General features: G+C 67.0%; 60 protein-coding genes (1 of these 60 cut by a window edge). 38 read left to right on the plus strand and 22 right to left on the minus strand.

Annotation, left to right across the window (positions count from 1 at the left end):
* Positions 1-312 precede the first annotated feature (312 nt).
* From KUH32_RS03040 to KUH32_RS03125, 18 genes are all read left to right on the plus strand, one after another.
* Positions 313-792 carry a VOC family protein gene (locus tag KUH32_RS03040; RefSeq protein WP_217776587.1) on the plus strand — a complete coding sequence of 160 codons (480 nt, stop codon included), beginning with the start codon at positions 313-315 and terminating at the stop codon, positions 790-792.
* A 57-nt stretch (positions 793-849) separates the two neighbouring features.
* Positions 850-1,713, plus strand: coding sequence for a branched-chain amino acid aminotransferase (locus KUH32_RS03045; protein WP_217776588.1), 864 nt, complete (start codon positions 850-852; stop codon positions 1,711-1,713).
* Positions 1,710-2,165, plus strand: a complete 456-nt coding sequence (locus tag KUH32_RS03050) for a GNAT family N-acetyltransferase (protein ID WP_217776589.1) — start codon at positions 1,710-1,712, stop codon at positions 2,163-2,165. The genes KUH32_RS03045 and KUH32_RS03050 overlap by 4 nt, the downstream gene beginning before the upstream one ends.
* 53 nt (positions 2,166-2,218) lie before the next feature.
* Complete coding sequence (locus tag KUH32_RS03055) at positions 2,219-2,674, plus strand: universal stress protein (protein WP_217776590.1); 456 nt, start codon at positions 2,219-2,221, stop codon at positions 2,672-2,674.
* Positions 2,675-2,756: 82 nt separating this feature from the next.
* Positions 2,757-3,269, plus strand: coding sequence for a ClbS/DfsB family four-helix bundle protein (locus tag KUH32_RS03060; RefSeq protein ID WP_217776591.1), 513 nt, complete (start codon positions 2,757-2,759; stop codon positions 3,267-3,269).
* A gap of 81 nt (positions 3,270-3,350) precedes the next feature.
* On the plus strand, positions 3,351-3,914 hold the full coding sequence (locus KUH32_RS03065) for a NifU family protein (protein WP_217776592.1): 564 nt from the start codon (positions 3,351-3,353) through the stop codon (positions 3,912-3,914).
* A gap of 89 nt (positions 3,915-4,003) precedes the next feature.
* On the plus strand, positions 4,004-4,297 hold the full coding sequence (locus tag KUH32_RS03070) for a DUF6958 family protein (protein WP_217776593.1): 294 nt from the start codon (positions 4,004-4,006) through the stop codon (positions 4,295-4,297).
* A gap of 172 nt (positions 4,298-4,469) precedes the next feature.
* Positions 4,470-5,036 (plus strand): tRNA (adenosine(37)-N6)-threonylcarbamoyltransferase complex dimerization subunit type 1 TsaB, encoded by a 567-nt coding sequence (gene tsaB / locus KUH32_RS03075; protein WP_217776594.1) that lies wholly within the window; start codon positions 4,470-4,472, stop codon positions 5,034-5,036.
* Positions 5,026-5,439, plus strand: a complete 414-nt coding sequence (gene rimI / locus KUH32_RS03080) for a ribosomal protein S18-alanine N-acetyltransferase (RefSeq protein ID WP_217776595.1) — start codon at positions 5,026-5,028, stop codon at positions 5,437-5,439. Before tsaB ends, rimI begins: the two co-directional genes overlap by 11 nt.
* 141 nt (positions 5,440-5,580) lie before the next feature.
* The gene (locus KUH32_RS03085; RefSeq protein WP_217776596.1) at positions 5,581-6,585 is read left to right on the plus strand and encodes a BMP family lipoprotein; all 1,005 of its coding nucleotides are present in this window, start codon (positions 5,581-5,583) and stop codon (positions 6,583-6,585) included.
* A 97-nt stretch (positions 6,586-6,682) separates the two neighbouring features.
* Positions 6,683-8,224: an ABC transporter ATP-binding protein gene (locus KUH32_RS03090; RefSeq protein WP_217776597.1), complete on the plus strand. Its 1,542-nt coding sequence runs from the start codon at positions 6,683-6,685 to the stop codon at positions 8,222-8,224.
* A 65-nt stretch (positions 8,225-8,289) separates the two neighbouring features.
* A complete protein-coding gene (locus KUH32_RS03095) occupies positions 8,290-9,420 on the plus strand; it encodes an ABC transporter permease (protein ID WP_217776598.1) in 1,131 nt (376 codons plus the stop codon).
* A gap of 5 nt (positions 9,421-9,425) precedes the next feature.
* Complete coding sequence (locus KUH32_RS03100) at positions 9,426-10,055, plus strand: LysE family translocator (RefSeq protein ID WP_217776599.1); 630 nt, start codon at positions 9,426-9,428, stop codon at positions 10,053-10,055.
* A gap of 3 nt (positions 10,056-10,058) precedes the next feature.
* A complete protein-coding gene (locus KUH32_RS03105; protein WP_217776600.1) occupies positions 10,059-11,024 on the plus strand; it encodes an ABC transporter permease in 966 nt (321 codons plus the stop codon).
* Between the two features lie 240 nt (positions 11,025-11,264).
* A complete protein-coding gene (locus tag KUH32_RS03110) occupies positions 11,265-12,113 on the plus strand; it encodes a LysR family transcriptional regulator (RefSeq protein WP_217776601.1) in 849 nt (282 codons plus the stop codon).
* Between the two features lie 50 nt (positions 12,114-12,163).
* Entirely contained in the window at positions 12,164-13,078 is a 915-nt protein-coding gene (locus KUH32_RS03115; protein ID WP_217776602.1) for a sulfite exporter TauE/SafE family protein, read from the plus strand.
* A complete protein-coding gene (locus tag KUH32_RS03120; RefSeq protein ID WP_217776603.1) occupies positions 13,078-13,824 on the plus strand; it encodes a TIGR02186 family protein in 747 nt (248 codons plus the stop codon). Before KUH32_RS03115 ends, KUH32_RS03120 begins: the two co-directional genes overlap by 1 nt.
* The gene (locus tag KUH32_RS03125; RefSeq protein ID WP_217776604.1) at positions 13,821-14,255 is read left to right on the plus strand and encodes an acyl-CoA thioesterase; all 435 of its coding nucleotides are present in this window, start codon (positions 13,821-13,823) and stop codon (positions 14,253-14,255) included. The genes KUH32_RS03120 and KUH32_RS03125 overlap by 4 nt, the downstream gene beginning before the upstream one ends.
* On the opposite strand, the gene KUH32_RS03130 is transcribed toward KUH32_RS03125, so the two are convergent.
* Positions 14,252-15,277: a LacI family DNA-binding transcriptional regulator gene (locus KUH32_RS03130; protein WP_348541077.1), complete on the minus strand. Its 1,026-nt coding sequence runs from the start codon at positions 15,275-15,277 to the stop codon at positions 14,252-14,254. The genes KUH32_RS03125 and KUH32_RS03130 overlap by 4 nt on opposite strands.
* A 229-nt stretch (positions 15,278-15,506) precedes the next feature.
* Between KUH32_RS03130 and hisD the strand changes: the two genes are divergently transcribed.
* From hisD to KUH32_RS03165, 7 genes are read left to right on the plus strand one after another with little or no spacing between them, the layout of a single operon-like run.
* Positions 15,507-16,814, plus strand: a complete 1,308-nt coding sequence (hisD, locus tag KUH32_RS03135; RefSeq protein ID WP_217776606.1) for a histidinol dehydrogenase — start codon at positions 15,507-15,509, stop codon at positions 16,812-16,814.
* Positions 16,807-17,568, plus strand: coding sequence for an SDR family NAD(P)-dependent oxidoreductase (locus KUH32_RS03140; RefSeq protein ID WP_217776607.1), 762 nt, complete (start codon positions 16,807-16,809; stop codon positions 17,566-17,568). Before hisD ends, KUH32_RS03140 begins: the two co-directional genes overlap by 8 nt.
* Entirely contained in the window at positions 17,565-18,545 is a 981-nt protein-coding gene (locus KUH32_RS03145) for an alcohol dehydrogenase catalytic domain-containing protein (protein ID WP_217776608.1), read from the plus strand. The genes KUH32_RS03140 and KUH32_RS03145 overlap by 4 nt, the downstream gene beginning before the upstream one ends.
* Before the next feature lie 29 nt (positions 18,546-18,574).
* Positions 18,575-18,985 (plus strand): universal stress protein, encoded by a 411-nt coding sequence (locus tag KUH32_RS03150; RefSeq protein ID WP_217776609.1) that lies wholly within the window; start codon positions 18,575-18,577, stop codon positions 18,983-18,985.
* A 37-nt stretch (positions 18,986-19,022) separates the two neighbouring features.
* Positions 19,023-19,529, plus strand: a complete 507-nt coding sequence (locus KUH32_RS03155) for a thiamine pyrophosphate-binding protein (RefSeq protein WP_217776610.1) — start codon at positions 19,023-19,025, stop codon at positions 19,527-19,529.
* A complete protein-coding gene (gene comE / locus KUH32_RS03160) occupies positions 19,526-20,080 on the plus strand; it encodes a sulfopyruvate decarboxylase subunit beta (protein ID WP_217776611.1) in 555 nt (184 codons plus the stop codon). The genes KUH32_RS03155 and comE overlap by 4 nt, the downstream gene beginning before the upstream one ends.
* Positions 20,080-21,183 (plus strand): alpha-hydroxy acid oxidase, encoded by a 1,104-nt coding sequence (locus KUH32_RS03165; RefSeq protein WP_217776612.1) that lies wholly within the window; start codon positions 20,080-20,082, stop codon positions 21,181-21,183. Before comE ends, KUH32_RS03165 begins: the two co-directional genes overlap by 1 nt.
* Positions 21,184-21,186: 3 nt before the next feature.
* Here KUH32_RS03165 and uvrC read toward each other — a convergent pair whose 3' ends face one another.
* From uvrC to KUH32_RS03195, 6 genes are all read right to left on the minus strand, one after another.
* Complete coding sequence (uvrC, locus tag KUH32_RS03170) at positions 21,187-23,061, minus strand: excinuclease ABC subunit UvrC (RefSeq protein ID WP_217776613.1); 1,875 nt, start codon at positions 23,059-23,061, stop codon at positions 21,187-21,189.
* Positions 23,062-23,370: 309 nt separating this feature from the next.
* On the minus strand, positions 23,371-24,162 hold the full coding sequence (locus KUH32_RS03175) for an SDR family oxidoreductase (protein ID WP_217776614.1): 792 nt from the start codon (positions 24,160-24,162) through the stop codon (positions 23,371-23,373).
* A gap of 11 nt (positions 24,163-24,173) precedes the next feature.
* Positions 24,174-25,121, minus strand: a complete 948-nt coding sequence (locus KUH32_RS03180) for a calcium/sodium antiporter (RefSeq protein ID WP_217776615.1) — start codon at positions 25,119-25,121, stop codon at positions 24,174-24,176.
* A gap of 3 nt (positions 25,122-25,124) precedes the next feature.
* Entirely contained in the window at positions 25,125-25,295 is a 171-nt protein-coding gene (locus tag KUH32_RS03185) for a hypothetical protein (RefSeq protein WP_217776616.1), read from the minus strand.
* 1 nt (position 25,296) lies between these two features.
* Entirely contained in the window at positions 25,297-26,094 is a 798-nt protein-coding gene (locus KUH32_RS03190) for a S49 family peptidase (RefSeq protein WP_217776617.1), read from the minus strand.
* 202 nt (positions 26,095-26,296) lie between these two features.
* Positions 26,297-28,486, minus strand: coding sequence for a primosomal protein N' (locus KUH32_RS03195; RefSeq protein ID WP_217776618.1), 2,190 nt, complete (start codon positions 28,484-28,486; stop codon positions 26,297-26,299).
* Between the two features lie 102 nt (positions 28,487-28,588).
* Between KUH32_RS03195 and fsa the strand changes: the two genes are divergently transcribed.
* Positions 28,589-29,242, plus strand: a complete 654-nt coding sequence (gene fsa, locus KUH32_RS03200; protein WP_217776619.1) for a fructose-6-phosphate aldolase — start codon at positions 28,589-28,591, stop codon at positions 29,240-29,242.
* Between the two features lie 182 nt (positions 29,243-29,424).
* Here fsa and KUH32_RS03205 read toward each other — a convergent pair whose 3' ends face one another.
* Positions 29,425-30,258, minus strand: coding sequence for a DUF6206 family protein (locus KUH32_RS03205; protein ID WP_217776620.1), 834 nt, complete (start codon positions 30,256-30,258; stop codon positions 29,425-29,427).
* A gap of 8 nt (positions 30,259-30,266) precedes the next feature.
* Entirely contained in the window at positions 30,267-30,908 is a 642-nt protein-coding gene (gene parA / locus KUH32_RS03210; protein WP_217776621.1) for a ParA family partition ATPase, read from the minus strand.
* Positions 30,909-31,033: 125 nt separating this feature from the next.
* On the opposite strand from parA, the gene KUH32_RS03215 reads away from it, so the two are divergent.
* A complete protein-coding gene (locus KUH32_RS03215; protein ID WP_217776622.1) occupies positions 31,034-31,696 on the plus strand; it encodes a hypothetical protein in 663 nt (220 codons plus the stop codon).
* A gap of 32 nt (positions 31,697-31,728) precedes the next feature.
* Entirely contained in the window at positions 31,729-32,211 is a 483-nt protein-coding gene (locus KUH32_RS03220; protein ID WP_217776623.1) for a HugZ family pyridoxamine 5'-phosphate oxidase, read from the plus strand.
* A 44-nt stretch (positions 32,212-32,255) separates the two neighbouring features.
* On the opposite strand, the gene KUH32_RS03225 is transcribed toward KUH32_RS03220, so the two are convergent.
* The 3 genes from KUH32_RS03225 to KUH32_RS03235 form a co-directional block, all read right to left on the minus strand.
* Positions 32,256-34,547: a glycosyl hydrolase family 28-related protein gene (locus KUH32_RS03225; RefSeq protein WP_217776624.1), complete on the minus strand. Its 2,292-nt coding sequence runs from the start codon at positions 34,545-34,547 to the stop codon at positions 32,256-32,258.
* A 106-nt stretch (positions 34,548-34,653) separates the two neighbouring features.
* A complete protein-coding gene (locus tag KUH32_RS03230; protein ID WP_217776625.1) occupies positions 34,654-35,085 on the minus strand; it encodes a DUF4864 domain-containing protein in 432 nt (143 codons plus the stop codon).
* Between the two features lie 81 nt (positions 35,086-35,166).
* Positions 35,167-36,753, minus strand: a complete 1,587-nt coding sequence (locus KUH32_RS03235) for a lysine--tRNA ligase (RefSeq protein WP_217776626.1) — start codon at positions 36,751-36,753, stop codon at positions 35,167-35,169.
* Positions 36,754-36,855: 102 nt separating this feature from the next.
* Here KUH32_RS03235 and KUH32_RS03240 point away from each other — a divergent pair, with 102 nt between their 5' ends.
* Complete coding sequence (locus tag KUH32_RS03240; protein ID WP_217776627.1) at positions 36,856-37,281, plus strand: tellurite resistance TerB family protein; 426 nt, start codon at positions 36,856-36,858, stop codon at positions 37,279-37,281.
* 107 nt (positions 37,282-37,388) lie between these two features.
* Positions 37,389-37,535: a hypothetical protein gene (locus tag KUH32_RS03245; protein WP_217776628.1), complete on the plus strand. Its 147-nt coding sequence runs from the start codon at positions 37,389-37,391 to the stop codon at positions 37,533-37,535.
* A 60-nt stretch (positions 37,536-37,595) separates the two neighbouring features.
* On the opposite strand, the gene dacB is transcribed toward KUH32_RS03245, so the two are convergent.
* Positions 37,596-39,086 carry a D-alanyl-D-alanine carboxypeptidase/D-alanyl-D-alanine endopeptidase gene (dacB, locus tag KUH32_RS03250; RefSeq protein ID WP_217776629.1) on the minus strand — a complete coding sequence of 497 codons (1,491 nt, stop codon included), beginning with the start codon at positions 39,084-39,086 and terminating at the stop codon, positions 37,596-37,598.
* A 58-nt stretch (positions 39,087-39,144) separates the two neighbouring features.
* Complete coding sequence (locus KUH32_RS03255; protein WP_217776630.1) at positions 39,145-39,789, minus strand: nicotinate-nucleotide adenylyltransferase; 645 nt, start codon at positions 39,787-39,789, stop codon at positions 39,145-39,147.
* A 221-nt stretch (positions 39,790-40,010) separates the two neighbouring features.
* Between KUH32_RS03255 and KUH32_RS03260 the strand changes: the two genes are divergently transcribed.
* From KUH32_RS03260 to ettA, 3 genes are all read left to right on the plus strand, one after another.
* Positions 40,011-41,402 (plus strand): DUF3179 domain-containing (seleno)protein, encoded by a 1,392-nt coding sequence (locus tag KUH32_RS03260; protein WP_217776631.1) that lies wholly within the window; start codon positions 40,011-40,013, stop codon positions 41,400-41,402.
* 121 nt (positions 41,403-41,523) lie between these two features.
* Positions 41,524-41,940 (plus strand): VOC family protein, encoded by a 417-nt coding sequence (locus tag KUH32_RS03265; protein ID WP_217776632.1) that lies wholly within the window; start codon positions 41,524-41,526, stop codon positions 41,938-41,940.
* A gap of 138 nt (positions 41,941-42,078) precedes the next feature.
* Entirely contained in the window at positions 42,079-43,734 is a 1,656-nt protein-coding gene (ettA, locus tag KUH32_RS03270; protein ID WP_217776633.1) for an energy-dependent translational throttle protein EttA, read from the plus strand.
* A gap of 76 nt (positions 43,735-43,810) precedes the next feature.
* Here ettA and KUH32_RS03275 read toward each other — a convergent pair whose 3' ends face one another.
* The gene (locus tag KUH32_RS03275) at positions 43,811-44,329 is read right to left on the minus strand and encodes an REP-associated tyrosine transposase (RefSeq protein ID WP_217776634.1); all 519 of its coding nucleotides are present in this window, start codon (positions 44,327-44,329) and stop codon (positions 43,811-43,813) included.
* Between the two features lie 236 nt (positions 44,330-44,565).
* Here KUH32_RS03275 and KUH32_RS03280 point away from each other — a divergent pair, with 236 nt between their 5' ends.
* Positions 44,566-44,772, plus strand: a complete 207-nt coding sequence (locus tag KUH32_RS03280; protein WP_217776635.1) for a cold-shock protein — start codon at positions 44,566-44,568, stop codon at positions 44,770-44,772.
* An 8-nt stretch (positions 44,773-44,780) separates the two neighbouring features.
* Here KUH32_RS03280 and KUH32_RS03285 read toward each other — a convergent pair whose 3' ends face one another.
* Entirely contained in the window at positions 44,781-45,254 is a 474-nt protein-coding gene (locus tag KUH32_RS03285) for a DUF2938 domain-containing protein (protein ID WP_217776636.1), read from the minus strand.
* Between the two features lie 479 nt (positions 45,255-45,733).
* Between KUH32_RS03285 and KUH32_RS03290 the strand changes: the two genes are divergently transcribed.
* Positions 45,734-45,940 carry a cold-shock protein gene (locus KUH32_RS03290; RefSeq protein WP_217776637.1) on the plus strand — a complete coding sequence of 69 codons (207 nt, stop codon included), beginning with the start codon at positions 45,734-45,736 and terminating at the stop codon, positions 45,938-45,940.
* Between the two features lie 75 nt (positions 45,941-46,015).
* Here KUH32_RS03290 and KUH32_RS03295 read toward each other — a convergent pair whose 3' ends face one another.
* A complete protein-coding gene (locus KUH32_RS03295) occupies positions 46,016-46,219 on the minus strand; it encodes a dodecin family protein (protein ID WP_217776638.1) in 204 nt (67 codons plus the stop codon).
* A gap of 198 nt (positions 46,220-46,417) precedes the next feature.
* Positions 46,418-48,700, minus strand: coding sequence for an adenosylcobalamin-dependent ribonucleoside-diphosphate reductase (locus KUH32_RS03300; RefSeq protein ID WP_217776639.1), 2,283 nt, complete (start codon positions 48,698-48,700; stop codon positions 46,418-46,420).
* Positions 48,701-48,810: 110 nt separating this feature from the next.
* Between KUH32_RS03300 and KUH32_RS03305 the strand changes: the two genes are divergently transcribed.
* Positions 48,811-49,242: a DUF1489 family protein gene (locus tag KUH32_RS03305; protein WP_217776640.1), complete on the plus strand. Its 432-nt coding sequence runs from the start codon at positions 48,811-48,813 to the stop codon at positions 49,240-49,242.
* A gap of 94 nt (positions 49,243-49,336) precedes the next feature.
* On the opposite strand, the gene KUH32_RS03310 is transcribed toward KUH32_RS03305, so the two are convergent.
* Positions 49,337-50,239, minus strand: coding sequence for a hypothetical protein (locus tag KUH32_RS03310; RefSeq protein ID WP_217776641.1), 903 nt, complete (start codon positions 50,237-50,239; stop codon positions 49,337-49,339).
* A 200-nt stretch (positions 50,240-50,439) separates the two neighbouring features.
* Here KUH32_RS03310 and yghU point away from each other — a divergent pair, with 200 nt between their 5' ends.
* Together yghU and KUH32_RS03320 are read left to right on the plus strand one after the other, a co-directional pair.
* On the plus strand, positions 50,440-51,297 hold the full coding sequence (yghU, locus tag KUH32_RS03315; protein WP_217776642.1) for a glutathione-dependent disulfide-bond oxidoreductase: 858 nt from the start codon (positions 50,440-50,442) through the stop codon (positions 51,295-51,297).
* Between the two features lie 38 nt (positions 51,298-51,335).
* Complete coding sequence (locus KUH32_RS03320; RefSeq protein ID WP_217776643.1) at positions 51,336-52,655, plus strand: ABC1 kinase family protein; 1,320 nt, start codon at positions 51,336-51,338, stop codon at positions 52,653-52,655.
* 3 nt (positions 52,656-52,658) lie between these two features.
* On the opposite strand, the gene hisG is transcribed toward KUH32_RS03320, so the two are convergent.
* The 3 genes in view from hisG to hisS are tightly spaced (each overlapping or abutting the next) and all read right to left on the minus strand, a layout consistent with a single transcriptional unit that may run on beyond the window.
* Complete coding sequence (gene hisG, locus KUH32_RS03325) at positions 52,659-53,351, minus strand: ATP phosphoribosyltransferase (RefSeq protein WP_217776644.1); 693 nt, start codon at positions 53,349-53,351, stop codon at positions 52,659-52,661.
* Positions 53,348-54,430, minus strand: coding sequence for an ATP phosphoribosyltransferase regulatory subunit (locus KUH32_RS03330; RefSeq protein ID WP_217776645.1), 1,083 nt, complete (start codon positions 54,428-54,430; stop codon positions 53,348-53,350). The genes hisG and KUH32_RS03330 overlap by 4 nt, the downstream gene beginning before the upstream one ends.
* Positions 54,427-55,306: the 3' portion of a histidine--tRNA ligase gene (hisS, locus tag KUH32_RS03335; RefSeq protein WP_217776646.1), read on the minus strand. Its footprint extends 593 nt past the window's final position; 880 of the gene's 1,473 nt are visible here — the last part of the coding sequence; its start codon lies beyond the right edge, outside the window; its stop codon occupies positions 54,427-54,429. The genes KUH32_RS03330 and hisS overlap by 4 nt, the downstream gene beginning before the upstream one ends.

Here is a 55,306-nt window from a genome sequence, read left to right on the forward strand (position 1 = left end):
CTGCCTGCGCAATTGCGGCCCTCGCGGTTTCCGATCGTCGGCAAATGCCCCCTTTCAGAAGCCCTGCTTCTTCTCTTTTTCAAACACGCCCCGCGCATCCGGTGCCCGGCGGCACGCCGCCGGTCGAACGCGCCATCGTTTCCAAAGGCCGACCGGCCCGGCCTGCCAAAGGCGGGCCGGGCCTGATCCTGCGCGCCGAAGGCGCTCGTTCGGGCCGTTGTTCGGCGCCGCACAGGGCCTCCGCGCGGACCGGCCTTTCGCGATGCGGCGCATCGACCATATTCGAACGGATCAAGACAACGGAGCCACGCCATGTCCGCCCATCCCGACACCCGCATCGGCCATGTCCATCTCAAGGTCGCCGATCTCGACCGCGCCGTCGCCTTCTACCGCGACGTGATGGGGTTCGCTGTCACGCAGCGCTACGGCAGCCAGGCCGCTTTTCTCGCGGCGGGCGGCTATCACCATCATATCGGGTTGAACACCTGGCACAGCCGCGGCGGGCCGCAGCCCGCCGGCGACGCCACAGGGCTCTACCACACCGCCTTTCTCTATCCCGACCGCGCGGCCCTCGGCGCCGCGCTCAAATCCGTCATCGCCGCCGGTGTACCGATCGACGGTGCCGCCGATCACGGTGTGTCCGAAGCGGTCTATTTCCGCGATCCCGACGGCAACGGGATCGAGATCTACCGCGACCGGGCGCCCCGCGACTGGCCGCGCGACGGCAATGGCGATCTGGCGATGGTCAACGCGCCGCTCGATCTCGACGCGCTGCTGGCCGAGGCGCCCTGAACGGCTGGACCTCGCCGCACAGCGCGCCTAGGCTCCGCCACGCAAAAGGAGGACGCCATGGCCACGGGCAGCAATATCCGCACCTATTTCAACGGCACCTGGCACGATGGTGACGTGGCGATCATGCACGCCGCCGATCACGGCGCCTGGCTGGGCTCGTCGGTTTTCGACGGGGCGCGCTGCATCGACGGGCTGACACCGGATCTCGACGCCCATTGCGCCCGCGTCAACCGTTCGGCCGCCGCGCTGATGGTCGAACCCACCGTCTCGACCCAGGACATGGTGGCCATCGCGCGGGACGGGCTGGCGCGTTATCCAAGGGATGCCGCGGTCTATATCCGGCCGATGTACTGGGCGATCGACGGCGACGCCACGGCCATCGTGCCCAAACCCGGCGGCACCGGGTTCGCGCTGTGCCTCGAAGAGATTCCGCTGGCTCCGCCCGAGGCCACCGTCACGCTGGGCCGCACGCGGTTCCGCCGGCCGGTGCTCGAAGATGCGGTGGTCAACGCCAAGGCGGGTTGCCTCTATCCCAACAACGCCCGGATGCTGGCCGAAGTGCGCGCCCGCGGTTTCGGCAACGCGCTGGTGGCCGACGCCATGGGCAATGTCGCGGAATCGGCCACGTCCAACGTCTTCATGGTGCGCGACGGCGTGGTTTTCACGCCCATCCCCAACGGCACCTTCCTGGCCGGGATCACCCGCGCGCGCCACATCGCGAACCTGCGCGCCGACGGGGTCGAGGTGGTGGAAACCGTGCTGTCCTTCGCCGATTTCGAGGACGCCGACGAGGTCTTCCTGTCGGGCAACATGCACAAGGTGACGCCGGTGACCGGGTTCGAGGATATCTCCTATCAGGTCGGTCCCGTCACCCGCCGCGTGCGCGAGATGTACTGGGATTGGGCCGCCAGCGCGGCATGATCGCCGAACCGCTGAGGCAAGCCGGTCCGGCCGACCTGGCGGCGCTGACCGATCTGTGCCTGACCGCCAAGGCGCATTGGGGCTATGACGCGGCCTTCATGTCGGCGGCCCGCGACGAACTGACGGTGCGCGCAACCGACCTGGCCGATCCCTGCGCGGTGACGCGCGACGCCCGCGGCTTTACCGGCTTCGTCCAGGTTTCGGTCGCCGGCCGAACCGCGCAGCTCGAGAAACTGTTCGTCGCGCCGCGCGCCATGCGGCGCGGCTGCGGCGCCGCCTTGTTGCGGTGGGCCTGCGATACCGCCCGCGACATCGGGGCAACCGCGCTGCTCATCGAATCCGACCCCGGCGCCGAGCCGTTCTATGCCCGCATGGGCGCGGTCAGGATCGGCACCGCGCCTTCCGGTTCGATCCCGGGCCGCCACCTGCCGTTGCTGTCGCTGGCGCTCTGAGCGCTTGCCACCGCGGCACGGCTTCGCCATGATCCGCCCGCAGGGAGACCGAGATGCGCAAGTTCCTCGTCGTGCTGGATGACAGCCGCGAATGCCTCAACGCGATGCGGTTCGCCGCCATGCGCGCGGCCCGGACGGGCGGCGGCGTGGCGATCCTTTCGGTCATTCCTCCGGACGAGTTCAACCACTGGATCGGCGTCGGCGAAGTCATGCGCGAAGAGGCGCGCGAACGCATCCACGCCCATTTCGAGGTCTTCGCCAAGTGGATGCGCGACAAGCAGGGGGTCGACCCCGAACTGGTGATCCGCGAAGGCGACCCGGTGACCGAAATCCTTGCCCAGGTCCGCAACGACCCCGATATCGGCGTCCTGGTGTTGGGCGCCGCCGCGGACAAGAAGGGGCCGGGCCCGCTGGTCACGCAACTGACGCGGAATTCCGGCTCGCTGCCGATGCCGATCACGATCGTGCCCGGCGATCTGTCGAAAGAACGGCTCGAAGCGATCACCTGACGGAACGTAACGGGCAGATGCCTGATCTGGATCAATCGCATCTGGGTACCGATCTGCGATTGGGGGGCCAGAGGGTGTCATCATGCCGGCGGCAACGACCAAGAAAGACCTGAGCGCGATCACGGCGAGCGAATTCGCCAAGTTCGAGCGCGTGCTCGATTCGGTGCCCGAGGCGCTGCGCTTGAAACCCGATCCCGGCGCCGATGACACGACGCTCAAGGACATCGCCGGGCATCGGGCGCATTGGATCGCCCTGTTCCTGGACTGGTATGCCCGGGGTCAAGCCGGAGAACCGGTCGAGATGCCCGCGCCGGGATACAAGTGGAACGAATTGCGCCGGTTCAACGCCGATCTGCGCGCGGCTCAGGCCGGACTGGACTGGGATGCCGCGCGGACCCTTCTGCGCGACAACCATGCACGGCTGATGGATTTCATCGCGGCGCGCGACGACGCGGCGCTGTACGGCGCGCCGATGCCGGGCGGCGGCAATGCCTGGACGCCGGGCCGCTGGGCCGAGGCGGCGGGCGCATCGCATTACCGGTCGGCGGCCAAGTATATCCGGGCGCGGCTGAAGGCCGCGAAGGCGCCCGGCTGAGGCTGGCTTAGAATCGTTCCAATCCTTGACGCACGGCCCCCGGCTGCGCATATAGAATGCCAAGCCAGAAAGGGCGCCGCCATGTTCATCCAGACCGAATCCACACCGAACCCCGCAACTCTGAAATTCCTGCCCGGCCAGACAGTGCTGGAGATGGGGACAGCCGATTTCCCGTCCGCCGACGGCGCAAGCGCGTCGCCTCTGGCACAACGCCTGTTCGGCGTCGACGGCGTCTCGGGCGTGTTCTTCGGCACCGATTTCGTCACCGTGACCAAGGCCGAAAACATCGACTGGGATCACCTGAAACCAGCGATCCTGGGCGCGATCATGGAGCATTTCCAGTCTGGCGAACCAGTCATGAGCGATGGCGCCACCCAGGCCGGCGGCCATGCCGAACACAGCGGCGAGGATGCGGAAATCGTCGGCCAGATCAAGGAATTGCTGGACAGCCGGGTGCGCCCTGCGGTGGCCCAGGATGGCGGCGACATCACCTTTCACGGCTTCGACCGCGGCGTGGTCTATCTGCACATGCAGGGCGCCTGCGCGGGCTGCCCGTCTTCGACCCTGACGCTGAAGATGGGCATCGAGAACCTGCTGCGCCACTACATTCCCGAAGTGACCGAGGTCCGCCCCGTGATGGCCTGAACGCCACCACCGGCGTGTTTCGACGGGCGCCCCGGCGGCGCCCGTTTGCGTTTGTGCTAGGCTGCATTGGAAAGCGGAAGGCAAGGCATATGGTCGACAAGGTCGAAGTCGAGAACGTGAATCACCCCGGCCTGACGGAGCGGGTGGATGCGGCGAAATACCAGGCGATCCGTACCCTGATGCTGGCCGCACTTCCGGTCGGCGAACCCGGCCTGAGCGCGGCGCAGATCAAGGACGCGATACGCCCGGGCCTTCCACAAGACCTTTTCCCGGGCGGCAAGGCGCTTGGCTGGTGGCAGAAATGCGTCCAGCTCGATCTCGAGGCCAAGGGCCTGGTGACCCGCGCCAAGACAAAGCCGCTGACGTTCTTCCGGCCGGACTGACGGGCGCAGGCCGGTTGACGACGATGCCACGGCAAGCATGACAGTCCCGAGCGGCCGCTGCTGTTACGGCGCCGGCCGGCTCGAAACCCAAGGCTGCATACGGAAGACGGCCTGCCCCGGCACCCGGCGTCGGCGCGTGACAGTCTGAACGCGGACCGGTAAGACCGGCGCCATGACCAATGTGCTTGCCTTCGACACCTCCGGTTCCTATTGCGCCGCCGCCGTGCTGCGCGATGGCGAAACCGTCGTGACGGCGCACGAAGACATGGCGCGCGGACAGGCCGAACGGCTCATGCCCCTGCTGCAGAACCTGATGACCGACGCGGGCCTGCAATGGTCCGACCTCGACCGGATCGGCGTCGGCGTGGGGCCGGGCAATTTCACCGGCATCCGCATCGCCGTCAGCACCGCCCGCGGGCTGGCGTTGGGGCTGGGCATTCCCGCGATCGGCGTGTCGACCTTCGACGCGATCCATTTCGACATGCCGGACGCGGTCGCAGCGGTCGTAGCGCCACGCGGACAGGTCTATGTCTGCCCACCCGGTGGCACGCCGGAACTGCGCCCCATGACCGAGGCAGTCGGGGCGATTTTCCTGTCGAACCCCGTTTTGTTGGCCGAACGGATCGGTCGGGTCGCCGCGACGCGGGAACCGGGGCCACGCCCAGCGCCGCTCTATGTCCGGCCCGCCGATGCCGCGCCGTCGCGCGATACCCCGCCGGTGATCCTGGATGACGCCTGAGGCGCTGGCGGCGCTGCACGCCGCCTGCTTTCCCGACGCGCCCTGGAGCGCCGGCGAGTTTCACGATCTGCTCGCACAGCGCGGCACGATCCTGCACAGCTCGGGGAACAGCGGTTTCCTGTTGGCCCGCAATCTGCCGCCCGAGGCCGAGATCCTGACCATCGCCGTGCATCCCGAAGCACGCAGGCGGGGGATCGCGCGGGCCCTGGTCAACGACTTTCTGCGCGATGCGGCAGCCCGGGGAATCGACAGCGTGTTCCTCGAAGTCGCCGCCGGGAACGATGCCGCGCTCGGGCTTTACCGCGCGTGCGGCTTTGCCGAAATCGCCCGGCGTGCAGACTATTACCGCCGAAAGGGCGGGCCGAACGAGGACGCGGCGGTCATGCGGTGCGATCTGACCTAGGGTCAGTCACCGGCGACACGAGCCAAGGCAAGAATCCGGTTGACCCTTGCCGGTGCCTACGGCCTTAATCCCCGTCATCCGACGATTTTCCGACCAAGCGGCGGGACCAACCCGCCGCAGTCCAACACCTGGGAGCAAACCATGACCTTCATGAGCAAATTTCTGGGCGCCGCGGCCGCGTTGGCGCTGACCGCCGGAGCCGCGCTGGCCGAACCGGCGCTGATCTACGACCTGGGCGGCAAGTTCGACAAGTCGTTCAACGAAGCCGCCTTCAACGGCGCCGAACGCTTTGCCAAGGAATCCGGCGGCAGCTACCGCGATATCGAGATCCAGTCCGAAGCGCAGCGCGAACAGGCCCTGCGCCGCTTCGCCGAAGCCGGCATGAACCCGATCGTCACCACCGGCTTTGCCATCGCCAACATCGTCGGCGAGGTCGCCAAGGATTACCCCGACACCAAGTTCGTCAACGTCGACGGCTGGCTGCCCGAAGTGCCCGAAAACGTGCTGCTGATCAACTTCCAGGAACACCAGGGGTCCTACCTGGTGGGCATGCTGGCGGCGATGGCGTCCAAGTCCGGCACCGTGGGCTTCATCGGCGGCATGGACATCCCGCTGATCCGCCATTTCGGCTGCGGCTATGCGCAGGGTGCCAAGGCGGTGAATCCCGACATCAACATCATCGCCAACATGACCGGCACCACGCCGACCGCCTGGAACGACCCGGTCAAGGGTTCGGAACTGGCCAAGGCGCAGATCAGCCAGGGCGCCGACGTGATCTATGCCGCCGCGGGCGGCACCGGCGTGGGCGTGCTGCAGACCGCCGCCGATGAAAACATCCTGTCGATCGGCGTGGACAGCAACCAGAACCACCTGCATCCCGGCAAGGTCCTGACCTCGATGCTCAAGCGTGTCGATGTTGCCGTGTTCGAGGCGATGACCGCGGGCGAGAACCTGGAAACCGGCAAATTCATGACATTGGGCCTGGCCGAAGAGGGCGTCGGCTATGCCGTCGACGAGAACAACGAGGCGCTGCTGACCGCCGAGATGCGCGAAAAGGTCGAGGCCGCACGCGCCGCGATCATCGACGGCTCGCTCGAAGTGGCGGCCTATTACACCAACGACAGCTGCCCGGTTCTGGACTTCTGATCGAAACGGGGCCGGGCATGCCCGGCCCTGCACACAGCCCGGGCGCGCGGGATCGTCGGCGCGCCCGGTTGCACCTTACCCGACCGAGGATCAGCCCATGACCGCCCCCGCGATCGAGCTGAAAGGCATCTCCAAGGCGTTTGGCCCGGTGCAGGCCAACAAGGATATCTCGATCCGGGTCGAACGCGGCACGATCCACGGCATCATCGGCGAGAACGGCGCGGGCAAGTCGACGCTGATGTCGATCCTCTACGGCTTCTACAAGGCCGATGCGGGCGAGATTTTCATCGGCGGAAAAAAGACCGACATCCCCGACAGCCAGGCCGCCATCGCCGCCGGCATCGGCATGGTCTTCCAGCATTTCAAGCTGGTGCAGAACTTCACCGTGCTGGAAAACGTCATCCTCGGCGCCGAGGACGGCGCGCTCTTGCACCCGTCGCTGGCCAAGGCACGCGGCGTGCTGAAACAGCTGGCGCAGGAATACGAACTGAACGTCGATCCCGATGAACTGATCGAGGAACTCAGCGTCGGCCACCAGCAGCGGGTCGAGATCCTCAAGGCCCTCTACCGGCAGGCCGACATCCTGATCCTGGACGAGCCCACCGGCGTGCTGACCCCGGCCGAGGCCGACCACCTGTTCCGCATCCTCGAAGGGCTGCGCGACCAGGGCAAGACGATCATCCTGATCACCCACAAGCTGCGCGAGATCATGAAGATCACCGACACCGTCAGCGTGATGCGGCGCGGCGAGATGACGGCGACGGTCAAGACCTCCCAGACAAGCCCCGAGGAACTGGCCGAACTGATGGTCGGCCGCAAGGTGCTGCTGCGGGTCGACAAGAAGCCGGCCCAACCCGGCGCGCCGGTCCTCGAGATCGAGAACCTGCGCCATGTCGACGAGGACGGGGTCGAGCGGCTCAAGGGCATCTCGCTCGCCGTGCGCGCGGGCGAGATCGTCGGCATCGCGGGCGTGTCGGGCAACGGCCAGTCGGAACTGCTCGAAGTGTTGGGCGGCTATGCGGACGCCACCGGCACGATCCGCGTCAACGGCGCCGAAATCGACCTGACCGGCCATCATTCCGACGGCCAGACCCGCCGCGCCCGCGGCATCGCCCACGTGCCCGAAGACCGCCAGCGCGAGGGGCTGATCATGCCCTATACCGCCTGGGAAAACACGGTTTTCGGTTATCACCGCGATCCCCATATCCAGTCCGGCCCCCTGATGAACAACGCGCTGATCAGGGCCGAAGCGGCGGAAAAGATGCAGCGCTTCGATGTCCGCCCGCCCAACCCGAACCTTCTGGCGCGCAATTTCTCGGGCGGCAACCAGCAGAAGATCGTGCTGGCCCGCGAGATCGAGCGCAACCCCGACGTGCTGCTGGTCGGCCAGCCCACCCGCGGCGTCGACATCGGTGCCATCGAATTCATCCACAAACGCATCATCGAATTGCGCGATGCCGGCAAGGCGATCCTGCTCGTGTCTGTCGAGCTGGACGAGATCCTGTCGCTGTCCGACCGCATCGCGGTGATGTTCGACGGCCAGATCATGGGCGAACGCCTGCCCTCCGAGACCGACCAAACCGAACTGGGCCTGCTGATGGCCGGCGTCACCGACACGCGCGAGGCCGCCCGTGCCTGATCCCGTCCCCTGCTTCTTCTCTTTGAAAAATACGCGGCACGACGCAAGCCACGGGAACCGAACTCATGGATAGAATGCCTGCCTGGGCCGATGCCGTCCTCGTGCCGCTTTTCTCGATCGTGCTTGCGGCGATCCTGTCGGCCGGCGTGATCCTGGCCATCGGTGAAAACCCGCTCCAGGCCTTCTGGCTGATGGTCGACGGGGCGCTGATGCGGTCGTCGGGCTGGGGCTATACGCTGTATTACACCACCAATTTCATCTTCACCGGTCTCGCCGTCGCCATCGCCTTTCACGCCCGCATGTTCAACATCGGCGGCGAAGGCCAGGCGATGATCGGCGGGCTCGGGGTGGCGCTGGTCTGCCTTTTCATCCCGTGGCCGCACTGGACCATCGCCCTGGTGGCGGCGATGTTCGCCGGCGCGGCCTTCGGCGCCGCCTGGGCGTTCGTCCCGGCCTATCTGCAGGCCAGGCGCGGCAGCCATATCGTCATCACCACGATCATGTTCAACTTCATCGCCGCGGCGGTGCTGAACTACGTGCTGGTCAACATGCTGCGGCCCCGGGGTTCTCAGGATCCGGCCTCGGCGCTGTTTCCCGAGGCGACGCATCTGCCGACCTTCCAGCAGATGTTTTCCACCGCCGAAACCGCGATGTTCCGCGGCTCGCCGGCCAACGTGACCTTCTTCATCGCGGTGCTGGTCTGCGTCGCCTTCTGGTACCTCGTCTGGCGCACCCGGCTGGGCTACGAGATCCGCGCCTTCGGCCATTCCGAAACCGCCGCCAGATATGCCGGGATCTCGCCGGTGCGCATCACCGTCGTGGCGATGCTGATCTCGGGCGGGCTGGCCGGGATGATGGCGCTCAACACCACCATGGGCGAGGCCGAGCGGCTGGTGATGAACGCCACCGAAGGCGCGGGCTTCATCGGCATCGCGGTCGCGCTGATGGGCCGCAGCCATCCGGTGGGGGTGTTCCTGGCGGCGCTGCTGTTCGGGTTCCTCTACCAGGGCGGGGCGGAACTGGCGCTCTGGACCAACATCCCGCGCGAGTTGATCACCGTGATCCAGGCGCTGGTGATCCTGTTCACCGGGGCGCTGGACAACCTGGTGCGCATGCCCCTGGAAAAGCTGTTCCTCGCCGCGCGCCGCGCGCCGAAACCCGATGCGCGCTCGGCGCAATCGGACCCGGCGGAGTAGGCGCGATGCTGGCCGAGTGGCTTCCCAATCTACTCGCCGGCTGGGGCATCCAGCTTCTGGGGGTGCTGTCGCCGGGACCGGGCGTCGCGCTCATCCTGACCGTGGCGACCACCAGGGGGCGCGGCCCGGCGATCACCACCTGTCTCGGCATCGGCACCGGGGCGGTCTGCCTGGCCTTCGCCGCAATCATCGGGCTGGGTGCGCTGGTGGCGCAACTGGCCTGGGCGATGACCGCGGTCAAATTGGCCGGCGCGGCCTACCTGACATGGCTGGCCTGGAAGGCATTCGGCCGCGCTGTCGCACCACCGCCACCGCCCGCAGCCGCCTTTAGACAGCCCGCCACGCGCGGTGTGGCGCTTGCGGGACTGGCGATGCAGCTTACCAATCCCAAGGCCATCCTCTACTGGCTTGCGGCCGTCGCGGTGGCCAATTTCGCCGCCGCGCCCTGGCCGGTAATCGCGCTGTTCCTGCTGGGTGCCTTCCTGAACTCCTTCCTCGGTCACGGTGCCTGGGCCGTCGCGCTGTCTTCGCGGGCCTTCACCGCACTTTACGCACGCGGACGCCGCTGGATCGAGGCGACGCTGGGGGGCTTCTTCGCCTTCACCGCGTTCAAACTCGCGACAACGAGGATCTGAGCCATGGATTTCGCCACGCTCCTGCAGCTTCTCGACAGCACGGTGCGCCTCGCGACGCCGCTGTTGCTGGCCTGCCTGGCCGGGCTTTTCTCGGAACGCGCCGGGGTGTTCGACATCGGGCTCGAGGGCAAGATGCTGATCTCGGCCTTCTTCTCGGCCGCGGTGGCCTTCATGACCGGCTCGGTCTGGCTGGGCCTGTTGGCGGGCATCGCGTCGTCGATGGTGATGTCGCTGATCCACGGGCTGGCTTCGATCACCTTCCGCGGCAACCAGTTGATCTCGGGCGTGGCGATCAACTTTCTCGCCTCGGGGCTGACGGTGCTGGTGGCGCAGGACTGGTTCAGCCAGGGCGGCAGGACGCCGTCGCTGACCGGCGCCGCGCGGTTTTCCGAAATCACGTTGCCGCTGGCCGAAACCCTGCGCCCGGTGCCGTTCCTGGGACCGATCTATGCCGACCTGATCTCGGGCCATTCGGCGCTGGTCTACATGGCGTTCCTGATCGTGCCGCTGTCGTGGTGGGTGCTGTTCCGCACCCGGTTCGGCCTGCGCCTGCGCGCCGTTGGCGAAGCGCCCGAGGCGGTGGATACGGCCGGGGTATCGGTGATCCGCCTGCGCTACACCGCGGTGCTCATCTGCGGCGTGCTGTGCGGGCTGGCGGGCGCCTACCTGGCCACCGGCCTGCAGGCGGGCTTCGTCAAGGAAATGACCGCCGGGCGCGGCTTCATCGCGCTGGCGGCGCTGATCTTTGCCAAGTGGCGGCCGTGGTACGCGCTGTCGGCCTGCCTACTGTTCGGCCTGTTGCAGGCGCTGGCGCTGCGCTACCAGAACATCGACCTGGGCGGCTTCACCATCCCGGTGCAGTTCATGGACGCCCTGCCCTATATCCTGACCGTGGTCATCCTGGCGGGCTTTGTCGGCAAGGCGATCCCGCCGCGCGCGGGCGGCGAGCCCTACGTCAAGGAACGCTAGAACAGCCATCCCAGCAACCAGACGATACGGCGGCGGCGCCCGCGCCGCCGTGCCGCGCTTGCACGGCATGCGAACGTGGTGCGCTCCTTGGCAAAGCCGGTTTGCCGGCGGTGAATGGGCCGTGGTGGCGGGATGACGGGCAACATCGCTGTCTTCCTTTCGTTCCTAAAAGGGTGATTCAGAGATACGCCTTGGTTCTTGAGCCTTGCAGTCGAAAAGATCGCAAGTCATCTTTCAGAAATGAAACGACAGGCATCGCTTGACGACCTCGCGCTGTTCATCGCCATCGCCGATGCCGGCGGTCTGGCCGGGGCGGCCCGGGCCACCGGTGTCAGCCCGCCGACGCTGGGCCGCCGCATGACCGAACTGGAGGCGCGGCTGGGCCGGCGCCTGTTCCAGCGTGGGCCACGCGGCTATGCGCTGACCAGCGACGGGCGCGCGCTGCTGGCCCAGGCCGCGCCGCTGCGCGAGATCGCCAACGGGATCGCCCGCTTGTCCGAACAGCAAAGCCGCCACCGCGTGCGGATCACCGCAGGGACGTGGACGGCGCGGTTCATCGCCCGGCATGTCGGCGCGGTCTGGTCGCCCCAAGCCTCATGGATGCCGGAATTCCTGTCCGCGCAGGCCCAACTGGACATCGCCCGGCGCGAGGCCGACATCGGCATCCGCAACGTCCGGCCCGATCAAAGCTGGCTCAGCGGCCGCATGACCGCGACCATCGACTATGCCGTTTTCGCACGTTCGGCGGATGTGACCGGCCATATCGCGGTGCGTGGTGACACCCAGCCGCCCTCAGCCCGCTGGCTGGCGGCCCATCACGGCGACGCCATCACGACCACGGTCAACGATCCGCGCCTTGCCATGGACCTGGCGCGCGCCGGGGCGGGGCGCATCGTGCTGCCGCGCTTCGCTGCGCGCGGCGATCCCGCACTGGTCCAGATCGGGCCGCCGATCGACGCGTTGCAGCACGAGGAATGGCTTGTCGCGCATCACGAGGCCCGGCACGATCCCCCGGTGCGCGCCGCGCTCGAGTCCCTGGCCGCGATCCTGACCGACCGGTCCCTGCGCCCCGCGCCGCAAGACGGCTGACACCCGCTTTGCCGTTGCGTTTTGCCCGGCGCGCGCGCTACCAAGTTTATATGCAGATTTACCTCCCCATCGCCGAGGTTTCCGTGAACGCCTTCCTGCTTCTGGGCCTGGGCGGGATCGTCGGCGTGCTGTCGGGAATGTTCGGCGTGGGTGGCGGGTTCCTGATGACGCCGCTGCTGTTCTTCATCGGCATTCCGCCCGCCGTGGCGGTGGCGACCGAAGCCAACCAGATCGTCGCGTCATCCTTTTCCGGCGTGCTTGCGCATCTGCGACGAAAATCCGTCGATCTCAGGATGGGAACGGTGCTGCTGGTGGGCGGCCTGGTCGGCGCGGCGCTTGGCGTGGGGATCTTCAACTACCTGAAAAGCCTGGGCCAGGTCGATCTCCTGGTGCGATTGTGCTACGTCGTCTTCCTGGGCGTGATCGGTGGGCTGATGTTCATCGAAAGCCTGCGGACCCTGCGCAAGCAACGCCGCGGCGCACCGCCCCCCCGAAAGAAACACAACTGGATTCACGGCCTGCCGCTCAAGATGCGGTTCCGCACCTCGGGGCTCTACATCTCGGTGATCCCGCCGCTGATCGTCGGCGTCTGCGTCGGCATCCTGGCCGCGATCATGGGCGTCGGCGGCGGCTTCATCATGGTCCCCGCGATGATCTACCTGCTGGGCATGCCGACCAAGGTGGTGGTCGGCACCTCGCTGTTCCAGATCATCTTCGTCACCGGTTTCACCACCCTGCTGCATGCGACGACGAACTATACCGTCGACGTGGTTCTTGCGGTGCTGCTGCTGGTCGGCGGGGTGATCGGCGCACAGATCGGCACGATCATCGGTGCGCGCCTCAAGGCCGAACAGCTGCGCATCCTGCTGGCGCTGATGGTGCTGGCGGTCTGCGGCAAGCTGGCGCTCGATCTGCTGCTGACCCCGGCCGAGCTATACAGCATCGGCGCAGCGGGGGGGCATTGATGCGCTGGTTGCTGATCCTTCTCGCGCTCGCCCTGCCCGCCCGGGCCGAAGAGGTGGTGCTGGGGCTCAGCAAGGACACGATTTCGATCTCGACCGATTTCGACGGTTCGGAAATCCTGATCTATGGCGCCATCAAGCGCGAGACCACGATCCCCGAACAACCGCTGCACGTGATCGTGGCCGTGGCCGGCCCCTCTCTGCCGGTCACCGTGCGCCGCAAGGAACGCCGTTTCGGGATCTGGATCAACACCGACGCCGCCGAGGTCGACGCCGCACCCACCTTCTATGCCGTCGCGACGTCCGGGCCGTGGTCCGAGGTGATCTCGGATACCGAAGACCTGCGCCATCGCGTGTCGATCCCGCGGGCGATCCGCGCCGTCGGCACCGAGCTTCGCGATACCAAGAACTTCACCGACGCGCTGATCCGCATCCGGGCGCGCGGCGACCAGTACCAGCTGCTGCAGGGCGCCGTCGAACTGCGCCAGCAGACGCTGTTCAACACCGCGATCCGGCTGCCGGCCAACCTGACCGAAGGCGCCTATCCGACGCGCATCTTCCTGACCCGCGACCGCAAGGTGATCTCGAAATTCGAAACGGTGATCGACGTGCAGAAGGTCGGGCTGGAACGCTGGCTGTTCGAACTGTCGCGCAACCAGCCGCTGGTCTACGGTCTGATGTCTCTGGCCATCGCCATCGCCGCCGGCTGGGGCGCCTCGGCCGCCTTCCGCGCCTTGCGGTCGGGATGAGCCGCCCCGCGCCGTCGCCGCGCGGCGCCTACACGGCGTTCCGCGTTCTGCCCACCCGGTGGGACGACAACGACGCCTACGGGCACATGAACAACGCCACCTACTACGCGCTGTTCGACACCGCGATCAGCCTCTGGCAGATGGAAAACGGCGTGCCCATCACCGGGCCGCAGGCGAACCGGTTTCTGGTCGTCGAATCCGGCTGCCGCTATCACGCCGAAACCGGGTTTCCCGATACCATCCATGCCGGGTTGCGGCTGGGCCATCTGGGCCAAAGCTCGATCCGGCTCGAGGTCGGACTGTTCGCAAACGACGCGGCCATCGCCTGCGCCGAAGGGTTCTTCGCACAGGTTCTGACCGGCGATGACGGCCGGCCGCGCCCGATACCGCAAGCCGTCCGGTCGATTTTCGAGACGCTTCGGATCGCCTAGCCCCGGCGCCCCAGCGAGGCGCGCAATCGAAGCGCGCTTTGCAGTTCGTGCGAAACGCCTTCGCCCTTGGTTTCGACCATGCGCACCAGTTCCCGGGCGGCCAGGCTGCCCATCTGCCGATGCGGCACGTGCACGGTGGTCAGTTGCGGGGTCACCAGCCGTGCCAGTTCGATGTCGTCGAAGCCGGTAATCGACACCTCTTCAGGCACGGCGATCCCCATCGCGCGGGCCTGCTGCATGGCGCCGGCGGCCAGCACGTCGTTCACGCACATCACCACCGTCGGCCGGTCGCAGGCCTGCATCAGCGTGGCGAAGGCCCGGGCACCGTTGTCGATGTCATAGGCGGTCTCGATGACCGGCAGGGCGTGCGGGTCCAGCCCGTTCTCTTGCAGGACGCCGCGGATGCCGGCCAGGCGCTCGGAGGCCCGGTCGTTGCCGCGCAGGATGCCCGAGATCACCGCGATGGCGGTATGCCCGTGCGCCAGCACCGCACGGGTCAGCGCCGCCATGGCACCCCGGTTGTCGAATCCCACGGCGGGGTGCGGGTTCCCGGTCTGATGGGCCCAGGCCAACAGGACCGGCACGCGGCGGCTGCGCAGGAAATCGTAGATCTCGGGATCCCGCTCGTAGCCGATCAGCAACAGCCCGTCGGCGCCGCGCGCCACCAGCGTCCTGATCTGTTCCGCTTCGCGGTCGGGGCGATAGGCGGTGCTGGAGACGAGCAAGGTGTAGCCCTTGTCGTGCAGCGTTTCCTGAAACGCCTGCAAGCCGCGTGCGAAGATCGCGTTTTCCATCGTCGGAATGATGGCGCCGATGGTGAATGTGCGCTTGGCCGCCAGCGCGCGGGCCCCGAAATTCGGCGTGTAACCCAGCGTTTCGACAGCGCGCATGACCCTTTCACGCGTCGCCCCGGAGACTTTTCCCGACGTGTTCAGACACCGCGACACCGTGGCCGTGGACACGCCCGCCGCGCGCGCCACGTCGGTCAGCGTCGGAAAGCTCTGACGGTCTGGAAGGTCCACGATTGCCCTCCTTGTGGGAATTCGAACGGCGTCTTTCACGAAAACCGAATGTACGCCCATCGATAGTGTAAGCGCTTGCACGAATCAAATGTAAACGCTTACAGAATGGGGGCCAGCCTGCTGCCTGCCCTGCCCGGTCTCCTTCGCCGAGGCGCCGACGGCGCCATCGCCGGACCCGCGGCGGCCGCCGGCGTGAGCGGCTTGACGTTCCAACCGGAGGCCAGATCCAATGACCCGCGACTATCTCAAGAAAGCGACGCTGACGTCGAAATCGGACGCCTCCGAAGTGCACGAGACGGTTGTGAACATCCTGGCCGATATCGAGGCGGGCGGTGACGCCAAGGCTCTGGAATACGCCGCCAAGTTCGACCGCTACACCGGCAACGTGATGTTGACGCCCGAAGAAATCGAGGCCGCCAGCGCGCTGGTGCCGGACAAGCTCAAGGCCGACATCCGGTTTGCGCATGACAACGTCAAACGCTTTGCCGAGATGCAGAAATCGACCGTCGCCAATGTCGAGATGGAAATCTCGCCCGGCTTCGTGGCGGGGCAAAAAGCCATCCCGGTGGACGCCGCGGGCTGTTATGTGCCCGGCGGGCGCTACAGCCATATCGCCAGCGCGATCATGACCGTTACCACCGCCAAGGTCGCCGGCTGCAAGCACATCACCGCCTGTTCGCCGCCGCGTCCCGATGTCGGCGTGGCCCCCGCGATCGTCTATGCCGCGCATATCTGCGGCGCCGACAAGATCATGGCGATGGGCGGGGTGCAGGGCGTCGCGGCGATGACCTTCGGCCTGTTCGGCCTGCCCAAGGCGAACATCCTCGTCGGTCCCGGCAACCAGTTCGTGGCCGAGGCCAAGCGCATCCTGTTCGGCCGCGTCGGCATCGACATGATCGCGGGTCCGACCGACAGCCTGATCCTGGCCGACAAGACCGCCGATCCGCATATCGTCGCCACCGATCTGGTCAGCCAGGCCGAGCACGGCTACAACTCGCCGGTCTGGCTGGTCACCGACGACCGCGCCCTGGCCGAGGACGTGATGGACCGCGTGCCCGCCCTGATCGCCGACCTGCCGGATGTGAATCGCGACAACGCCGCCGCCGCCTGGCGCGACTATGCCGAAGTGATCCTGTGCGCCGACCGCGAGGAGATGGCCGCGACCTCGGACGCCTATGCGCCGGAACACCTGACCGTGCAGGCTGCCGACCTGGATTGGTGGCTCGACCGGCTGACCTGCTACGGTTCGCTGTTCCTGGGCGAGGAAACCACCGTATCCTACGGCGACAAGGCGTCGGGCACCAACCACGTGCTGCCCACATCGGGCGCGGCGGGCTATACCGGCGGGCTGAGCGTGCACAAATACATGAAGATCGTGACTTGGCAGCGCACCACGCCCGAGGCATCGCGCGACGTCGCCATCGCCACCGCGCGGATCTCGCGGCTCGAGGGGATGGAGGGCCATGCCCGCGCCGCCGATGTGCGTCTGGCCAAGTATTTCCCGGGCGAGAATTTCGACCTCAGCGCCGATGCATGACCCGCGCGCCCTGTTCGACCTGACCGGCAGGGTGGCCTGCGTCACCGGCGCCAGCTCCGGGCTGGGCCGCCGCGCCGCGCTGACGCTGGCCGCCGCCGGGGCAAGGGTGGTCGGCGTGGCGCGGCGCGGCGATGCGCTGGCCGACCTGGCGGACGAGATCGGCCCGGACGGCGCCGCTGTGACCGGCGACGTGGTCGACCGTGCCGGTATCGCGGCGCTGGCCGCGGACATCGCCGCGCCGTTCGGCGCCCCGGATATCGTTGTCCACGCGGCGGGCGTGAACACGCGGCAAGCGGCCGATGATGTCACCCCCGACGGCTGGGACCGGACCCTGGCGCTGAACCTGTCGGCGCCGTTTTTCCTGTCGCAGGCGCTGGTGCCGGCGATGAGGGGCAAAGGCTGGGGCCGGATCGTGACCTTCGCCAGTCTTCAGACCACACGCGCCTTTCCCGGCGGCATCGCCTATGGGGCCAGCAAGGGCGGCATCGGTCAGCTCACCCGCGCGATGGCCGAAGCCTGGTCGCCCCACGGCATCACCGCCAACGCCATCGGCCCGGGGTTCTTTCCCACCGAACTGACCCGGGCGGTGTTCGACGACCCGGCGCGCGCGGCCCGTAACGCCGCGCAGACCTGCATCGGGCGCAATGGCGCGCTGGCCGATATCGACGGGCCGATCCTGTTCCTGTGCTCGGACGCCTCGGCCTATGTCACCGGGCAGATCCTGATGGTCGACGGGGGGTTCACCGCGAAATGAAGGCGCTGATTTATGACGGGGTCGAAACCCTGGGTTTTCGCGACGCCCCCGACCCAAAGCCCGCCGCCGGCGAACACCTGATCCGGGTCGAGGCGGTGGGCATCTGCGGGTCCGACATGCATGCCTATCTGGGCCATGATGCCCGCCGTCCCGCACCGCTGATCCTGGGCCACGAGGCGGCCGGGACGATCATCGGCGGCGACCGCGACGGCGAGCGGGTTACGCTCAACCCGCTGGTCACCTGCCTGACCTGCCCCGCCTGCCTGGCGGGCCGGGAAAACCTGTGCCCCAGCCGCCAGATCATCTCGATGCCGCCGCGCGAAGGCGCGTTTGCGCAATTCGTGTCGATGCCGGGCCGCAACCTGGTCGCTATGCCCGACGGCGTGTCGTTCGAGACCGCCGCGCTGGCCGAACCACTGGCGGTCAGCTGGCACGCCGTGCGCTTGGCGCTGGCCGCGCTGCACCCGTCGATGGAGCGCCGCGCGCTGGTCATCGGCGGCGGCGCGATCGGGCTGGCCGCGGCATTGGCGCTGACCGCGCAGGGGGTGACCGACGTCACCATCGCCGAACCCAGCGCGGCGCGCCGGGCCTTCCTGTCCGACCGTTGCGGGCAGCGCGCCGTCGACAAGGCCGAGGGCGCCTGGCCGCTGGTCATCGACGCGGTGGGCTATGCCGCGACCCGCGCGCTGGCCAGTGCCGCCGCCGCGCCGGGTGGCGTGATCGCCCATGTCGGGCTGGGCGAGGATACCGGCGGACTGGATATCCGCCGGATGACGCTGCAGGAGATCACGTTCATCGGCACCTACACCTACACCGCGCAGGATTTCCGCGATACCGCACAGGCGATCTTCGACGGCCGCTTGGGGCCGCTCGACTGGACCGAACAGCGCCCGCTGGCCGAGGGGTCTGCGGCCTTCCGCGATCTCAGGGCTGGCACTGTCGCCGCGCCCAAGATCATCCTGTTGCCGCAGACCTAGCTGGACCCGACCGCGAAAGGACTCCGACCATGTACAAGAACATCCTCGTCCCGATGGCGCTGGACCACGGCATTTCCCCGCAGACGCTGGCCGTCGCCCGGGTGCTGGCGGGCAGCGACGGCCGGATCACGGCGATCCATGTCTACGAAACCCCGCAAGGCACCGCCGCCGCCTATATCGACCAGAGCATGGTCGAGAAACGCTTTGACGAAGCCCGGCAGATGATCCGGGAAAAGACCCGCGACATCGCCGGAATCAAGACCGATGTCGTCAGCGGCCACACCTATCGCTCGATCGTCGATTACGCCGCCGAGCACGGCATCGACTGCATCGTCATCGGCTCGCACAAGCCCGGGCTCAGCGATTACCTGCTGGGCTCGACCGCTGCGCGGGTGGTGCGCCACGCGCCCTGCGCGGTGCATGTCTGCCGCACGTCCTGACAGAACCCAACAGCGCCACAACGAAAGGCAGAACGCCATGAACATAGACAAGAAGATCGCGGACGATCTGGTGGCGAACGGGGTTTCCTTCGTCACCACGGTGCCGTGCAAGCAGCTGGCCGGGGTGATCGACGAAGTCGACAAGCGCGACGACATCTTTCACATCCCGTCCAACAAGGAAGACGAAGGCATGGGCCTCTGCGCCGGTGCCTGGATGGGCGGCAAGCGGCCCTGCATCATCATGCAGAACACCGCCATCGGCGTGACGATCAACACGTTGGCGACGCTGATCCAGTATTACCGGATGCCGTTGCCGATGCTGATCTCGTATCGCGGCGAACTGCGCGAACCCGTCGCCTGCCAGGTGGAAATGGCGGTGCACACCAAGGCGTTGCTGGCGCAGATGCACATCCCCACCTACCACTTCCACTGGCAAAAGGATGTCGAGGAATTCGACAACATCCTGAAATACACCTTCATGTGCAACAAGCCCGTGGCGATCCTGACCGACGCCAATTTCTGGGGAGGCTATGGCGACCAATGATCCGTTCCGAAATTCTCAAGGACATCGCCCCGATCCTCAAGGACCAGCTGATCGTCTGCAACATCGGCATTCCCAGCCAGGAACTGCACGCGATCATGGACCAGCCGAGCAATTTCTACATGCTGGGAACGATGGGGCTGGCCTCGTCCATCGGGCTGGGGCTGGCGCTGGCGCAGCCCAAGACGGTAATCGCCATCGACGGTGACGGCTCGGTCCTGACCAATCTCGGCACCCTGCCGACCATCGGCAACAACTGCCCGCCGAACTACATCCTGATGATCATCGACAACGGCTCCTACGGCTCGACCGGCGACCAGCCCACCTATACCGGGCGCAAGACCGACCTGGCGGGCATGGCCCGCGCCGCGGGCTGCGACAACGTGGTCGAGGTAAGGGACGTCGACACCGGCAAGGCGCTGCAGGCGGCCATCGACGCGCAGGTCGGCACGGTGATGATCGTGAAATGCGACAGTGGCAACGCCAAGATGCCGGTCATCACCATGGACCCGGTGGTCATCCGAGACCGCTTCATGAAGGCCGTCGCCTCCTGATGGGGCGCGCCGCGCGCATCCATTCTGCCGAAACCGCCCGGCAGATCGCGCGGCGCCGCCTTCCCTGGATGGTCTTCGACTATATCGACGGCGCGGCGGGCAACGAGGCCGGCGCGCGCCGCAACCGGCAGGCGCTGGACGACATCTGCCTGGCACCCCGCATCCTGAAAGATGTCAGCGACCGCGACCTGGGCACCACGCTGTTCGGCCAGCGCACCGGGCGGCCCTTCGGCATCGCGCCGATGGGCATGTGCAACCTGTCCGGCCCGGGCGCCGACCTGATGCTGGCGCGAATGGCGGCCCGCCACGCGGTGCCGCTGGGTGTGTCCACCGTCGCCTCGACACCGCTGGAAACGCTGATCGACGCCGCACAGGGCCATGCCTGGTTCCAGCTGTATTTCAGCGGCGACGGATCGGGCACGATCAAGCTGGCCAACCGCGCGCAGGATGCCGGCTATGACGTGCTGGTCCTCACCGTCGATGTCCCCGAGGTCGGCCGGCGCCCGCGCGAACTGGTGCACGGCTTCACCATGCCGTTCCGGATCGGGCCGCGGCAGTTCCTCGACTTCGCGCTGCACCCTTTCTGGTCGCTGTCGACGCTGGCCGCCGGACGCCCGCAGATGGCCAATACGCTGATGCCGGGTTACGAATTCGACCGCACCGAAAGCCGGGCGCGCGCCGACTGGGCGACGCTGGCGCGGCTGCGCGCGATGTGGAAGGGCAAGCTGGTGGTCAAGGGCGTGCTGGATGCCGATGACGCCAAGCGCCTCAAGGCCGAGGGCGTCGACGCCGTTCAGGTGTCGAACCACGGCGCGCGGCAGTTGGAAAGCGCGCCGTCGCCGATCGAGGTATTGCCCGCGATCCGCGAGGCGGTGGGCGCCGAATACCCGCTGTTTCTGGACAGCGGGTTGCGCTCGGGCGAAGACGTGCTCAAGGCGCTGAGCCGCGGCGCGGATTTCTGTTTCTTCGGCCGGGTCTGGCAATTCGCCATCGCCGCGGCGGGCGAAGAGGGGCTGAACCGGATGTTCGATGTGCTGAGCAGCGAGCTGAGCATCGCCATGGCCCAGACCGGGCTGACCCGTGTCATGGATGCCCGGGCCTGACGCTCAGGTCTTTTCGTGAAAGAACGCGTAGATCCGTTCGGCCAGGGCCGCGCTGACCCCGTCCACCGCCCTGAGATCGGCCAGGTTCGCGCGGCTCACCGCCTTGGCCGAACCGAAATGCGCCAACAGCGCCCGCTTGCGCGCCGCGCCCACCCCCGGCACATCGTCCAGAGGCGTCGCGCCCACGGCCTTGGCGCGCTTGGCGCGGTGCGCACCGATGGCAAAGCGATGCGCCTCGTCCCGCAGGCGCTGGATGAAATACAGCACCGGGTCGTTCATCCGCAGCGCAAAGGGGCGCTGGCCGGGGCGATGGAATTCCTCCTTGCCGGCATCGCGGTCGATGCCCTTGGCGACACCCACCATCGCGATATCCTCGACCCCGTGTTCGGCCATGATCTGCGCCACCGCGCTGACCTGCCCGGCCCCGCCATCGATCAGCAGCAGATCCGGCCACATCCCCTTTTCGCGATCGGGGTCTTCCTTGAGCAGGCGGGCGAAGCGACGGGTCAGCACCTCTTTCATCATCCCGAAATCGTCGCCCGGCGTCAGATCCTCGCCGCGGATGTTGAACTTGCGGTACTGCCCCTTCTCCAGCCCGTCCGGTCCCGCCACGATCATCGCGCCGACGGCGTTGGTCCCCTGGATGTGGCTGTTGTCGTAAACCTCGATCCGTTTCGGCGGCGCATCCAGGTCGAACGCCTCGGCCAGACCGCGCAGCAGTTTTCCCTGCGTCGCCGTCTCGGCCATCTTGCGCGCCAGGCTTTCGCGGGCGTTGCGCGCGGCACCGTCGACCAGCTCGGCCTTTTCGCCCCGCCGCGGCACGGCAATCTCGACCTTGCGGCCCAGCTTGCCCGACAGCGCGTCGACCATCAGGTCTTCGTTCTCGATCCCGTGGCTCAGCAGGATCAGCCGCGGCGGTTCCTTCTGGTCATAGAATTGACCCAGGAAGGCCTCGAGCACCTCGGCCTCGGACACGTCCTCGCCGACGCGCGGATAGAAATCGCGGTTGCCCCAGTTCTGGTTTGCCCGGATGAAGAAGACCTGCACGCAGGCCTGCCCGCCCTCCATATGCAGCGCGATCACATCCGCCTCGGTCACGCCGCGCGGGTTGATCCCTTGCGCGGTCTGCACGGATGTCAGCGCGCGGATACGGTCACGCAGGGCGGCGGCGCGCTCGAATTCCATGGCCTCGGACGCTTCGGCCATCTGCGCCGCCAGCGTTTCCTGCACACGGGTCGACTTGCCCTCGAGAAAACGCTGCGCGTCGGCCACGTCGGCGGCGTAGTCGGCTTCGGAGATCTTGCCCACGCAGGGCGCACTGCAGCGCTTGATCTGATACAGCAGGCAGGGTCGCGTGCGGCTGTCGAACATGGAATCCGAACAATTGCGCAGCAGGAATGCCTTTTGCAGCTGGTTCAGCGTGCGGTTCACCGCGCCGGCGCTGGCGAAGGGGCCGTAATAGCTGCCCTTGTCCGCCTTGGCGCCGCGATGCTTGCGGATCTGCGGATAGGCGTGCCCGGTCACCAGGATGTTGGGAAAGCTCTTGTCGTCGCGCAGCAGCACGTTGTAGCGCGGCTTGAGCTGCTTGATGAGGTTCTGCTCGAGCAGCAGCGCCTCGGTCTCGGTGCGGGTGGTCAGCACCATCATCGACGCGGTTTCCGCGATCATCCGGGCGATGCGCCGCGAATGCCCCGAAGGTCGCGCATAGTTCGACACGCGGGCCTTCAGATTGCGCGCCTTGCCGACATACAGAACCCGCGCCTGGGCATCGAGCATCCGGTAGACGCCGGGGCTGCCGTCCAGCGTCTTGACGAAGGCCTGGATGACTTCGGCCCCGGTCGCGACCGGGCTTTCTGGGCTGTTGGAACGTTTGGTCATGGGCTCTCGTCCGGCTTGGCTGACATGTTCCCGATTCCCATGCTGCGCTGCAATGCCAAGCGCTTTGGATCAAGCGGTTTTCCATCCACGGCATCTGTGGACAAGTCTGAGGGCTAAATCCGGTGAGACCGAAATTTTCCTTGTTTTCGGCTGACTTCGCAAGTTTGCCTAATTTTTGGGCAGTATCGCAACGCTTTGATTTTACGAAGAAATTATTTTGACGCTCGTCAAACCGTTGAGTTTCTTGGCCTTTTCGTAACGGTTTCGTAACACCCGTTAAGCCGGTGCAAAACTTGACGCTGCGGCACATCATTCGACGCCCAGCACGTCCGGCGTCTCCCAGGCCAGGTGCTGGCCGCCATCGATGCACAGCAGCTGTCCCGTGACGCCCGGCGCGTCCAGGAAATAGCCCAGGGCGGCGGTGATGTCGGCGGGATTGGCGCCGCGGCCGAGCACGGTCGCCGCGCGCTGCCGGGCAAAGTGATCCTCGCTCTGGCGACCGCCCCGCAGCGTCGGCCCCGGGCCGATGGCGTTCACCCGGATGCGCGGCGCCAGGGCCTGAGCGGTGGTCCGCGTCATCGCCCAAAGCCCCATCTTGGCAATGGTGTAGGTCATGAATTCCGGCGTCAGCTTGCGCACCCGCTGGTCGATCATGTTGACGATCAGCCCCTGCGCGACGGGCTCTCCGGCTGCATCCGCCACCGGTTCCGGGCATTGTCCGGCCAGCGCCTGGGTCAGCACGAACGGCGCGCGCAGGTTGCTTTCCAGATGCCGGTCCCAGCTTTCGCGGGTCGCGCTCGCCACGGTGTCGTATTCGAAGATCGACGCGTTGTTGACCAGCACGGTCAGCGGCCCGCCGAGGGCGTTCACCGCATCGGGCATCAGCCCCTGAACCTGCGCCTCGTCCAGCAGGTCGGCCTGCACCGCCGCGGCGCGGCGGCCCATCGCCTCGATCTCGGCCACCACCGCCTGCGCCGCATCGCCGGAACTGCTGAAATGCACCGCCACGTCGAAGCCGCGTTCGGCCAGAAACAACGCCATCGCGCGGCCCAGCCGCTTGCCTGCGCCCGTCACCAGCGCCCGTTTCACCATGTCCGCCATTCCCGCCTCCGTCAGCTCAGCACGACGGCAACATAGCCCAGATACAGCGCAGACAAGATCACGCCCCAGACCCGGTTCAGATCCTGCCGCAGGAAGACGAAGGGCAGCATCAGCAGCGACGCCGCCAGCATGACCCAAAGATCGAATTCCAGAAAGGACGACGCCACCGGCATCGGCGCGATCAGCGACGCGACCCCGATGATGGCCAGCAGGTTGAACATGTTCGACCCGATCACGTTGCCCAGGGCCACGTCGGCCTGACGCCGGATCGCCGCCATGACCGTCGTGGCCAGTTCCGGCAGCGACGTGCCGAGCGCCACCAGCGTCAGCCCGATCACCTCGTCCGACACGCCATACATGCGGGCGATCTCGCTGGCGCTGTCGACCAGCAGGTCGGCGCCCAACGGCAAACCGATCAGTCCCAACGCAAGGTAAAGCGCGATCTTCCAGGTCGCCATGTCCGGGTCGGCGCCCTCGGGGTCTTCCAGGTCTTCTTCCAGGTCGCCCGCCCGCTTGTGGGCCAGCGCATCGCGCAGGTTGTCACCCAGGATCAGGCCAAGCGTCACAAGCAGGACAATGCCCGCGATCCAGTCGAACACGCCGCGAAAGGCCAGCGCGATGAACAGCACCGAGGCCGCCAGCATCACCACATAGCTCTTGCGGCTGTCGCAATGGCTGGTGTGCATCACCGCGATCAGCGCCGGGATGCCCAAGACAAGCAGCACGTTGGCGGTGTTCGACCCCACCACGTTGCCCACCGCGATCCCCGGCACGCCTTCCAGCGCGGCCTGGATCGAGATCAGCAGTTCCGGCGCCGAAGTGCCGAAGGCGACGATGGTCAGGCTCACGATCAGCGCCGGGATGCCCACCCGCAGCGCCAGGTTGACCGCGCCCTTGACCAGCGCATCGCCGGCCAGCAGCAGGATCACCAGGCCCAGGGCAGCATAGGCAAAGACCATCGCTCAGGCCTTCCCATCGCAATCGCACGGGCCCTTGCCGATGCGGAACCGGCCGCATTTGGGACAGCGCGTGCCGACATGCCGGGCGTTTTTCGGCAGCAGCAACCGCAGCTTGCCGAACATGGCCAGCACCGCGATGAAGACCAGAAACAGAGCGACGATCTTGCTCAGCACGTCACAGCCCGAACCGCGCGTATTCCGCGCGTTCCTCGATTTCGGCCAACCCGTCGCGCACCAGCGCCGCACCGATCCGCGGCAGCCAGGGTCGGCGCTGGTCGTAGCGGCGCAGCCTCACCTTGTCGCCGAAGCGGTCCTTCAGCACCGCGTCGATCTGGCCGATCCCGTCCGCCAATCCGACCTCGACCGCCGATTGCCCGATCCACACCTCGCCGGTGAACAGGTCCGGATCGTCGGCCAGCCTGGGGCCGCGGCGCGCCTTGATCTGGGCGATGAAATTTTCGTGCAACTGTCCCAGCAAGCGGTTCAGCCGCGCCACGTCTTCTTCCTTTTCGGGACGGAACGGGTCGAGCATCGACTTGGATTTTCCGGCGGTGTGCACCCGCCGCTCGATTCCCTGGCGCTGCAGGAAGACATGCGCGCCGAACCCGGCCGAGATCACGCCGATCGAGCCCAGGATCGAACTGGCATCGGCGAAAACCTCGTCCGCGCTGGACGCCAGCCAGTACCCGCCCGAAGCCGCCACATCCTCGACGAAAGCCAGCACCGGCACGCCGGTTTCCTCGGACAGACGGCGTATCCGCCCCCCGATGAGCGAGGATTGCACCGGCGATCCGCCGGGCGAATTGATCTCCAGCGCCACGGCCTTCGGCTTGCCCTTGCGGAACGCCCGCTCAAGCAGAGGCGCCACGCTGCGGTCGCTCAGACCGCCCCGGCCCGCCATGCCGATGGCCCCCTGCAGGCGCACGACCGACACGACCGGACCGGCCGACAAGAAGGGGATCCATCGTTTCATGCTGCGCCATGTAGAATGTGCGCCCGCGACAAACAAGGCGTGCCCGGAAAGAACCGGCCCCTGTGCCATTCCCACCGCATCGCTTCGCCTGGCCCGGAATATCCCGGAAGAGGTCCGGGCAGGGCCGGTCCACCCCGGTCTGCGCGAGCGCAGAAAGGGATGATGCGCGCCGCAGGCGCTCCGCCGCGGCGACACGGCACGGTCAAAAGAAACTCTGCGGGTCTATGTCGATGGCCAGCCGCAGATCGCCCTTCAGGCGCAGCGGCGCAACCCATTCGGCCAGCGCCGGCTGCAGCGCCACGCCCCGGGGGGCCTTGACCAGCAGCCGCACCCGGTGCCGACCGCGCACCCGCGCCACCGGCGCCGCGGCAGGGCCGAAGACCTGCGCGCCGGCCCGCCGCAGCGCGCCGTCGTTGCGCGCCAGCGTATTGCCCAGGTCGAACACCTGCCCGACATCGCCGCCCGACAAGATGATCCCCGCCAGCCGGCCATAGGGCGGCATGCCCGCCGCCAGCCGCTCTCCCGCCTCGGCGCGCCAGAACGCCTCCTCGTCGCCCGACAGGATAGCCCGGATCACCGGGTGTTCGGGCTGGTAGGTCTGCAACAGCGCCAGCCCGGGCTTTTCGGCCCGGCCCGCGCGCCCCGCCACCTGCCGCATCAGCTGGAACGTCCGCTCTGCGGCGCGCAGGTCCGATCCCTGCAACCCCAGATCCGCGTCGATCACCCCCACCAGGGTCAGCAATGGAAAGTTGTGCCCCTTGGCCACCAGCTGCGTACCGATCACGATATCCGCGCCGCCCGCCGCGATCGCCTCGATCTCGGCCTTCAATTGCCGCGCGGTGCCGTACATGTCCGACGACAGCACCGCGATTCGCGCCTCAGGAAACAACGCGCGCGCCTCCTCGGCCAGGCGTTCCACGCCCGGGCCCACGGCGGCCAGCCGGTCTTCGGCGTCGCAGGCGGGGCAGCGCTCGGGGATGGGCTTGCTCTCGCCGCACTGGTGGCAGACCAGGCGCTTCAGGAACCGGTGCTCGACCATCCGTGCATCGCATTGGTCGCAGCCCACCTGGTGCCCGCAGGCCCGGCACAGCGTCACCGGCGCATAGCCGCGGCGGTTGAGGAACAGCAGCGCCTGTTCGCCCGCCGCGATCCGCGTCTCGACCGCGCGGGCCAGCGTGGCCGAGATCCAGCGATCCGACGGCAGATCCTCGCCGCGCATGTCCAGGCTGCGCATCTCGGGCATCACCGCCGGTCCGAACCGCGCGGTCAGGTCCAGCCGCTCGTACTTGCCCGCGTCGGCATTGGCCCAGCTCTCCAGCGACGGCGTGGCCGAAGCCAGCACCACCCGCGCCCCGTTCAGCGAGGCCCGCAGCACCGCCATGTCGCGGGCGTTGTACAAGACCCCGTCCTCCTGCTTGTAGGACGGGTCGTGTTCCTCGTCGACGACGATCAGCCCCAGCCGCTGGAACGGCAGGAACAGCGCCGAACGCGCGCCGACGACCAGCTGCGCCTGACCTTCGGCCACCATTTTCCAGGTCCGCCGCCGCTCGGTCATGGTGACGCCGGAATGCCATTCCGCCGGCCGCGCGCCAAAGCGCGCCTCGACCCGGGTCAGGAATTCCGCGGTCAGAGCGATTTCGGGCAGCAGCACCAGCGCCTGCCGGCCCATCCGCAACGCCTCGGCCACCGCCTCCAGATAAACCTCGGTCTTGCCCGAGCCGGTCACCCCCTTCAGCAGGACAGTGCCGTAATCCCCGCTGCGGCTGCCCGCGCGCAACCGCGCCGCCGCCGCCGCCTGGTCGTCGGTCAGCGCCTTGCCGGGCAGGTCGGGGTCAAGACGCGGAAAGGCCGTGTCGCGGGGGCTGTCCTCCTCGCGGATGGCGCCGGTCTTGACCAACCCCTTCACGACCGACGGCGTCACCCCCGCCGCCTCGGCCAGCTCGCCCAGGGTCAGCGCCAGCCCGCCCATCTCGCGCGCCGCGTCCAGCACCCGGGTCCGCGCCTCGGTCATCCGCAGCGGCTGGCCCTCGCCCAGCCGGTAGACCTTGCGCATCGACGGCGGATCGCCCAGCCCCGGGACACGGGTCGCCAGCCGCAGCATCGCCGGCATCGGCGTCAGCGTATAGGCCCCGGCGCGCTCCAGGAACGCGCGCATCTCCGGTGTCATCGGCGGCGCATCCAGCACCCGGATCACCGGGCGCAGCCGGGCGGCGTCGAAATCGCCTTCGCCCGGCCCCCAGACCACACCGGTCACCTTGCGCGGACCCAGAGGCACCTCGACGAAGGCGCCAAGTCGGCAGCCGCCCTCGGGCGCGCGGTAATCCAGCACCCGGCCCAACGGCTGCGTGGTCAGCACGCCGACCCGCGCGTCCTCCTCGAAGAACTCCTGCATCGTCCCCTTTGGTGTTAGCGCAAACTGAACGGGGCTTCCGGCGCCCTGCCTTCTGGGGTATGACACCCGCAACCGATAGCCAAGCCGGGAGCGCGTGAGCCCATGAAATTCTTCGTAGACACCGCAGAAATCGACGCCATCGCCGAGTTGAACGCCCTCGGCATGGTCGATGGCGTCACCACCAACCCCTCGCTGATCAAGAAATCCGGCCGCGACATCCTCGAGGTCACGAAAGAGATCTGCGACCTCGTCGACGGCCCGGTCTCTGCCGAGGTCGTCGCGCTCGACGCCGACGCGATGATCGCCGAGGGCCGCAAACTGGCCGCCATCGCCGAGAACATCGCCGTCAAGGTGCCGCTGACCTGGGACGGGCTGAAGGCCTGCAAGGTTCTGTCCGGCGAAGGCAAGATGGTCAATGTCACGCTGTGCTTCACCGCCAACCAGGCCCTGCTGGCGGCCAAGGCCGGCGCCACCTTCATCTCGCCCTTCATCGGGCGACTGGACGATCTGAACATGGACGGGCTCGACCTGATCGCCGATATCCGCCAGATCTATGACAATTACGGCTTCGAAACCCAGGTGCTGGCCGCCTCGATCCGGTCGGCCAACCACATGTCGGAATGCGCCAAGATCGGCGCCGACGTGGCCACCGCGCCGCCGGGTGTCATCAAGGCGATGGCCAACCACGTGCTGACCGACAAGGGCCTCGCGCAATTCGTCGAGGACGCCAAGGCCGCCGGCATCAAGATCGTCTGAGAGGTCTGCGAGGGGCCAGCCCCTCGCGCTCCCCGGCGTATTGGGAAAAGAGAAGAACAGGGGTCTTGGCGCGCCGCCGTGTCCCTTCTTCTCTTTGAAAAATACGCCTGCGACCCACCTGTCGGACCGCGCTTCGCTGGTCAGGCGCGCGATTGTAGGGCGGGGTTTACCCCGCCATCCCGTCACACGTTCGGTTCGCCCTGCAATCCCATCAGCTTGCGGAACCCGGTCCAGATCGCCGGCAGGCGCGGCGGCTCCTGCATTCCGGCGAGCGCCTCGTCGGCCCAACGCGGCATGGCGCGCGTCGCGAAATCGCGGCCCCAGTCCAGGTAGTCCGCCGCGAATTCCGGCCGCAGCCGGCAGGCCGACCCCACCAGGCCCACCAGCGTTTCGGGCGCCGAATACCATTCGTCCTGGATCGCCGTCACGCGCCACCGGATCAGCGGCCCGACCAGCCGCATCAGCCGCTTGTCCGAGAACTGCAGCAGCATCCGGCCCATTTCATCGCGCGAATAGTGGATCAGCGGCGGAAAGGTGTCGAAGAACACCGCGCGGCCATCGACGATGGCGAAGTTGCGGATCGACGGGTGAAAGCCGATGCGCGTCTCGATCCGGTCGGCATGGTTCCAGAAGGTGGCGATCACCTCGCCCGCGGCCTGCATCATCGCCAGCGTCTCGTCGCGGGTCCCGCGTTGCATCAACGGTCGCATCAGCGCCGTCTCGGGCAGCGCCTGCTGCACGATCACCGGCACGCGCCCGCCCGCCCGCGGCAAGAGCACGAATTCGGTCTGGGGCAGCGGCACGCCGGTGCGGCGCAGGGCGTCGGCATAATCGTCGTGGCAGCGCGCCAGCCGGTCCAGCGCCGCGCCGTCGGGCAGGCCGCGATAGACCTTGATCACCTTGTCGGCGAAAGGGCCGTCGGTGGGCCGGAACGGCGCGCAGAAATACCCCAGGCGCGACACCGGTTCGCCGGTATGGGATTCGATGGTTTCGGCTAGTGCCGTCAGATCGGTCATGCCCCGCTTTACCGCGTCGACAGGACCGCCGCCACCTCTGCCGTGAGGGCATCGATCTCGGCACGGGCCGGGCTCTTGGGCCCTTCCGCCGCGCTTTGCCCATGCCCCAGCGCCTCGGCATAGCGCACGCGGTTGGCGAATTGCGCCTCGGCCACCCGGGCGCTCAGCTTGGCCGCCGCCTGCGCCACATCCGCGGCCAGCCGCGTGCCGGCACGGGCGCGGTTCAGCACCACCAGCGCCTCCTTGTCCTCGCGCCGGGCCAGGTCCAGCACGCCTTCGGTGGCCCAGAGATCGACATGGCTCATCGACACCGGAACCAGCACCAGGTCGGCCACCCGCAACGCCGGGCGCAAGTCGCTGTCGGCCTTGGGCGGCGTGTCGATGATGACGATGTCGTGGCTGGCGGTGTATTTGCGGCACTCGAACGGGATGCCCCAGGCCGAGGACGTGGTGAAATCCAGCCCCTCGACCGGGCCGGATTCCTCGTCCACGCGGGTCATGAACCAGCGCCCGAGGCTGCCCTGCGGGTCGATATCGACCAGCGCCACGCTTTTGCCCTGCCGCAGAAAACCCACGGCCAGGTTGGCCGTCAGCGTCGTCTTGCCGCTGCCGCCCTTCTGCTGCGCCACCGTGATGATGTGCCCGGCCATGTCGCGAATCCCGTTCCTGCCACGCGTCACTTTGCACCTGCAGCATCGCGGTGTCACCCCGCCAAAGCGGGACTTAACCGCGCATTAACCATCTCGCCCGAGGATTCCGGCGGAAAGGAGCGCAGATGCGCCTGCTGCTGGTGATCGTCGCCTGGATGTTCTGCGCCGCCGAGCTTTGGGCCGGCGCCTGGCCGCAGCCTGCCGGCAGCGGCTTTTCCAGCACTTCGGTCGAACTCGGCTGGCCCCGCGACCGCGCGGCGCGCGACCCGGCCCGGCCGAACGGCCGTTACACCAGCCTGTTCTTCGAATACGGCGTGACCGACCGGCTGACGCTGGGCCTCGACCTGGGCCGCGACCTGGCGGGCCGGACCAAGGCCGTGGCTTTCGCGCGGCTTCCGCTGCGCCGGGCCGATACCGGGCCGCGCGTCGCTGTCGAAATGGGGCTCGGCAAGGTCGGTGACGATGCGGTGCTGCGCACTGGGCTGTCGCTGGGCTACGGGTTGGCGAACGGCTGGCTGGCCGCCGACCTGCTGGCCGATATCGGCCGCAACGGGTTGGGCAGCGAGGCCAAGCTCGACCTGACCTGGGGCCGCAACCTGGCGCATGACCGCAAGCTGATGCTGCAGTTGCACGCCGCGAAACCGGCCCTTGGCGATGCCACGCTGCGCGTCGCGCCGTCACTGGTCACGCCGCTTGGCGGGTCGCTGATGCTGCAGACCGGTCTGGTCTACGGGCTGTCGGGCGACGAGACCGCCGGGATCCGGCTGGGGATCTGGGCAAAGTTCTAGTGGCCCGCGCGCGAACCGGCTATGACCGCGCCATGCCTTCGCCGATCCGCCCCACCGATGACGACGCCCGCTCGCTGGCCCGCGCCCTGATCGCCGAGGCCCGCTTTGCCGCGCTCGGCGTCACCGACCCCGCGACCGGAATGCCGCTGGTCAGCCGAATCGCCTGCGTTCCCGGCCCCGACGGGTTGCCGCTGGCGCTGGTGTCGGATCTCAGCGCGCACACCGCCGCGCTCAAGGCCGATCCGGCCTGCTGCCTGTTGCTGGGCGAACCGGGGCCCAGGGGCGATCCGCTGACCCATCCCCGTCTCAGCCTGCAGGGCCGCGCGCGCTTTGTCCGGCATGGCGATGCCGACCATCCCGGGCTGGCCGCGCATTACCTGGCGCGCCAACCCAAGGCCAAGCTGTATATCGGCTTCGGGGATTTCGCGCTGATGCGGATCGACCCGACCGGCGCGCATCTCAACGGCGGCTTCGGCAAGGCGTTTGTCCTCGCGCCCGACGATCTGCGGGCATGAAAAAACCGGCCCCGCAGGGCCGGCTTGCGCGTGATCGAGGCCGCTCAGCCGTCCATCCGCACCTTCAACGTGACATCGCCCAGCATGTCTTCGGGCCAGATCACGTGCACCCGGTCCTGGTTCGATCCCTTGCCGGTCTCGACATAGGGCATGGCGTTGTTCGTGGTGTTGTTCGACCGCCGCGGCCGCGACCGCGTGACCAGGCTTTCCACCTCGATCGTGCGGCCGTTGAACGGCAGCCGGTTGTCGGTGTCGATGTCCCAGATCTGGCTGTGGGTGTTCTGCGAATGCTTGATCAGCAGCGGGTTCTCGGCGCCGCTTTCGATGTTGTGATAGGTGTTGCCGGTGAAGAACACGTCGCGCATCCGCCCCAGGTCCAGCGGCGCGAACGAGGTGTCGACGCGGTCCACCCGGTCGATCACGCCGCCCACCATGCGGAAGGTGTTGCCCGACACGTTCATCCCGTTGATGAAATGCCCGGTGCCATAAGGCTTGATGACGATAAAGCCGAACCAGGGCGCGACATAGGATGCCAGGCACACGTTGTTGGTGATCGACAATCCGGCAAAGCCGAAGCCGCCGGTATAGTCCGGCTCGGGTTCGCGTTCGTTGGTCCACTCGATATGGCAATTGTCGATGTAGTTGCCGCTGATCTGCGTGTTGCAGGCCCGCGACGTGATGACGATGCCGGCGCTGCGGATGCCGTTGGCATTGTCGTCGCCCTGAAAGAAATGGTTGCCGATGATCATCGACTGCCCACCGGACACCACCGCGAAATGCCGGAACTGCGAGGCCCGGTTGTTGCGGATCTTGGCGTCGTTGGCATTGGTGTTCAGCGCCACCGACACCCGGTTCTGGGTCAGGATGCCACCCTCGCGGCTGAGGAACTGGTTGTCGTCGATGAAGATGCCCTGGCAACCATCCCCGCAGGAACTGATGCCGCGGTGACCGGGCCGGTTGAACACGCAATGGCGCACCACGTTCACCGTGCCCAGCGGCGCCAGCATGATGCCGCTGGCGCGGTCGTTGCACTGGAACTCCACATCCTCGATCTCGAACTTGTCCAGCCGCGAGAAGCCCGAGAAATCCAGCAGGTACTTGAACCGGGTAAAGGTGTAGGTCTGCGTGCCCACCGCGTCCGACAGCGGCTGCGACAGCGTCACTTCCTGGGCGTTGACGTTGACCGCCCGGACATAGACCTCGCGGCCGACGCCCGCGCCTTCGACCAGGCTGCCCAGCTTGATATTGGCGATGTTGGCCACGTTGGTCAGCCGCCACTGGTTGCTGGCGCTGTAGGTCGCCAGGCTGGTCACCTGCTCGGGGTCCCAGTTGCCGCTGTCCTCGGCGCGCAGCTGGCCGTTGCGCAGCACCCGTCGCTGGGCATAGCTCTGGCGGTTCGGCACCGCGGCCTGCACGTCCACCGGCGTGCCGATCGACACCCGCCGCCCGGACAGGTCCAGGCTTTCATGGTCGGCGTTGTTCATCAGCGATTGCAGCGCCTTGCGCAATGCCAACTCCTCGTCGCCGCCGAAGGCATCGATATAGGTCGCCAGTTCGAAATCCTTGGTGGGCGACAGGATCGCGTCGACCGGCATGCTGACCGTGCCCTCGAACAGCACGCGGTTCTCGAAGGTCACCGACGAGCCCAGGTAATAGCTGCCCTTCGACACCAGCACCCGGCGGCCGTTGGCGGCGGCATCGGCGGCCTCGAACGCGGCGCTGTCATCGGTGCTGCCGTCGCCCACGGCGCCGAAATCGCGCACGTCGACCCAGTTCATCATGTCGCGGTGGAAGGCGGCGGTGACATCGGTGATGCGGATGTCGTCGATGCGCACGACGCCGCCATTGGGGCCGGTCAGGTCCAGACCGAAATGGCCATAGACGGGCTCGGTGCCCCAGACCATGTCGACGCCGCCGCGCTGGCCGGTGCCGACGATGGCGCTGATCTCGACCACGCTGCCATAGCCGGTCAAGGCGACGCTGGTCCCGGTGGTGGTCAGCCCGCTCACCGCGCTGCCATTGGCGCGTCCCGCCCAGCCGGCGATGCGCACGCTGGGCAGCGCGCCCGCCACCGCCTTGATGCGCGCGGTGATCTGCAGATAACAGCCCGGCAGGATCGGCGTCTGACCCATGTAGCGCAGCTTTTGCGTGCCGTCGGTCTTCTGGATTTCCAGGCAGCCGCCGAAATCCTGGTCCGCCGGCACGAAGGCCGCGGTGGCAAGACCGGCATAGGTGCCCGACCCCGGTATGCCGTCGCCGCGGGACCATTGCCCCAGGTTCCCGGCCGCGAAGGCCGGGGGCATGAAGACCACGCCGTCGGTGATTGCCTTGTTCATCGCCATCCCTTTCCTGATGCTGGGGCCTGCGCCCGATCGCGAAAGGAATAAGAGACGGCCTGTTAACGAGGCCCGAGACCAGCGTTCGCTGGGTGTTGCGCGCGGCTCAGGCCGACACGTCCGGCTGCGGCAGGATCTGGACCCCGGAAATCCGCCAGTCGCCGCCTTGCATGACCATCCGGTAATCCAGCACGTGGGTCTCGCCGTCGGCATCCACCACGATGACCTTCTGCCACAGCGCCCCGCCGATCTCGCGCAGGTCGCCGAACCGCACGTCGCCGGGCCGCCAGACCATCGGATAGCCCTGCCGCACCATCGCCCCGAACCGCTCGGGCGAACCGAACAGCATCTGGATCGACGGGCTGGCAAAGGTGAAGGCGGTGGCGAAATCGTCCTTCAGGAAGGCGTCGATCTGGCTCTGGATCGTCGCTTCGATCCCCGGCTCGGGCGGCAGCGCCTGTTGCGCGTGGGCCGCCTGCATCCAGACCGCGCCGCCCAGCAGCAGCGCCATCGTCATTCCCAGAAATCCTTGCCGCATGGCCGGTCCTCCTCTGACACCGATCAAAGGTAAGACACGCACGCACCGCGTCAAAGGTTTCACCGGCCTGCGCGGCGGCGCTCAGCCTTCCGCCGCCAGGTCGCCCGCCAGCCCCTTGCGGATCAGCGCCGCGGTCTCGGGCACGCCGTAAAGCGCGATGAAGCCGCCAAAGCGCGGGCCCTGGCTCTGGCCCAGCAGCACTTCGTACAGCGCCTTGAACCAGTCGCGCAGCGGCTCGAAGCCATGCGCCTTGCCGACCGCGAAGACCAGCGATTGCAGCGTCTCGTCGTCGGTGGCGCCCTTGTGGCCTTCCAGCTGCGCCGCCAGGTCCTCCAGCGCCGCGCGCTCCTTTTCGTCCGGCGCGCGGAAGGTCTTGGTGGGCCGCACGAAATCCTCGTAATACTTCACCGCGAACCCCGCCGCCGCATCCAGGTCGGGATGGGTCTCAGGCGAGGCGTCGGGCGCGTAACGCCGGATGAAACCCCACATCGCCGCCTTGTCCTCGGCATGGGCGGCGCTGGCCAGGTTCAGCAGCATCGAGAACGGCACCACCATCCGGCTTTCCGGCACCGCGCCGTCATGGATATGCCAGACCGGGTTGTTCACCTGCGCCGCCAGGTCCTGCCCGGAATAGGCGCGCAGCTGCTGGTGGTATTCGTCCATCATCTTGGGGATGACGTCGAAATACAGCCTCTTGGCGGTCTTGGGTTTCAGGAACATGAAATACGACAGGCTTTCGGTGCTGGCATAGGCCAGCCATTCGTCGATCGAGATGCCGTTGCCCGACGACTTGGAAATCTTCTGCCCCTGGTCGTCCAGGAACAGCTCGTAGGTGAAATGCTCGGGCGGGCGCACGCCCAGCGTCCGGCAGATGCCGTCATAGATCGGCGTGTTGGTGCTGTGATCCTTGCCGTACATCTCGAAATCGACGCCCAGGGCCGCCCAGCGGGCGCCGAAATCGGGCTTCCACTGCAGCTTCACCTGCCCGCCGGTCACCGGCAGCGTCCATTCCCGCCCGTCCTCGTCGTCAAAGGTGATCTCGCCCTTCGCGGCGTCGACGTTCTTCATCGGCACGTACAGCACGCGCCCCGTCTCGGGATGGATCGGCAGAAAGATCGAATAGGTCTGCTGGCGTTCGTCGCGCAGCGATTTCAGCATGATCGCCATCAGGTCGTCATACTTCTCGGCCGCGCGCAGCAGGATCTCGTCGAACTGGCCGGACTTGTAGAATTCCGTGGCGCTGATGAACTCGTACTCGAAGCCGAACGTGTCCAGGAACCGCCGCAGCATGGCGTTGTTGTGATGGCCGAAGCTTTCGAATTCGCCGAACGGGTCGGGCACCGCGGTCAGCGGCTTTTGCAGGTGGTCGCGCAGCATGTCGCGGTTGGGCACGTTGCCCGGCACCTTGCGCATCCCGTCCATGTCGTCGGAAAAGCAGATCAGCCGCGTCGGGATGTCGCTGATCGTCTCGAAGGCGCGGCGGATCATCGTGGTGCGCAACACCTCGCCGAACGTGCCGATATGCGGCAGGCCCGACGGGCCATAACCGGTCTCGAACAGCACGTAACCCTTGTCCGGCGGCGCATTTTCATAGCGTTTCAGGATCCGGCGCGCCTCTTCAAAGGGCCAGGCCTTGGCGGTCATCGCCGCGTCGCGCAGTTCGGACATGATCTCGGGTCTCCTGAAGGGATCGCGCCGCTTCCTATTGTGCGCCGTCGGGGGCGTCAATAAATTGCTCGGTAAATCCCCGGTTTCCAAAGGATCTCCGCCATGTCGCAGCCCGAACCGCATCCGCTCAACCCGCAGGACTGCCTGGTGGCCCTGATGATCGCCGTTTCGGTGTCCGACGAAAACGTCCGCACCGTCGAACTGGTCAAGATCGAATCGGCGGTGAACAACCTGCCGGTCTTCGCCGATTACGATGCCGACCGCGTGCGGGTGATGTCCTCGCTGGTCTTCGACCTGTTCGAGCAGGAAGACGGGCTGGATGCGCTGTTCGGCCTGATCCGCGACAACCTGCCCGAACGGCTGTTCGAAACCGCCTATGCGCTGGCCTGCGACGTCGCCGCCGCCGACGGCACGCTGCAGGAAACCGAACTGCGCCTGCTCGAGGAAATCCGCTACGAGCTCGATATCGACCGGCTGCACGCCGCCGCCATCGAACGTGGCGCCCGCGCCCGGCACCTGCGCGCCTGACCAAAGGTCAGGTATCCCGGACTGACGCGCCGCCCCCGGATCGTTCAGAACAATCGACAGGCATTTTCCGCCAGATTGTTTCAGAAAACCTTTTCCGGGATCACGACATGAACCGCCTCACATTCACCGCCCTGGGCGTGGCGCTGCTGTGCCTGCTACCCATTCTGGCCGCCGCGACGCTTCCGGCCGCCCGGGGCGACGCGGGCACGCCGCCCGTGACCGGCACCGGCAAGGCTCAGCCCGGCCATCGCTGACCGGGCATGACGCCGCACCGGGGCCGCGCCCGGCGATCGCCGCTGGCCGTGTCGCGGCACTCAGGTGCTATGCACCACGCCCCAGCGTTCGATCAGCGCCTGTTGCAGGGTTTTCGCTCGGCGGTTCCACGCCGCCGCACCGGGCGGCCGCTCGGCATCCTCGCGCGCGATCCGGCTGCGCTGTTCGAGGTCGGCGGCGAAGATCGCAAAGACCACCTCGCGCCCGTCCGGCAGATCGGCAAAGCCGGCCAGCCCGCTGACGAAGTTCAGCGTGCCGGTCTTGGCCCGGACGGTGATCGGGTGGCCCTCGACCGGGCGGCCCTTTTCGTCGCGCAGCGCGATGGTCTTGAGCAGCGGCTTCAGCCCCTGGCGCTGCCGCAGCGCCGCCAGCGCCCGCACCATGTCCGCGGCGCCGATGCGGCTGGCATCGCCCAGCCCGGAATGATCCACCAGCGCGCAGCGGGTCAGACCCAGTTCGCGCACCGCCCACAGGTTCATCGCCGTCGCGGATCCGCGCAGGTCCACGGCAAAACCCAGCCGCGCGCGGCTGGCCGTCATGCCGACGACCTCGGCGGTCAGGTTGGTCGAATAGCGCAGCATGTCGCGCAGGATCACCCGCAGGGGCGGGCTCTCGTGCCGCGCCAGTTCAACGCCTTCGGACGGCGTGCGGTCGATCCGCGGCGCCGGCACGCGCAGCCCCGCCGCCGCCGCCAGCGCCTGGAACACCTCGCCGGCATAAAGCTCGGGCTTGCGCACCGGCAGCCAGCGCGCCCCACCATTGCCCAGCGCGCCGCGCGCCACCGTCCAGTTGTCGCGCTCATCCGCGTCGCGATAGGTGTAGACCGGCGCCTTGCGGCTCTCGAGCCGCATCCGTGCCATCCGCACCGCCGGCCGCAGCGTTTCCGACCGCGCGTCCATGGTGACAGAGTAGTCCTGGCCGTTGCGCCGCCATTCGAAATGCACGCGGTTGAAGTTCAGGTTCAGCCCCGACAGCGCCGGGTTATAGCCGACATGGTCGGGCTGGTCGGAATCGATCACGCCGGCAAAGGGCAACGCCCCGCCCCAGACCCGCAAGTCCCCGGAAATGCCGGTGATCCCGGCATCCCGCAACTGTCCGACCAGACCGTTCAGCGCGTCGGTGTCCAGTACCGGATCGCCGCCGCCGGCCAGGATCAGATCGCCCTGCAGCACCCCGTCCTCGACCGGCCCCGTCCCCAACACCCGGGTGACGAAATGATGCCCCGGCCCCAGCACGTCCAGCGCGTAGGCCGCGGTCAGCGCCTTGGCGACGCTGGCCGGCGGCATCCCCGCCGCGTCGTTGCCGCGTTCCAGGATCGTGCCGTCGGCGGTGTCCGCCACCGCAAAACCGACCGACCCCGACAGCCCCGATCGCGCGATCAGATCGTCCGCGCTCGGCTGGACGCGCTTGACGAAATCGCTGGCGCGCCCGACCGGCCGAAGCGACGTCGCCGGCGCCTCGGCCAGCGCGGGTGCGGCGCCGAACGCGGCAAGGGCGGTCAGGACATGGCGGCGGGACAAGAGCATCGTCATGCCCCTGATTTATCCGCGTCGCGGGCCGCTGGGCAAGCGGATCGGCGCCCGCCCACCATCACGTTTTCGCTGCGGGCGCGTCCGGCGCGTCGGCGCGCGGCCATTGCCCGGCATCGCGCAGCGCGGTCGAGCTGATGTCGCGCATCGGCACGTTGACATAGCACCAGGCCGGCGGCGCCGCCAAAGGCAGCAGCCGCGATGCCCGGCCCGACAGGCGTGCGGCGCGGAACACCCGCGACGCGACCGAGGCGCGCGCCGCGATGCGCTGGCCGGGCCGGGCCAGAACGCCGATCGGGGTGGTCGCCAGGATGTCGCGCCAGCGTTCCCAGCGGTGAAACTGCGCCAGGTTGTCGGCACCCATCAGCCAGACAAAGCGCACCCCGGGATGCGCCCGGTGCAACGCCTCCAGCGTCTCGGCGGTGTACAGCGTGCCGCTGCGGGCCTCGAAATCGCTGGCCGCCATGCGCGGATGACCCGCCAGCAGCGCGCGCGCCGCCTCGAGCCGCCGCGCCAGCGGTGCGGGCGGGCGCGGTTTCAGCGGATTGCCCGGCGAGACCAGCCAGATCACCCGGTCCAGGCCGAACCGGATCAGCGCATGGCGGCTGATATGCACATGCCCGGCATGCGGCGGATCGAACGACCCGCCCAGCAGGCCGATCGTCTGCCCCGGCCGCAGGCTTCCGCCTGCTTCGATCCGCGTCATGTGGCTGTCCATCCTCCGTTTGCGCAGGACAAAGCCGCATTTCCGGCGGGGGCGCAAGCATGCAGGCGCCTGTCCCTTGGCCGCTCGGCGCCGCCGGCAATGATGCGAACGTGATTGGCGCGCGAGCGGCGCCGCAGCCTAGGACTCGGGAACAGGCCCGCGTCGGGACGGCGCCCGCACGACACCTGGATACCGCATCGCCGCACAGGAAAGGCCACGCCATGCCGCTTTTTCCCCGCAACCCGGCGCGCAAGGCCCTGGCGCATGTCGCGCTTGCCCTGACGCTTGTGCTGACCCTGCCCGGCATGTCCGCCGCGCAATCCGTGAAACCGCTGCCCGACTACGTGGTCGCGCAATTCGGCCAGCCGCCCGCCGTGCCGTCCGGGCCGCTGGCCGACGATCTCGCCGCCGCGCTCGAACGCGCCTTCGTCGCGGGCATGAAACAACCCGCCTGGGCCGAAGCCCAGGCCTCGGCGCTGGCCATGATGATCGACGCGCGGGATCCGCGCCTGGCCTGGATCCTCGGCGACCTTCTGCGCTTCGCCGCCGGGCGCGATCTCAGCGCGCTGCTCGCCGACGCCGCCTCGGACCTTCTGGGCAAGGACATGCGCGGCCCGAACGCCTGGGGCACCCTCACCGATCACCTGATCGCCTGGGACATCCCCGCGCCGCCGGGCTATCTCGACATCAAGCGCGGCATCTTCACCGGCATCGTGCCGGGCTGGGACCGCATCTTTGTCCCCGGCGATATCGACTGGCGGCTGGTGTCCTGGGGCGGCGTGCTGATCGACGACCGCGCCTACGACACCACCGACCAGCCCTGCAACTGCATCCCCGCCGCCGACAACCCGCCGGTCACCAGCGCGCAGGACGCCACCTGGCTGTCCGACGACGCCATCGTCTTCGGGATCGAGATCAACGGCGAGGCCCGCGCCTATCCGCGCCGCATCATGGAGGTGCGCGAGATGGTCAACGACACGCTGGGCGGTCGCGATCTGGGCATCCCCTATTGCACGCTTTGCGGCTCGGCCCAGGCCTGGTTCACCGACGACCTGCCCGACGGCGTCGCGCGGCCGGTGCTGCGCACCTCGGGCCTGCTGATCCGCTCGAACAAGGTGATGTACGACCTGACCAGCTGGTCGGTCTTCGACACCTTCCTCGGCAAGGCGGTGACCGGGCCGCTGGCCGAAAAGGGCGTCCAGCTGAAACAGGCCACCGTCATCACCTCCGACTGGGGAAGCTGGAAGGCGGCGCATCCCGACACCACCGTGCTTGTCGAGACGCTCGCGCTTGGCCGTGATCCCGATTTCCGCAACGGCCGCGACGCCAACGGCCCGATCTTTCCGGTGGGCGATGTCGATCCGCGCCTGCCGGTGCACGAGGACGTCATCGGCGTGCTGACCGCCTCGGGCAAACCGGTCGCCTTCCAGCGCAGCGCCGCCTTCGTCGCCCTGCAAGCCGGACAGCAGGTCGGCTACGACGATGTCCGCCTGCATCTCGACGGCGGCGGCATCCGCGCCATGGGGGCGGACGGCACCGATCTGGGCAGCCACCAGGCCTTCTGGTTCGCCTGGTCGCAATTCCACCCTGGCACAGCGCTCTGGCCGAAATAACGCGCGCCGGCTTGGCTCGCATTCCGGCGACAGGCGGTTCGTTGAACCGGCGGTCACGCTGGCCTAATGTGCCGCGAAAATCCCGCTGCAAGCCCGGGATATCCGCAAGGGAACACGCGGCATGATCGCCTATGTCACCGTCGGCGCCGACGACCTCGCCCGGGCGAAACGGTTCTATTCGGCGTTCCTGCCGGCGCTCGGCTACGACCTCGAAGAGGGCCCCGAGGGCCTGAGCTACGTCATGCCCGCACAACCCGGCCAGCCCGTCGCCCCGCCCGATTTCTACGTCAAACCGCCCCATGACGGACGCCCGGCCTCGGCCGGAAACGGCAGCATGGTCGCGTTCGAGGCCCGCAGTCAGCAACAGGTCCGCGACCTTCACGCCGCGGCGCTTGCCGCGGGCGGCACCGACGAGGGCCGGCCGGGGTTCCGCGACGCCTACGGGGCGCATTTCTATGTCGGCTACCTGCGCGACCCCCAGGGCAACAAGATCGCGCTGTTCTCCTGCGATCCGAACGAACCCGGACGCGACGGATAGACCGCGCCGGGCGGCGGACGGCCGCGCATGGACGCGGATCGGGCGCCCGCCGCATGGCGCGCCAAGGGCGCCCACCACCCCCATTGCCCCGCCCCGCGCGCTCCCCTAGAACCTCTGCACCAGCGACAAGGGGGTCCCATGGCCAGCTACCAGTATGTCTACCACATGGACGGCGTCTCCAAGACCTATCCGGGCGGCAAGAAATGCTTTGAAAACATCCGCCTGAGCTTCCTGCCCGGCGTCAAGATCGGCGTCGTCGGCGTCAACGGCGCCGGCAAATCGACGCTGATGCGGATCATGGCCGGCATCGACAAGGATTTCTCGGGCGAGGCCTGGGCCGCCGAAGGCGTGCGCGTCGGGTATCTCCCGCAGGAACCGCAACTCGACGAAACCCTCAATGTCCGCGAAAACGTCATGCTGGGCGTCGCCGAGAAAAAGGCCAAGCTCGACAAGTACAACGACCTGGCGATGAACTATTCCGACGAGACCGCCGACGAGATGGCGCGCCTCCAGGACGAGATCGACAGCGCCAACCTGTGGGATCTCGACAGCCAGATCGACGTCGCGATGGAGGCGCTGCGCTGCCCGCCCGACGACGCCGATGTCTCGACCCTGTCGGGTGGCGAAAAGCGCCGCGTCGCGCTGTGCAAGCTGCTGCTCGAAGCGCCCGAGATGCTGCTTCTGGACGAACCCACCAACCATCTCGACGCCGAAACCATCGCCTGGCTGCAGAACCACCTGATCGAATACAAGGGCACGATCCTGATCATCACCCACGACCGCTATTTCCTCGACGACATCACCGGCTGGATTCTCGAACTCGACCGCGGCCGCGGCATCCCCTACGAGGGCAACTATTCCGCCTGGCTGGAACAGAAGGCCAAGCGCCTGGAACAGGAAGCGCGCGAGGACAAGGCCAAGCAGAAGACGCTGGAACGCGAACTGGAATGGATGCGGCAGGGCGCCAAGGCGCGGCAGGCGAAATCCAAGGCCCGCATCCAGGCCTATAACGAGATGGCGGGCCAGTCCGAACGCGAAAAGATCGGCCGCGCCCAGATCATCATCCCCTCGGGCCCGCGGCTCGGCGCCAAGGTGATCGAGGTCGACGGCCTGAAAAAGGCGATGGGCGACAAGCTGCTGATCGAGGACCTGACCTTTTCCCTGCCGCCCGGCGGCATCGTCGGCGTGATCGGCCCCAACGGCGCCGGCAAGTCGACACTGTTCAAGATGCTGACCGGGCAGGAAAAACCCGACGCCGGCAGCATCGAGTTCGGCGACACCGTGCAACTGGCCTATGTCGACCAGTCCCGCGACGACCTGGCCGCCAACGACACCGTGTGGGAGGCGATCTCGGGCGGTGCCGAGGTGATCAAGCTGGGCGATGCCGAAATGAATTCCCGCGCCTATTGCGGCGCCTTCAACTTCAAGGGCGGCGACCAGCAGAAAAAGGTCGGCCAGCTTTCGGGCGGCGAACGCAACCGCGTGCACATGGCGCGGCTGCTGAAATCCGGCGGCAACGTGATCCTGCTGGACGAACCGACCAACGATCTCGACGTCGAAACCCTGCGCGCGCTCGAAGACGCGCTCGTGGATTTCGCCGGCTGCGCCGTCGTCATCTCGCACGACCGCTTCTTTCTGGACCGCATCTGCACCCACATCCTCGCCTTCGAGGGCGAGGCGCATGTGGAATGGTTCGAAGGCGGCTTCACCGATTACGAGGAAGACAAGAAGCGGAGGCTTGGCCCGGACGCGGTGGAGCCGAAGCGCGTGAAGTTCAAGAAATTCGTGCGGTAGGGCGGGGTTCACCCCGCCGCGCCTCGAACCAAATCGCGGTCCGATTGGCCGACCGGACGGCGGGGTAAACCCCGCCCTACGCGGCCCATCGGCCTTCTCGGATATCCCGGTGAATGGACGAAAACGGCCATTTTTCGGGATCATCTACCAATCCGTGCTTCACCGGGTTGGTCAGGCAATACCGAACATGCGCGCCATTATCCGCCTGATCGCGAATATGGTGCTCCCAAAACCGCTCTTGCCAAATTCCGACCTGACCCTTCCGTAGGGCGGGGTTCACCCCGCCATCCACGCCAAGCGCGGGGACATCCGGCGCCCGTCCCGCCAACCGCACGCATTTCGAAAACCGCGCCTTGATCGCGCCCCACCGGTCGGAATAATTCGGATCGTCCTCCGGCAGGGTCCACACCGCATGCATGTGGTCCGGCAAAACGACCCAGGCATCAATGTGAAACGGCCGCCGCTTGCGCGTGACCAGCACCGCCTCGCGCAGGATGTCGATCTCGTCGACCAGCAGGCGGCTGGTCCGGTCAGCCAGGCAAACGGTGAAGAATACGGTCGCGGGACAGGGTTTGGGGCGTCGATAATTCGGCATGACGCATCATGGCCGATCATCGGTTAACCAAGGGTGAGGCGGGGGTGAACCCCGCCCGACGCCCCGCCCCCCTCGCCTTTCCCCTTGCCCTCGCGCCGTCAACCTGTCATACGCACCCTCGCTACGTTACCACTATCGCCTACCTGTCTCCCTAACCGGCTACAGCGCTTCGATTTTGCTCTGACTATGCCGGGCCGCAGCACTTCCGCGTGCGGCGACATTCTAGGAGACACACGATGGCCACTGGCACCGTGAAATGGTTCAACACCACCAAAGGCTTCGGCTTCATCCAGCCCGACTCGGGCGGCAAGGACGTGTTCGTGCACATCTCTGCTGTCGAGCGCGCCGGCCTGACCGGCCTCGCCGACAACCAGAAGATCAAGTTCGACCTGCAGTCCGGCCGTGACGGCCGCGAAAGCGCCGACAACCTCGAACTGGTCTGAGCCACGGCTCAGAGGGTCAGCGCCGCGGCATACATGCCCAGGCCAAAGACCGTATGGGCGACAAGCCCCAAGAAGCGCCCCTTTGCGGGCGCTTCCGTTTTTGACAGGGCCCAGCCCAGTCCCATGCCGGGATGCAGCAGGAACCAGCCGCCGGCGATCACCACCAGCGCAAAGATCCACACCGGCAGAAAACTCGGCGCGGCGAACCAGCCCGGCCCGGCGATCAGCGCAAAGATCACGCCATAGACCGCGCCCACCGCATAGTGGAACACCCAGCCCAGGGCCGTTTCGCCCGAAACCGGCGCCACCGCGCCGATATCGGTGTGAAACACCCGGCCCCGCGGCAGTTGCGCCACCCAGCGCCCGACCCGGCCCCAGTTCGGCATCGGCACGCCGGCCAGCCGCGCCAGCAGCCAGGCCCAAAGATCCATCGCCACCGTTCCGCCGATGCCGATGACCAGCCCCGCCCCGATCAAACCCATCGTGCCCTCCGTTTCGCGCCAGCCTGACCCGGACCGGCGCGCAGAGCAAGATCGCGCTGCGACCCGTGCCCCCTGCGGCAAACCCGCCCGATTAACCCTTTTGTCCCGGCGTGCCACACGCCCCCGGCCACGCGGCACCGATCCGTCCCGAAACCGCGCCGAATCGGACGGATCGGTCCGGCGCGCCGCCTCGGCCGCCCGCACCCCGCCCGGCAATCCGTCCCGAATCCGGGTGGAATCGGACGGATCGCTCAGCCGGCAAGACCCTGCCGATGGCGGTTGATGTTCCGCGCGCCGCGTTCGTCTCGCGGCAATTTTTCTTGCTCCGACTCACGCGTCATGGCATATCGCGGCCTGCTTGAGTTACCACTATCGCCTACCCTGTCTGCCTCTTCCGGCGACAGAGCAACCGATACTGCTCTGACCGGCGCCGGGCCGTTGCACACCGCACACGGCATTGAAAAGACAGGAGAAAACGGATGGCCACTGGCACCGTCAAATGGTTCAACACCACCAAAGGCTACGGCTTCATCGCGCCCGATGGCGGCGGCAAGGACATCTTCGTCCACATTTCCGCCGTGGAACGTTCGGGCCTGACCGGCCTCAAGGACAACCAGAAAGTCACGTTCGAGCTGCAGGCCGGCCGTGACGGCCGCGAAAGCGCCGTGGACATCAAGCTCGCCTAAGCGCAAGTCTCTGATCTGGAACGAAAAAATGGCCGGGGTCGCAGCAGCGCCCCGGCCGTTTGCGTTTTGGAAAGCCTAGTCTGCGAGAACGAAGGTCACCTTCAGATTGACCCGGTACTCGACGACCTTGCCATTCTCCACCAACACCTTCTGATCCTGCACCCAGGCGCCCTGGACGTTCTTCAGCGTCTGGCAGGCCCGGTCGACGCCGGTTGCCACGGCATCTTCAAAGCTTGTCGCGGACGAGGCGATGATTTCTGTCACACGGGCGACGGTCATGGTTTTCTCCTTTTCGGACGGGGTTCAGGGCAGTCAGGCCACCAGCCTACACCATCCGCGCCGATCCCGCATGGGTGCGCACAGATCCGCCGGGTGTCGCAGCGGGGAATGCGATACGCCGTCCCGCGCCCATCCGGCCACGGCGCGCCGACAGGCTGCGCAAGCGCTGACCCTACCGACCGTTTCGCGTACCGGCCCTCAGCCGCATTTGGAATGACCGCAGGATGCGCAGGTCATGCAACCCTCGACCATGCGCATCTCGTACTGGCCGCAGGACGGACAGGGCCTGCCACGCGGCAGGTCCAGGTTCACCACCTGCGCCTGCGGGTCTGATTTCAGCCCCATCCCCTCGCCTTCGAGGAACCCGATCGCCACCATGTGCCGCTCGATCACGCCGCCGATCGCGGCCAGGATCGACGGGATGTACTTGCCCTTGACCCAGGCGCCGCCGCGCGGATCGAACACCGCCTTCAGTTCCTCGACGACAAAGGACACGTCGCCGCCGCGCCGGAACACCGCCGAGATCATCCGCGTCAGCGCCACCGTCCAGGCGTAGTGCTCCATGTTCTTCGAGTTGATGAAAACCTCGAAGGGCCGCCGATGCCCACCCACGATAATATCGTTGATCGTCAGATAGATGGCATGCTCGCTGTCGGGCCATTTCAGCTTGTAGGTCTGCCCCTCCAGCGCCTGCGGCCGGTCCAGCGGTTCGGACATGTAGACCACTTCGGCACCTTCGCCGTCGCCGCCCCGGACCTGCTCGGGGGCCTCGGCCGGGGGCTTCTCCTCCGCCACGCTCAGCACCGATCCCGTTACGTCGTTCGGCCGGTAGGTGGTGCAGCCCTTGCAGCCCGACTCGTAGGCCGCCATGTAGACGTCCTTGAACGCTTCGAACCCGATATCCTCGGGGCAGTTGATGGTCTTGGAAATCGACGAATCCACCCATTCCTGCGCGGCGGCCTGCATCCGCACATGGTCCAGCGGAGCCAGCGTCTGGGCGTTGACGAAATGGTCGGGCAGCGGCGCATCGCCCTTCAGGTCGCGCCACATCTGCACGGCGTAATCGACCACTTCTTCCTCGGTCCGTGTGCCGTCCTTTTGCAGCACCTTGCGGGTATAGGCATAGGCGAAAACCGGCTCGATCCCCGAAGACACGTTCCCGGCATAGAGCGAGATCGTTCCCGTCGGCGCGATCGAGGTCAGCAGCGCGTTGCGGATGCCATGCTTGCGGATCGCGGCGCGCACGTCCTCATCCATCCGCATCATCGCGCCGCTGGCCAGGAACCTGTCGGCGTCGAAAAGCGGAAAGGCGCCTTTCTCGGTGGCCAGTTGCACCGACGCCATGTACGCGGCGCGGGCGATCCGCCTCAACCAGTCCGAGGTCTGTCGCGCCGCCTCCTGGGATCCATAGCGCAGACCCACCATCAGCAGCGCATCGGCCAGCCCGGTCACCCCCAGCCCGATCCGGCGCTTGTTGCGCGCTTCCTCAAGCTGTTGAGGCAACGGGAATTTCGACGAATCCACCACGTTGTCCATCATCCGCACTGCGGTCGCGACCAGGTCGTCCAACGCGTCGCTGTCGATGTCCGCACCGTCCTCGAAAGGCCGCGTCACCAGCCGCGCCAGGTTGATCGAGCCCAGCAGGCAGGCGCCGTAGGGCGGCAGGGGCTGTTCGCCGCAGGGATTGGTGGCGCTGATCGTCTCGCAATAGCTCAGGTTGTTCTCGGCATTGATCCGATCGATGAAGATCACGCCCGGCTCGGCGTAGTCGTAGGTCGCGCGCATGATCTTGTTCCACAGATCGCGCGCCTGCACGGTGTGATAGACCCGATCGCCGAAGGTCAGTTCCCACGGCCCGTCGGCCTTGACCGCCTCCATGAAGGCATCGGTGACCAGCACCGACAGGTTGAACATCCGCAACCGCGCGCTGTCGGACTTGGCGGCGATGAAGGCCTCGATATCGGGGTGATCGCAGCGCATCGTCGCCATCATCGCACCCCGGCGCGACCCCGCCGACATGATCGTCCGGCACATCGCATCCCAGACATCCATGAAGGACAGCGGCCCCGACGCATCCGCCGCGACGCCGGCCACCGGCGCACCCTTGGGCCGGATGGTGCTGAAATCGTAACCGATCCCGCCGCCCTGCTGCATGGTCAGCGCGGCCTCTTTCAGCATGTCGAAGATGCCGCCCATGTCGTCGGGGATCGTGCCCATGACGAAACAGTTGAACAGCGTCACCGCCCGCCCGGTGCCGGCGCCCGCGGTGATCCGTCCGGCGGGCAGGTACTTGAAATCCTCCAGCGCCGCATAGAACCGGTCTTCCCACAGCTTGGGATCGTCCTCGACCGCGGCCAGCGACCGGGCAATCCGCCGCCAGGTGTCTTCGACGGTCAGATCGATGGCCGTGCCCCCGGCATCCTTGAGTCGATACTTCATGTCCCATATCTGTTCGGCGATGGGGGCGGCAAAGCGGGTCATGGCAAGCGATTCTCCAAGGCAGGCAGACGAGAAAGCTACATCTAAACCGCAACAGGTTGAAGACGAGACGTAAAGCTATACCATATTCTGCGTGTCCTGGGGAAGAATCTGTGGATAAGTTCACCCATCTCATCAAGCTCAGCGTCGGCAGCGACAGCGTGGAAAGCCTGGGGGCGTGGTATGCCAGCCGGGCCGCCAAGGGGCCGGACGGCCTGCCGCGCCACGTCACCCGCATGTGGCCCCGGCGCGAGGCCGAACTGCTGAACGGCGGATCGATCTTCTGGGTCATCAAGGGTCTGGTGCAGTGCCGGATGCGGGTGCTGCGATTGGACCGTGTCACCGGCCATGACGGGATCGAACGTTGCGCCATCGTTCTGGACCCCGAGATCGTCCGCACCGCCACCGCACCGAAACGCCCGTTTCAGGGCTGGCGCTATCTGGCCCCGTCGGACGCTCCGCCGGACCTGCCCGAACATCGCCAGGACGAAGATGCGCTGCCCGCCGACCTTGCCGGCCGGTTGGCCGAGATCGGCGTGCTCTGAGGCATGTGCCGTGCGGCGGAACTGTCGTGAAAGCGGGACTGCTCGAACCGCTTCGGTGCGCCCGGACCGGACGCACCGTTGTTGCACGGGATCGTCAGAACCCGACGCCGCCCAGCAGTCCGCTCAGCGCGCTGCGCTCGCCGTTGAGCACCGAACTCGACACCGTGTGGCCCGGCGTACGCTTGCGCCGTGCATCGCCCAGCAAGAGCGTCGCGCCGATGGACAGCCGTTCGCCTTCCAGCCCGGTCACCAGGTCATCGCCCGAAACCTTGGCGTATTCGCCGCTGAACACGACCGGTCGCGAGCCGACGGTAGCGGTGTAGGACAGGCCGAACCCGGTTGTGTCGAGCGAGATATCGGCGTCGTCCACCGATGACTGCCGGTAGCTGACAAAGCCGCTGACCGTGTCGGTAAAGGCGAAATCGGCACCGACCCCAAAGCTCGACGCATGAAGGCTGTCGCCGCCGGCTTCGAAGGTGGACCTTACGCCGCTGCCCCAGAGGCTGGCCTGGTCGCCCAGATCCGCGCGGACCCGGAACCCAAGATCGGTCACGTCGACGATGCCGGACAGCTCGTCAAGATCGGTCTGTCCGACGAACAGGTTGCCTTCGAACACCGCGTTGCGGAACGTCGCCTCGATGCCGTAGCTGTCCAGGTTGACGATATCCCCGACGTCGGCATCGATCGAGTCGCGCGCGACGTAGACACCCAGACCGATCGTGTCGGTGACCCAATACCGGGGCGCCAGCGCCATCGAGAAATTGCGCAATTCGGCGCCATCATCTTTCAGGGTGTCGAAACCAAGATCGAAATCCGCAGAGAACTGGCCGAACCGCAGTTCGGTTTCGCTGAACAGCGAAATCCCGTCCGCATTTTCGCCCTCGGCGTTGAATGACGTGTAGGAAAGACCGACAGCCGTCGAATAGTCGAGATTTTGTGCCAAGGCCGGTGTTGCCACGGCAATACCCGCCACAAGGGCGACCGCATGTTTGCTCATAACTGCCTCGTAAACAGAGTTTTTATTGTGGTTCACTTGTCGCACCTTGGCGTCAGGCCCGCAATAGGGATTTCGTCGCGAAGCCGGGAATTCGGGGTGACGACACCGCCGGACATGGGTCCGTTCCACCGACGACGACCTGCGCTGGCAATCCCCGGCAAGACCGCTAGGGTGAACCGGACAAGCAAGAGGATGCCGCCATGCCCCAAGAATACGTGCCGCCCAAAGTCTGGAAATGGGAAACCGAAAGCGGCGGCACCTTTGCCAGCATCAACCGGCCCATCGCCGGACCGACCCATGACAAGACACTGCCGGTCGGAAAACACCCATTGCAGCTGTATTCGATGGGCACGCCGAACGGCGTCAAGGTGACCATCCTGTTGGAAGAGCTTCTGGCGCTCGGGCACGCCGGTGCGGAATACGACGCCTGGCTGATCAAGATCGGCGACGGCGATCAGTTCGGATCGGGTTTCGTCGAGATCAACCCCAATTCCAAGATCCCCGCCATGGTCGACCGATCCGGCGACAAACCGGTGCGCATCTTCGAATCCGGCGCGATCCTGCTTTACCTGGCCGAAAAGTTCGGTGCGTTTCTCGGCCAGCCGCAGGACCGGCCCGAGATGCTGTCCTGGCTGTTCTGGCAGATGGGCAGCGCACCTTATCTTGGCGGCGGCTTTGGCCATTTCTACGCCTACGCGCCCTACAAGATGGAATATCCGATCAACCGCTTCGCGATGGAGGTCAAGCGCCAGCTGGACGTGCTGGACCGGCACCTGGCCGATCACCGGTTCATGACCGGCGATGACTATACCATCGCCGATATCGCGATCTGGCCCTGGTATGGCCGCACCGTGCATGGCGAAAGCTATGATGCGGGCGAATTCCTCGATGTCGGGATCTACAAGAACGTGATCCGATGGGCCGACGAGATCCTGGCGCGACCCGCCGTGCAACGCGGGCGAATGGTCAACCGCACTTCGGGCGAGCCGCACGAACAGCTGCGCGAACGCCACGATGCATCGGATTTCGAGACACGGACACAGGACAAGATCGGCTGACACTGGTCGCGGCCCGGGCCCCCGCTAGATCGCGGGTCATGAGCAAGATCTACCAAGCCCGCGGCCTGTCCGTTCCCGCCGGCCGTCTGTCGCGCGCGGCGCGGATGGGCGGACTGACGACGTCCGTTCTTGGATCGATGGCGGTGAACGGCACCCGCGCGTTGGCCAGCGGCCAGCGCCCCCGCGCGCGCGATCTGCTGCTGACGCCCGGCAACGCCCACCGCATCACCGAACAGCTGGCGCAGATGCGCGGCGCGGCGATGAAACTGGGACAACTGCTGTCGATGGAGGCGGGCGATTTCCTGCCCGAGGAACTGGCCCGCGTTCTGGCCCATCTGCGCGCCGACGCCCACTACATGCCGCCCGCGCAGCTCAAGCAGGTGCTGATCCGTAACTATGGGCCGGATTTCCTCAAGCGGTTCAAGCGCTTCGACGTGCGTCCCGTGGCCGCCGCTTCGATCGGGCAGGTCCACCGGGCGGTGGCGCAGGACGGTCGGGAGCTGGCGCTGAAGATCCAGTATCCCGGTGTCCGGGCCGCGATCGACTCCGACATCCGCAACGTCGGCACGCTGTTGCGCCTGTCCGGCCTGTTGCCGCGCGATATCGATCTCGCCCCGCTGCTGGACGAAGCGCGGCGGCAATTGCACGAAGAGGCCGACTACCGCCGCGAGGCGCGTCAACTGGCATTCTTCGCTGAACAGCTCAAAGGTTCGACGGACTTCATCGTGCCGCGTCCGCATGACGACCTATCGACCGATGACATCCTGGCGATGGACTTCGTCGAAAGCACGCCCATCGACACACTCGAAACCGCTCCACAGGATGACCGCGATAGAACCATGTCGCGCCTGGTGGCGCTGTTCCTGCAAGAGCTGTTCGGCTGGCGCCGGGTCCAGACCGATCCGAATTTCGCGAATTACCGATACCAGTCGGAAACCGGGCGGATCGTCTTGCTGGATTTCGGCGCAACACGCGACATTCCCGAACCTCTGGTCGCGCGGTTCCATGACCTTCTGACCGCTGCGCTGGCCGGCGACCGCGACCGCCTACGCGCGGGCTTGATCGCCATCGGCTATTTCTCGGAGGCCACCCCGCCGCGACAGCAGGACATCATCATGGCGATGACCGACCTCGCGCAGCCGGTGCTGGCCGAAAGCGGACATGACTTCGGCGATACCTCGGTGCTTGCGGCCTTGCGGCGCGAAGGCATGCGGCTGGGCACGGACGAGGCATTCCGCGAAATCCCGCCTTTCGACGCGATCTACCTTCAGCGCAAGATCGCGGGGCTGGTCCTGCTGGCCACGCGGTTGCGCGCCCGGGTGCCGGTGCGCGATCTGGTGACCGCGCGCATTCGCTGACGCTCAGACGGCCAGCCGGGTCGTCAGTTCGGCCATGGTCATGCGGTCCTGGTCGGTCATCGCGGCACTGCGGCTGCGGAACAAGGTCGCCTGACTGCGCAGCACCGGTTCTTCGGACAGAATCTTGAGATGATTGGCGCGCAGCGTCTCGCCGGTCGAGGTGATGTCGGCGATCGCCTCGGCAGTGCGGTTTCGGATGGTGCCTTCTGTCGCGCCCTGGCTGTCGACAAGCTGGTAATCCGCCACGCCCCCCCGGCGCAGATAGGCGCGCACAAGCCGGTGATACTTGGTGGCTATGCGCATCCGAAAGCCGTGCCTGGCGCGAAAGGCCGCCGCCGCTGCGTCAAGATCGTCCAGCGTGTCGACATCGACCCAGGCGCTTGGCACTGCAACGATGAGGTCGGCAAAACCGAAGCCGAGTTCGGCCAGCGGTTCGACCTTCTGATCCCACTGCACCAGCTTTTCCTGAACCAGGTCTGTGCCGGTCACGCCAAGGTGGATCCGCCCCGCGGCCAGTTCGCGCGGGATCTCGCCCGCCGACAAAAGCACCAGCGCCATGTTGTCGATGCCATTGACCGCGCCCGAGTATTCGCGCTCCGACCCGGTGCGTTCCAGCGTGATACCGCGCTCGGCAAACCAGTCGAAGGTCTTCTCCATCAACCGCCCCTTGGACGGCACGCCCAGTTTCACACTCATGCCGCGCCTCGCAATGTCAGGACCAGGCCAGGCCGGATGACGCCGCCCACCGCCGGGATCGCGGCACCGTTGCCCAACCGCAGGGTCAGCGCGTCGTAGCGCCCGCCGGTCGCGACCGGCGGCAGGTCCGGTCTGTCGGGGCTGACGAAGCCAAAGACGAACCCGTCGTAATATTCCATCGACGTGCGGCCATAGCTGGCCTCGAAATCGAGACGGTCCACGGCAACGCCGCGCGCTGCCATCGCCTCGCATCGCCGCGCAAGCCGGTCGACCGCGGCTCCCACCGATGGCATGTCGACGGCAATGTCGCGCAGGTGTTCCAAAGCATAGGGGCAGGTTTCGGCCACCTTCAGCAGTGCCTCGATCAGAACGACCTCTTCGCGCGATAGCGGCGGTTGCGCGGCATCGTCGCGCAGCACTTCGATCCGCGCCGCGATCTCGGCCCGGCTGCGCAGCCCGATCACCGGACCTGCCTTGGCCATCGGGTCGGGATCGTCCAGCAGCGCGGCCCGTGTCGGCGGCACCGGGGTCTTGCCCGAGAACCGGTCGAGCAATGCCCGAAAACGCCGTGGTCGCCAGATGTGGCGCAGCAGTGCCGCGCGGCGCGCCTCGGTCGTCCGCAACCCCTCGACCGCCGCGGTCAGGATGCCGATATCGCCGGTCACCGGGCGCAGGCCCAGCCCGTCCAGCGTGTCGGCGAACAGCGCGAAGACCTCGGCATCGGCGGCCTCGGGATCGGTGCGGTCGAACACCTCATAGCCGACCTGCACGAATTCCGAATCCCGCTCCGGAAAGGAATCCTGCCGGCGGAACACCGTGCCGGAATAGGTGTAGCGCGCGGGCTCGGCGCCATTGTGCATGTGTTCCTGCACCACGGGCACGGTGAAATCCGGGCGCAGCATGACTTCGCCGCGGGCCGGGTCGGCGGTTATGTAGGCGCGTCCGCGGATATCCTCGCCATAGAGGTCCAGTAGCGTCTCGGCCGGTTGCAGAACCGCGCATTCCACCGGCTGCGCGCCCGCAGCCTGAAATGCGGCGCGCAGACGCGCAGCCTCGGCGCGTTCGGCGGCCAGGCTCATCCCTGGCTGTCCAGCATCGCGCGCACCTGCGCCACCAGGTCGGCACGGGGCACCTCGATCTGGCTGGGGCGCTCCTTCCATTCCTCGAGGCTGGCGTTCTCGGCGATCTGCGCGCCCAGGATCAGGTCCTTGATCTGCACGACGCCGTTGGCCTTTTCGTCCGCTCCCTCGATCACCGCGACCGGCGATTGCCGCTTGTCGGCGTATTTCAACTGGTTGCCGAAGTTCTTGGGATTGCCCAGGTAGACCTCGGCGCGGATGCCGGCCGAACGCAATTCGGCCACCATGGTCTGGTAATCCGCCATCCGGTCGCGGTCCATCACGGTCACGACGACCGGGCCCCGGCTTTCGCTGCCGATCCGGCCCTTTTCGCGCAAGGCCGCCAGCAGACGGTCGACGCCGATGGATACGCCGGTCGCGGGCACCGCCTGGCCGGTAAAGCGCTTGACCAGGTCGTCATAGCGCCCGCCGCCGGCGACGCTGCCGAACTGCCGCTTGCGCCCCTTGTCGTCGAGAATCTCGAAGGTCAGCTCGGCCTCGAAGACCGGGCCGGTGTAATAGCCCAACCCGCGCACGACCGAGGGATCGATCTCGATCCGGTCGGGGCCATAGCCCTGCGCATCGAGAAGCGCCGCGATCTGCTCCAGTTCGGCCACGCCCTCGGCGCCGATGGCAGAGCCGCCGATGGCAGCGCGCAGGTTGGCGAGAGTGTCGGCAGAGGTCGCGCCCTTGGAGGTCAGGAAGGCGACGACCGGTCCGGCCTGCGCATCGCTCAGACCCACCCCTTCGATAAAGGCGCCTGACGCATCCAGCCGTCCCTTGCCCAGCAATTCGCGCACGCCCGTCTCGCCCACCTTGTCGAACTTGTCGATGGTG

Origin of the sequence: Thalassococcus arenae (assembly GCF_019104745.1) — a bacterium.
GTDB classification, from domain to species: domain Bacteria; phylum Pseudomonadota; class Alphaproteobacteria; order Rhodobacterales; family Rhodobacteraceae; genus Thalassococcus_B; species Thalassococcus_B arenae.

Bases quoted from the DNA above. Each gene is read 5' to 3' on its own strand.
- KUH32_RS03225 (WP_217776624.1), bottom strand. From the start codon at position 34,547: ATGAACAAGGCAATCACCGACGGCGTGGTCTTCATGCCCCCGGCCTTC.
- KUH32_RS03110 (WP_217776601.1), top strand. From the start codon at position 11,265: ATGAAACGACAGGCATCGCTTGACGACCTCGCGCTGTTCATCGCCATC.
- hisG (WP_217776644.1), bottom strand. From the start codon at position 53,351: ATGAGTGTGAAACTGGGCGTGCCGTCCAAGGGGCGGTTGATGGAGAAG.
- KUH32_RS03175 (WP_217776614.1), bottom strand. From the start codon at position 24,162: ATGGCGGACATGGTGAAACGGGCGCTGGTGACGGGCGCAGGCAAGCGG.
- KUH32_RS03235 (WP_217776626.1), bottom strand. From the start codon at position 36,753: ATGTCCGAACTGCGCGACGCGGCGATGACCGCCAAGGCCTGGCCCTTT.
- KUH32_RS03055 (WP_217776590.1), top strand. From the start codon at position 2,219: ATGCGCAAGTTCCTCGTCGTGCTGGATGACAGCCGCGAATGCCTCAAC.
- KUH32_RS03285 (WP_217776636.1), bottom strand. From the start codon at position 45,254: ATGGGTTTGATCGGGGCGGGGCTGGTCATCGGCATCGGCGGAACGGTG.
- fsa (WP_217776619.1), top strand. From the start codon at position 28,589: ATGAAATTCTTCGTAGACACCGCAGAAATCGACGCCATCGCCGAGTTG.
- KUH32_RS03100 (WP_217776599.1), top strand. From the start codon at position 9,426: ATGCTGGCCGAGTGGCTTCCCAATCTACTCGCCGGCTGGGGCATCCAG.
- KUH32_RS03240 (WP_217776627.1), top strand. From the start codon at position 36,856: ATGTCGCAGCCCGAACCGCATCCGCTCAACCCGCAGGACTGCCTGGTG.
- KUH32_RS03265 (WP_217776632.1), top strand. From the start codon at position 41,524: ATGATCGCCTATGTCACCGTCGGCGCCGACGACCTCGCCCGGGCGAAA.
- KUH32_RS03120 (WP_217776603.1), top strand. From the start codon at position 13,078: ATGCGCTGGTTGCTGATCCTTCTCGCGCTCGCCCTGCCCGCCCGGGCC.
- dacB (WP_217776629.1), bottom strand. From the start codon at position 39,086: ATGACGATGCTCTTGTCCCGCCGCCATGTCCTGACCGCCCTTGCCGCG.
- KUH32_RS03300 (WP_217776639.1), bottom strand. From the start codon at position 48,700: ATGACCCGCTTTGCCGCCCCCATCGCCGAACAGATATGGGACATGAAG.
- KUH32_RS03070 (WP_217776593.1), top strand. From the start codon at position 4,004: ATGGTCGACAAGGTCGAAGTCGAGAACGTGAATCACCCCGGCCTGACG.
- uvrC (WP_217776613.1), bottom strand. From the start codon at position 23,061: ATGACCAAACGTTCCAACAGCCCAGAAAGCCCGGTCGCGACCGGGGCC.
- KUH32_RS03095 (WP_217776598.1), top strand. From the start codon at position 8,290: ATGGATAGAATGCCTGCCTGGGCCGATGCCGTCCTCGTGCCGCTTTTC.
- KUH32_RS03205 (WP_217776620.1), bottom strand. From the start codon at position 30,258: ATGACCGATCTGACGGCACTAGCCGAAACCATCGAATCCCATACCGGC.
- KUH32_RS03115 (WP_217776602.1), top strand. From the start codon at position 12,164: ATGCAGATTTACCTCCCCATCGCCGAGGTTTCCGTGAACGCCTTCCTG.
- KUH32_RS03155 (WP_217776610.1), top strand. From the start codon at position 19,023: ATGAACATAGACAAGAAGATCGCGGACGATCTGGTGGCGAACGGGGTT.
- rimI (WP_217776595.1), top strand. From the start codon at position 5,026: ATGACGCCTGAGGCGCTGGCGGCGCTGCACGCCGCCTGCTTTCCCGAC.
- KUH32_RS03290 (WP_217776637.1), top strand. From the start codon at position 45,734: ATGGCCACTGGCACCGTCAAATGGTTCAACACCACCAAAGGCTACGGC.
- KUH32_RS03085 (WP_217776596.1), top strand. From the start codon at position 5,581: ATGACCTTCATGAGCAAATTTCTGGGCGCCGCGGCCGCGTTGGCGCTG.
- KUH32_RS03260 (WP_217776631.1), top strand. From the start codon at position 40,011: ATGCCGCTTTTTCCCCGCAACCCGGCGCGCAAGGCCCTGGCGCATGTC.
- KUH32_RS03330 (WP_217776645.1), bottom strand. From the start codon at position 54,430: ATGAGCCTGGCCGCCGAACGCGCCGAGGCTGCGCGTCTGCGCGCCGCA.
- KUH32_RS03125 (WP_217776604.1), top strand. From the start codon at position 13,821: ATGAGCCGCCCCGCGCCGTCGCCGCGCGGCGCCTACACGGCGTTCCGC.
- KUH32_RS03215 (WP_217776622.1), top strand. From the start codon at position 31,034: ATGCGCCTGCTGCTGGTGATCGTCGCCTGGATGTTCTGCGCCGCCGAG.
- yghU (WP_217776642.1), top strand. From the start codon at position 50,440: ATGCCCCAAGAATACGTGCCGCCCAAAGTCTGGAAATGGGAAACCGAA.
- KUH32_RS03045 (WP_217776588.1), top strand. From the start codon at position 850: ATGGCCACGGGCAGCAATATCCGCACCTATTTCAACGGCACCTGGCAC.
- KUH32_RS03255 (WP_217776630.1), bottom strand. From the start codon at position 39,789: ATGACGCGGATCGAAGCAGGCGGAAGCCTGCGGCCGGGGCAGACGATC.
- KUH32_RS03090 (WP_217776597.1), top strand. From the start codon at position 6,683: ATGACCGCCCCCGCGATCGAGCTGAAAGGCATCTCCAAGGCGTTTGGC.
- KUH32_RS03165 (WP_217776612.1), top strand. From the start codon at position 20,080: ATGGGGCGCGCCGCGCGCATCCATTCTGCCGAAACCGCCCGGCAGATC.
- parA (WP_217776621.1), bottom strand. From the start codon at position 30,908: ATGGCCGGGCACATCATCACGGTGGCGCAGCAGAAGGGCGGCAGCGGC.
- KUH32_RS03220 (WP_217776623.1), top strand. From the start codon at position 31,729: ATGCCTTCGCCGATCCGCCCCACCGATGACGACGCCCGCTCGCTGGCC.
- KUH32_RS03105 (WP_217776600.1), top strand. From the start codon at position 10,059: ATGGATTTCGCCACGCTCCTGCAGCTTCTCGACAGCACGGTGCGCCTC.
- KUH32_RS03245 (WP_217776628.1), top strand. From the start codon at position 37,389: ATGAACCGCCTCACATTCACCGCCCTGGGCGTGGCGCTGCTGTGCCTG.
- ettA (WP_217776633.1), top strand. From the start codon at position 42,079: ATGGCCAGCTACCAGTATGTCTACCACATGGACGGCGTCTCCAAGACC.
- KUH32_RS03145 (WP_217776608.1), top strand. From the start codon at position 17,565: ATGAAGGCGCTGATTTATGACGGGGTCGAAACCCTGGGTTTTCGCGAC.
- comE (WP_217776611.1), top strand. From the start codon at position 19,526: ATGATCCGTTCCGAAATTCTCAAGGACATCGCCCCGATCCTCAAGGAC.
- KUH32_RS03275 (WP_217776634.1), bottom strand. From the start codon at position 44,329: ATGCCGAATTATCGACGCCCCAAACCCTGTCCCGCGACCGTATTCTTC.
- KUH32_RS03180 (WP_217776615.1), bottom strand. From the start codon at position 25,121: ATGGTCTTTGCCTATGCTGCCCTGGGCCTGGTGATCCTGCTGCTGGCC.
- KUH32_RS03060 (WP_217776591.1), top strand. From the start codon at position 2,757: ATGCCGGCGGCAACGACCAAGAAAGACCTGAGCGCGATCACGGCGAGC.
- KUH32_RS03310 (WP_217776641.1), bottom strand. From the start codon at position 50,239: ATGAGCAAACATGCGGTCGCCCTTGTGGCGGGTATTGCCGTGGCAACA.
- KUH32_RS03150 (WP_217776609.1), top strand. From the start codon at position 18,575: ATGTACAAGAACATCCTCGTCCCGATGGCGCTGGACCACGGCATTTCC.
- KUH32_RS03295 (WP_217776638.1), bottom strand. From the start codon at position 46,219: ATGACCGTCGCCCGTGTGACAGAAATCATCGCCTCGTCCGCGACAAGC.
- KUH32_RS03040 (WP_217776587.1), top strand. From the start codon at position 313: ATGTCCGCCCATCCCGACACCCGCATCGGCCATGTCCATCTCAAGGTC.
- KUH32_RS03280 (WP_217776635.1), top strand. From the start codon at position 44,566: ATGGCCACTGGCACCGTGAAATGGTTCAACACCACCAAAGGCTTCGGC.
- KUH32_RS03320 (WP_217776643.1), top strand. From the start codon at position 51,336: ATGAGCAAGATCTACCAAGCCCGCGGCCTGTCCGTTCCCGCCGGCCGT.
- hisD (WP_217776606.1), top strand. From the start codon at position 15,507: ATGACCCGCGACTATCTCAAGAAAGCGACGCTGACGTCGAAATCGGAC.
- KUH32_RS03195 (WP_217776618.1), bottom strand. From the start codon at position 28,486: ATGCAGGAGTTCTTCGAGGAGGACGCGCGGGTCGGCGTGCTGACCACG.
- KUH32_RS03050 (WP_217776589.1), top strand. From the start codon at position 1,710: ATGATCGCCGAACCGCTGAGGCAAGCCGGTCCGGCCGACCTGGCGGCG.
- KUH32_RS03065 (WP_217776592.1), top strand. From the start codon at position 3,351: ATGTTCATCCAGACCGAATCCACACCGAACCCCGCAACTCTGAAATTC.
- KUH32_RS03230 (WP_217776625.1), bottom strand. From the start codon at position 35,085: ATGCGGCAAGGATTTCTGGGAATGACGATGGCGCTGCTGCTGGGCGGC.
- KUH32_RS03190 (WP_217776617.1), bottom strand. From the start codon at position 26,094: ATGAAACGATGGATCCCCTTCTTGTCGGCCGGTCCGGTCGTGTCGGTC.
- KUH32_RS03140 (WP_217776607.1), top strand. From the start codon at position 16,807: ATGCATGACCCGCGCGCCCTGTTCGACCTGACCGGCAGGGTGGCCTGC.
- tsaB (WP_217776594.1), top strand. From the start codon at position 4,470: ATGACCAATGTGCTTGCCTTCGACACCTCCGGTTCCTATTGCGCCGCC.